Annotated in this window: 53 protein-coding genes (2 of these 53 running past the window's edge); 28 read left to right on the top strand and 25 right to left on the bottom strand. The window is 63.3% G+C overall.

The annotated features are described in order from the left end of the window. Together D3242_RS05990 and bmt are read left to right on the top strand one after the other, a co-directional pair. Positions 1-597 carry the 3' portion of a helix-turn-helix domain-containing protein gene (locus tag D3242_RS05990; protein WP_064984043.1) on the top strand. The gene continues 261 nt to the left of window position 1, outside the view, so 597 of the gene's 858 nt are visible here — the last part of the coding sequence; its start codon lies off the left edge, out of view; it ends in the stop codon at positions 595-597. Positions 598-745: 148 nt separating this feature from the next. After that, on the top strand, positions 746-1768 hold the full coding sequence (bmt, locus tag D3242_RS05985; RefSeq protein WP_064984041.1) for a betaine--homocysteine S-methyltransferase: 1023 nt from the start codon (positions 746-748) through the stop codon (positions 1766-1768). 9 nt (positions 1769-1777) lie between these two features. On the opposite strand, the gene D3242_RS33455 is transcribed toward bmt, so the two are convergent. From D3242_RS33455 to D3242_RS05955, 6 genes are all read right to left on the bottom strand, one after another. After that, a complete protein-coding gene (locus D3242_RS33455; protein ID WP_064984317.1) occupies positions 1778-2047 on the bottom strand; it encodes a hypothetical protein in 270 nt (89 codons plus the stop codon). Between the two features lie 365 nt (positions 2048-2412). Further along, on the bottom strand, positions 2413-4518 hold the full coding sequence (locus D3242_RS05975; RefSeq protein ID WP_064984039.1) for a vWA domain-containing protein: 2106 nt from the start codon (positions 4516-4518) through the stop codon (positions 2413-2415). Between the two features lie 2 nt (positions 4519-4520). Beyond that, on the bottom strand, positions 4521-5081 hold the full coding sequence (locus tag D3242_RS05970; RefSeq protein WP_027046948.1) for an RNA polymerase sigma factor: 561 nt from the start codon (positions 5079-5081) through the stop codon (positions 4521-4523). A 118-nt stretch (positions 5082-5199) separates the two neighbouring features. After that, positions 5200-5937 (bottom strand): dienelactone hydrolase family protein, encoded by a 738-nt coding sequence (locus D3242_RS05965; RefSeq protein ID WP_027046949.1) that lies wholly within the window; start codon positions 5935-5937, stop codon positions 5200-5202. 105 nt (positions 5938-6042) lie between these two features. After that, positions 6043-6723: a 4Fe-4S dicluster domain-containing protein gene (locus D3242_RS05960; RefSeq protein WP_064984038.1), complete on the bottom strand. Its 681-nt coding sequence runs from the start codon at positions 6721-6723 to the stop codon at positions 6043-6045. A 97-nt stretch (positions 6724-6820) separates the two neighbouring features. Continuing rightward, positions 6821-8395: a trimethylamine methyltransferase family protein gene (locus tag D3242_RS05955; protein WP_019858696.1), complete on the bottom strand. Its 1575-nt coding sequence runs from the start codon at positions 8393-8395 to the stop codon at positions 6821-6823. Between the two features lie 289 nt (positions 8396-8684). Here D3242_RS05955 and D3242_RS05950 point away from each other — a divergent pair, with 289 nt between their 5' ends. After that, entirely contained in the window at positions 8685-9383 is a 699-nt protein-coding gene (locus D3242_RS05950) for a corrinoid protein (protein ID WP_027046950.1), read from the top strand. A gap of 84 nt (positions 9384-9467) precedes the next feature. Here the strand turns inward: D3242_RS05950 and D3242_RS05945 are convergent, their stop codons facing one another. Beyond that, a complete protein-coding gene (locus tag D3242_RS05945) occupies positions 9468-9605 on the bottom strand; it encodes an entericidin A/B family lipoprotein (protein WP_081296086.1) in 138 nt (45 codons plus the stop codon). Positions 9606-9658: 53 nt separating this feature from the next. Here D3242_RS05945 and D3242_RS05940 point away from each other — a divergent pair, with 53 nt between their 5' ends. Next, on the top strand, positions 9659-10288 hold the full coding sequence (locus tag D3242_RS05940) for a DUF1638 domain-containing protein (protein ID WP_038647385.1): 630 nt from the start codon (positions 9659-9661) through the stop codon (positions 10286-10288). Between the two features lie 11 nt (positions 10289-10299). Here D3242_RS05940 and D3242_RS05935 read toward each other — a convergent pair whose 3' ends face one another. Then, positions 10300-11223, bottom strand: coding sequence for an NAD-dependent epimerase/dehydratase family protein (locus D3242_RS05935; RefSeq protein ID WP_064984035.1), 924 nt, complete (start codon positions 11221-11223; stop codon positions 10300-10302). Between the two features lie 154 nt (positions 11224-11377). Between D3242_RS05935 and D3242_RS05930 the strand changes: the two genes are divergently transcribed. The 6 genes from D3242_RS05930 (at position 11378) to D3242_RS05905 (ending at position 16077) form a co-directional block, all read left to right on the top strand. Beyond that, positions 11378-11953: a DUF4893 domain-containing protein gene (locus D3242_RS05930; RefSeq protein ID WP_019858700.1), complete on the top strand. Its 576-nt coding sequence runs from the start codon at positions 11378-11380 to the stop codon at positions 11951-11953. Between the two features lie 86 nt (positions 11954-12039). Continuing rightward, positions 12040-12822 (top strand): formyl transferase, encoded by a 783-nt coding sequence (locus D3242_RS05925; protein WP_027046952.1) that lies wholly within the window; start codon positions 12040-12042, stop codon positions 12820-12822. Positions 12823-13023: 201 nt separating this feature from the next. Then, on the top strand, positions 13024-13326 hold the full coding sequence (locus D3242_RS05920) for a virulence factor (protein WP_019858703.1): 303 nt from the start codon (positions 13024-13026) through the stop codon (positions 13324-13326). Then, the gene (locus D3242_RS05915) at positions 13319-13933 is read left to right on the top strand and encodes a methylenetetrahydrofolate reductase C-terminal domain-containing protein (RefSeq protein ID WP_038647388.1); all 615 of its coding nucleotides are present in this window, start codon (positions 13319-13321) and stop codon (positions 13931-13933) included. Before D3242_RS05920 ends, D3242_RS05915 begins: the two co-directional genes overlap by 8 nt. Beyond that, the gene (locus D3242_RS05910) at positions 13930-15021 is read left to right on the top strand and encodes a methylenetetrahydrofolate reductase (protein ID WP_010910014.1); all 1092 of its coding nucleotides are present in this window, start codon (positions 13930-13932) and stop codon (positions 15019-15021) included. Before D3242_RS05915 ends, D3242_RS05910 begins: the two co-directional genes overlap by 4 nt. A gap of 81 nt (positions 15022-15102) precedes the next feature. Continuing rightward, complete coding sequence (locus D3242_RS05905; protein ID WP_019858705.1) at positions 15103-16077, top strand: methyltetrahydrofolate cobalamin methyltransferase; 975 nt, start codon at positions 15103-15105, stop codon at positions 16075-16077. A 79-nt stretch (positions 16078-16156) separates the two neighbouring features. Here D3242_RS05905 and D3242_RS05900 read toward each other — a convergent pair whose 3' ends face one another. Beyond that, positions 16157-16399 carry a hypothetical protein gene (locus D3242_RS05900; RefSeq protein WP_223217719.1) on the bottom strand — a complete coding sequence of 81 codons (243 nt, stop codon included), beginning with the start codon at positions 16397-16399 and terminating at the stop codon, positions 16157-16159. Positions 16400-16488: 89 nt separating this feature from the next. On the opposite strand from D3242_RS05900, the gene D3242_RS05895 reads away from it, so the two are divergent. The 3 genes from D3242_RS05895 (at position 16489) to D3242_RS05885 (ending at position 20121) form a co-directional block, all read left to right on the top strand. Further along, a complete protein-coding gene (locus D3242_RS05895; RefSeq protein ID WP_010910017.1) occupies positions 16489-18558 on the top strand; it encodes an ASKHA domain-containing protein in 2070 nt (689 codons plus the stop codon). Between the two features lie 189 nt (positions 18559-18747). Continuing rightward, on the top strand, positions 18748-18933 hold the full coding sequence (locus D3242_RS33875) for a hypothetical protein (protein ID WP_027046953.1): 186 nt from the start codon (positions 18748-18750) through the stop codon (positions 18931-18933). A gap of 234 nt (positions 18934-19167) precedes the next feature. Next, a complete protein-coding gene (locus D3242_RS05885) occupies positions 19168-20121 on the top strand; it encodes an alpha/beta hydrolase (RefSeq protein ID WP_064984031.1) in 954 nt (317 codons plus the stop codon). A gap of 21 nt (positions 20122-20142) precedes the next feature. Here D3242_RS05885 and D3242_RS05880 read toward each other — a convergent pair whose 3' ends face one another. Then, positions 20143-21042 carry a LysR substrate-binding domain-containing protein gene (locus tag D3242_RS05880; RefSeq protein ID WP_010910020.1) on the bottom strand — a complete coding sequence of 300 codons (900 nt, stop codon included), beginning with the start codon at positions 21040-21042 and terminating at the stop codon, positions 20143-20145. Between the two features lie 230 nt (positions 21043-21272). Here D3242_RS05880 and D3242_RS05875 point away from each other — a divergent pair, with 230 nt between their 5' ends. The 3 genes from D3242_RS05875 to D3242_RS05860 all read left to right on the top strand — a co-directional run bounded on the left by D3242_RS05875 (position 21273) and on the right by D3242_RS05860 (position 23217). Continuing rightward, positions 21273-21458: a hypothetical protein gene (locus tag D3242_RS05875; protein ID WP_032930657.1), complete on the top strand. Its 186-nt coding sequence runs from the start codon at positions 21273-21275 to the stop codon at positions 21456-21458. 341 nt (positions 21459-21799) lie between these two features. Continuing rightward, positions 21800-21934 (top strand): hypothetical protein, encoded by a 135-nt coding sequence (locus tag D3242_RS34260; protein ID WP_080512035.1) that lies wholly within the window; start codon positions 21800-21802, stop codon positions 21932-21934. Between the two features lie 344 nt (positions 21935-22278). Beyond that, positions 22279-23217 (top strand): GlxA family transcriptional regulator, encoded by a 939-nt coding sequence (locus D3242_RS05860; RefSeq protein WP_276315187.1) that lies wholly within the window; start codon positions 22279-22281, stop codon positions 23215-23217. 8 nt (positions 23218-23225) lie between these two features. On the opposite strand, the gene D3242_RS05855 is transcribed toward D3242_RS05860, so the two are convergent. From D3242_RS05855 to D3242_RS05795, 13 genes are all read right to left on the bottom strand, one after another. Then, positions 23226-24023: an ABC transporter ATP-binding protein gene (locus D3242_RS05855; RefSeq protein WP_064984315.1), complete on the bottom strand. Its 798-nt coding sequence runs from the start codon at positions 24021-24023 to the stop codon at positions 23226-23228. Then, entirely contained in the window at positions 24020-24793 is a 774-nt protein-coding gene (locus D3242_RS05850; RefSeq protein WP_027046955.1) for an ABC transporter permease, read from the bottom strand. The genes D3242_RS05855 and D3242_RS05850 overlap by 4 nt, the downstream gene beginning before the upstream one ends. An 87-nt stretch (positions 24794-24880) precedes the next feature. Next, the gene (locus tag D3242_RS05845) at positions 24881-25831 is read right to left on the bottom strand and encodes an ABC transporter substrate-binding protein (RefSeq protein WP_064984029.1); all 951 of its coding nucleotides are present in this window, start codon (positions 25829-25831) and stop codon (positions 24881-24883) included. Between the two features lie 203 nt (positions 25832-26034). Beyond that, entirely contained in the window at positions 26035-26883 is an 849-nt protein-coding gene (locus tag D3242_RS05840; protein WP_064984027.1) for a DUF1194 domain-containing protein, read from the bottom strand. A 93-nt stretch (positions 26884-26976) separates the two neighbouring features. Beyond that, entirely contained in the window at positions 26977-29538 is a 2562-nt protein-coding gene (locus D3242_RS05835; RefSeq protein WP_064984024.1) for a GcvT family protein, read from the bottom strand. A gap of 149 nt (positions 29539-29687) precedes the next feature. Further along, a complete protein-coding gene (locus tag D3242_RS05830; protein ID WP_027046957.1) occupies positions 29688-30446 on the bottom strand; it encodes an FkbM family methyltransferase in 759 nt (252 codons plus the stop codon). After that, positions 30443-31675, bottom strand: a complete 1233-nt coding sequence (locus D3242_RS05825; protein WP_064984314.1) for a glycosyltransferase 87 family protein — start codon at positions 31673-31675, stop codon at positions 30443-30445. Before D3242_RS05825 ends, D3242_RS05830 begins: the two co-directional genes overlap by 4 nt. A gap of 22 nt (positions 31676-31697) precedes the next feature. Then, entirely contained in the window at positions 31698-33170 is a 1473-nt protein-coding gene (locus tag D3242_RS05820; RefSeq protein ID WP_064984021.1) for an aspartate aminotransferase family protein, read from the bottom strand. Between the two features lie 61 nt (positions 33171-33231). After that, positions 33232-34239 carry an NAD-dependent epimerase/dehydratase family protein gene (locus tag D3242_RS05815; protein ID WP_064984019.1) on the bottom strand — a complete coding sequence of 336 codons (1008 nt, stop codon included), beginning with the start codon at positions 34237-34239 and terminating at the stop codon, positions 33232-33234. Continuing rightward, on the bottom strand, positions 34236-34670 hold the full coding sequence (locus D3242_RS05810; protein ID WP_019858723.1) for an EamA family transporter: 435 nt from the start codon (positions 34668-34670) through the stop codon (positions 34236-34238). The genes D3242_RS05815 and D3242_RS05810 overlap by 4 nt, the downstream gene beginning before the upstream one ends. A gap of 124 nt (positions 34671-34794) precedes the next feature. Beyond that, positions 34795-36144, bottom strand: a complete 1350-nt coding sequence (locus D3242_RS05805) for an FAD-binding oxidoreductase (protein WP_064984017.1) — start codon at positions 36142-36144, stop codon at positions 34795-34797. A gap of 2 nt (positions 36145-36146) precedes the next feature. Next, complete coding sequence (locus D3242_RS05800) at positions 36147-37580, bottom strand: UbiA family prenyltransferase (RefSeq protein WP_019858725.1); 1434 nt, start codon at positions 37578-37580, stop codon at positions 36147-36149. A 226-nt stretch (positions 37581-37806) separates the two neighbouring features. Beyond that, complete coding sequence (locus D3242_RS05795) at positions 37807-38070, bottom strand: hypothetical protein (RefSeq protein ID WP_027046960.1); 264 nt, start codon at positions 38068-38070, stop codon at positions 37807-37809. Between the two features lie 213 nt (positions 38071-38283). Here D3242_RS05795 and D3242_RS05790 point away from each other — a divergent pair, with 213 nt between their 5' ends. Together D3242_RS05790 and D3242_RS05785 are read left to right on the top strand one after the other, a co-directional pair. Then, on the top strand, positions 38284-39102 hold the full coding sequence (locus D3242_RS05790) for an AraC family transcriptional regulator (protein WP_064984015.1): 819 nt from the start codon (positions 38284-38286) through the stop codon (positions 39100-39102). A 120-nt stretch (positions 39103-39222) separates the two neighbouring features. Further along, complete coding sequence (locus tag D3242_RS05785) at positions 39223-40113, top strand: NAD(P)H-binding protein (protein WP_019858728.1); 891 nt, start codon at positions 39223-39225, stop codon at positions 40111-40113. Between the two features lie 12 nt (positions 40114-40125). Here the strand turns inward: D3242_RS05785 and D3242_RS05780 are convergent, their stop codons facing one another. After that, on the bottom strand, positions 40126-42615 hold the full coding sequence (locus D3242_RS05780) for a mechanosensitive ion channel family protein (RefSeq protein ID WP_064984012.1): 2490 nt from the start codon (positions 42613-42615) through the stop codon (positions 40126-40128). Positions 42616-42798: 183 nt separating this feature from the next. On the opposite strand from D3242_RS05780, the gene D3242_RS05775 reads away from it, so the two are divergent. The 5 genes from D3242_RS05775 to D3242_RS05755 all read left to right on the top strand — a co-directional run bounded on the left by D3242_RS05775 (position 42799) and on the right by D3242_RS05755 (position 49565). Beyond that, on the top strand, positions 42799-44058 hold the full coding sequence (locus D3242_RS05775; RefSeq protein ID WP_064984311.1) for a sarcosine oxidase subunit beta: 1260 nt from the start codon (positions 42799-42801) through the stop codon (positions 44056-44058). Between the two features lie 9 nt (positions 44059-44067). Further along, on the top strand, positions 44068-44364 hold the full coding sequence (locus tag D3242_RS05770) for a sarcosine oxidase subunit delta (RefSeq protein ID WP_019858730.1): 297 nt from the start codon (positions 44068-44070) through the stop codon (positions 44362-44364). Next, positions 44361-47369, top strand: a complete 3009-nt coding sequence (locus D3242_RS05765; RefSeq protein WP_064984010.1) for a sarcosine oxidase subunit alpha — start codon at positions 44361-44363, stop codon at positions 47367-47369. Before D3242_RS05770 ends, D3242_RS05765 begins: the two co-directional genes overlap by 4 nt. Continuing rightward, positions 47362-47949, top strand: a complete 588-nt coding sequence (locus tag D3242_RS05760; RefSeq protein ID WP_064984008.1) for a sarcosine oxidase subunit gamma — start codon at positions 47362-47364, stop codon at positions 47947-47949. The genes D3242_RS05765 and D3242_RS05760 overlap by 8 nt, the downstream gene beginning before the upstream one ends. A gap of 173 nt (positions 47950-48122) precedes the next feature. Next, positions 48123-49565, top strand: a complete 1443-nt coding sequence (locus D3242_RS05755; RefSeq protein ID WP_064984007.1) for an MFS transporter — start codon at positions 48123-48125, stop codon at positions 49563-49565. 18 nt (positions 49566-49583) lie between these two features. Here the strand turns inward: D3242_RS05755 and D3242_RS05750 are convergent, their stop codons facing one another. Next, positions 49584-50288, bottom strand: a complete 705-nt coding sequence (locus tag D3242_RS05750) for a nitroreductase (RefSeq protein ID WP_064984005.1) — start codon at positions 50286-50288, stop codon at positions 49584-49586. A 225-nt stretch (positions 50289-50513) separates the two neighbouring features. Between D3242_RS05750 and D3242_RS05745 the strand changes: the two genes are divergently transcribed. The 5 genes from D3242_RS05745 to D3242_RS05725 form a co-directional block, all read left to right on the top strand. Next, a complete protein-coding gene (locus D3242_RS05745; protein ID WP_019858736.1) occupies positions 50514-51056 on the top strand; it encodes a helix-turn-helix domain-containing protein in 543 nt (180 codons plus the stop codon). Between the two features lie 97 nt (positions 51057-51153). Continuing rightward, complete coding sequence (locus D3242_RS05740; protein WP_064984003.1) at positions 51154-53607, top strand: GcvT family protein; 2454 nt, start codon at positions 51154-51156, stop codon at positions 53605-53607. After that, the gene (locus D3242_RS05735; protein ID WP_019858738.1) at positions 53604-54509 is read left to right on the top strand and encodes a homocysteine S-methyltransferase family protein; all 906 of its coding nucleotides are present in this window, start codon (positions 53604-53606) and stop codon (positions 54507-54509) included. The genes D3242_RS05740 and D3242_RS05735 overlap by 4 nt, the downstream gene beginning before the upstream one ends. After that, positions 54502-55683, top strand: coding sequence for a pyridoxal phosphate-dependent aminotransferase (locus D3242_RS05730; RefSeq protein WP_064984001.1), 1182 nt, complete (start codon positions 54502-54504; stop codon positions 55681-55683). Before D3242_RS05735 ends, D3242_RS05730 begins: the two co-directional genes overlap by 8 nt. Continuing rightward, positions 55680-57671, top strand: the 5' portion of a protein-coding gene (locus D3242_RS05725; protein WP_064983999.1) for a GcvT family protein. The gene runs 456 nt beyond the window's last position; the window shows 1992 of its 2448 coding nt (coding positions 1-1992); the start codon lies at positions 55680-55682; its stop codon lies beyond the right edge, outside the window. Before D3242_RS05730 ends, D3242_RS05725 begins: the two co-directional genes overlap by 4 nt.

Genomic DNA, 57671 nt, shown 5'->3' with positions numbered 1-57671 from the left:
GAGATCGAGGAGGCGCCCGACGGTTTCGACCGCACGCTGCTCGCCAAATGGTTCGCCGAGGCAGCCGGCACCAAGATCCGCTACGTGCCCGCAGGCATTCCCGATCTGCTGCGGACCCGCGCGCTGGTCGACTACGAGGCCAACATCACCAACAGGAGCCGCCTGGCACAGGCCAGCGAGACGCAATACCGCATCGAATACAACCGACGCCCGGAAACCGACATGGAAGTCTGCATGCCGCGCCACACGCTGGAGATTTTCGCGCGCGGCCTCGGTGTGTGGGATCGTTTTCCCGAGGCCGACCGCCGGCAGCAGCTCGCCCATATGGCGACATTGCTCGAAGATCTCTACCCGACCTTCCGGCTGTTTCTCTATGACGGCCGCATGCGCTATTCGATCCCGCTCACCATCTTCGGCCCCTATCGCGCCGCCATCTATGTCGGCGACATGTATGTCGTGCTGAACGCCACCCAGCCGGTCCAGGCGCTGACCCAGCATTTCGACAATCTGATCCGCGCCGCCGACGTCAATCCGCACGAGGCCGCCGCCTTCGCCCGCAATCTGGCCGGCATGTCGTTCCCGTCAGGCTCTGTCTGATCGACGGCAATCATGGTCATTCGATTGCTGGACCCCGACATGGTCGAGGGCCACGCCATTCGCATTGCCGAGGCCGCCACAAATCATTGACTAGACATAAAGACTTCTTTATATCCTTATTCGAATTTGAAACACGAAAGCCAATCCGATGACCACCACCAATCCGATCGATGCCCTGCTGGCTGAAAAGGGCGTGCTGCTGGCCGATGGCGCCACCGGCACCAATTTGTTCGCGATGGGCCTGGAGGCCGGCGAGGCGCCGGAATTGCTGAACGAGACAGCGCCCGACACCATCACCAGCCTGCACCAGAATTTCGTCGATGCCGGCGCGGACATCATCCTGACCAATTCCTTCGGCGGCACCCGCCACCGGCTGAAGCTCCACCATGCGCAGGATCGCGTGCAAGCGCTCAACAAGCGCGCCGCCGAGATTGCCCGCGCCGTCGCCGACAAGGCCGGCCGCAAGGTGATCGTTGCCGGCTCCGTCGGCCCGACCGGCGAATTGCTGGTGCCGCTTGGCGCCATGACCTATGACGAAGCTGTCGACGCCTTTGCCGAGCAGATCGAGGGCCTCAAGCAAGGCGGCGCCGAAGTCGCCTGGATCGAGACGATGTCGGCGCCCGACGAGATCCGCGCCGCCGCCGAAGCCGCCATCCGCGTCGGCCTCCCCTACACCTATACCGGCTCCTTCGACACAGCCGGCCGCACCATGATGGGCCTGCTGCCGAAAGACATCCATGGTGTCGTTGACGGGCTGTCCGAAGCACCGCTCGGCGTTGGCGCCAATTGCGGCGTCGGCGCTTCAGACATCCTGGCCTCGCTGCTCGACATGACCGAGGCGAAGCCGCAGGCGACGGTGATCGTCAAGGGCAATTGCGGCATTCCGGAATTCCGCGGTACTGAGATCCATTATTCCGGCACGCCGGAACTGATGGCCGACTATGTTCGCCTCGCCGTCGATGCCGGCGCCAAGATTGTCGGCGGCTGCTGCGGCACTTCGTTCCAGCACCTCGCCGCCATGCGCAAGGCGCTCGACGCCCACACCATGGCGGGTCGTCCGACGGTTGAGACGATCGTCGAGCGCATCGGTCCGATGCGCAACAAGGTGGCGACGGAAAACACCGCCGAAACCAGCGAAGCCCGCCGCGAGCGTCGCCGCAGCCGGGCCTGAGGATTTCGATTATTCGCTGTTGTCGGCGTAGCTCGACTGCGCCGACTTGAAGTCGACCACATTGTCGCCGCGCATCGTCATCAGCGCGCCGGAAGAAGCCGGATCGGTGATCTGTTCCAGCATGGCGCGGAAGCGGTCGTTGGTCAGCGCCGACATGGCGGTGTGACGCGCCTGCGCGACATCGTCGCTGATGCGTCTGGATTCGGCCGATGGGGCTGATGAAACCGTCGAAGCGTCCCGCACCGGCGGCGGCGAGTTGGCGATAGTCCTGATCTGCAATTCCGGCTCCCTCAAGCCCTGTAAACAAGTCCGGTGTAGCAACAGGAAATTGCGATCCGGTACCGGAAATCTCGCGCAATTTAACGATCATGCCGGTTAACGCTTGCGCCAGGATCCGTTGAGATTCAGGTCAGGCCGAGTCGAAAACGATGGGTTCCGAGAACCGGAGCGGAGCGTACTTTTGGGTACGTGAGCACCGGAAGCGCAGGAAACCATCGTTTGCAGGCCGGCCTCACCTGAACATCGACGGATCCAAAAAAAAGGCCGGCAAGGGAATGACCCCTCGCCGGCCTGCCTCACCCGCCCGTGGGCCGGTTTCCCCTGTCAGAACGATCCCATCCGAAGGAAACCGGCCGTCATCGCCACTACCGGTTACCGCCCAGCGCCGAGGCAAGGCGCACAAGCGAGAGGAACTCGGACCTGTATCCAAACGGGTCGGCTCCTCGGGCGGCAGTGGCAATCTCCATGATCTTGTCGTAGCCGAACTTCGCGGTCGCATCCTCGTCGCGCAGCTTCTGGCCGAAGGCAGCCACCGCGACGGAGAATCGCTGGTCGGTGCTGGCCTGGTCGAAGGACGCCACCTCGTTGGCCGAGGTCACCGGCGTGGTGATCAGCTTCGAGACATCCTCGTTCGGCAGCTTGTAGCGGATCTTGACGAAGGCATATTCGTCCGCATTGGCGACGCCGCCATTGTTGACCGTGGCCTGGCCATAGCGCAGCGGATCGATCTGATCGCCGCCGCTGCCCTTCGGCGTGATCTCGTAGATCGCGGTGACCGAATGGCCCGAGCCGATATCGCCGGCATCGACGCGGTCATTGTTGAAGTCCTCGCGGTTGAGCGCCCGGGTCTCGTAGCCGATCAGGCGGTATTCCGAGACCTTGTTGGGGTTGAACTCGACCTGGATCTTCACGTCCTTGGCGATCGGGAACAGCGTCGAGGAGGCATCCTCGACCAGCACCTTTTCCGCCTCGGCCAGCGTGTCGATATAGGCGGCGGTGCCGTTGCCGTTCTGGGCTATGGTCTGCATCATCTGGTCGTTCAGATTGTCGTGTCCGAAGCCGAACACCGACAGGAAGACACCGCTCTTGCGCTCCTGCTCGATCAGGCGCTTGAGATCATCATCGTCGCTCTGTCCGACATTGAAGTCGCCATCGGTGGCCAGCATCACCCGGTTGACGCCGTCCTTGACGAAGGATTGCTGGGCAAGCTTGTAGGCTTCTTTGATGCCGGCCTCACCGGCCGTCGAACCGCCCGGCTGCAGATTGTCGATGGCATTGAGGATCTTGTCCTTCTCGGCAGCCCTGGTCGGCATCAGCACGGTGCCGGCTTCACCGGCATAGGTGACGATCGAGATCGTGTCGTCGGCCCTGAGCTTGCTGACCAACAGCCGGAATGCCGACTTGAGCAGCGGCAGCTTGTCCGGCTCGTCCATCGAGCCCGAAACGTCGATCAGGAAGACCAGATTGGCCTTGGGCTGTTCGGTCGGCTTGATGTCGAAGCCCTTGATGGCGACATGCATCAGCTTGGTGTGCCCGTTCCACGGCGTCGGCATGACGCTGACGGTCGAGTTGAACGGCGTCGACGCCGAATCCGGTCCCTTCCAGTCATAGGGGAAGTAGTTGATCATCTCCTCGACACGGACCGTGTCGGCCTGAGGCACCGCACCTTCCTTCAGCGAGCGGCGCACGAAGGAATAGGAGGCCGTGTCGACATCGATCGAGAACGTCGAGACCGGATCTTCCAGCGCCGCATGCACCGGATTGGTCTTGAAATCCTGGACGCGGTTGCGGTTTTCCTCCTGCGGCGCGATCTGATCCGCCGGCGCGATGGTCGGCTGCGGCGCCATCAGCTTGGACTCGGCAGCCGGCGCGCGGGCGAGCCGCGACGTGCTCGGCGCGGCGCTATTCAGCGCGAATTCACCCGTTGGCGCCGGTGGTGCCGGCTCGGCCACCACCGCGCGTTCATTGGCAGTCTGCTGAGCTGTGCCGCCGGCCTGGGCGGCTTCGGATTTCGGCGGCGACGCCGGCGCCACAAGCACGCCGGTCGCGTCGCGGCTTTCGACATCCGCGTCGGCCTTCTTGTCCTTCGCCAGTTCGGTTGGAGCCTGCTTCGGCTCGGCCGGCTTCAACGTCGCCGGCTTGTCGGCCAGCGTCTCGGTGATCTTTTCGTCGCCGCCGAATTTGGCCGGCTGTTCCCTCAGCAGATGGAAGGTGGCGTATCCGGCGATCGGCAGGGCGACGAGCCCGGCAAGAGCCGGCGTGGCGATGAGTTTCTTTTGCATGATCTCGCTCCAGAGCTTTTGTGCTCGCTCTGTGAGACGAAGGCCGCCGACCGATCCTTGGGTGACGGCAGAAATATTTTCCTCATCATAGGCACGCAGGGCGGCTTCGAAGGCGCGCGCCTTCGCGCTCTCACCCGGCGCCGGTGCCGCGATATCGCGCAGTCTGTTGAGTTCGTTGTCGTCGACCATGGTCACACTTCCCCGGCTGAACGCATCAGCGCCTTCAGCCGTTTCTTCGCTTCATGGATGTGCCAGGAAACCGTCGTCTCCGAGATCGCCATCGCCTCGGCGGCGGCCGCATGGCTCAAGCCCTCGCCATAGACCAGCAGTACGGCGTCGCGCTGCTTGTCCGGAAGCTGCCGCACCGCGGTCCACAGCGCCTCGGCCGGATCCTCGCTCTCGGCCGGGGCCTCGCCCGAAATCAGCGCATGGACGCCATAGGCCTCGGTCTTCACGGTCTCGCGCGCGGTCTTGCGCATCATGTCGCGCGCCGCATTCATCGTCACGGAATAGAGCCATGTCGTGAAGGCGCCGCCGCCGCGATAGTCGCGGATCGCCTTGCCGAGCCGGACGCAGACTTCCTGGGCGATGTCTTCGGCATCCGCCTTCTTGCCGCACCAGCGATAGGCGGCGCGATAGACGAAGTCGTAGTGGCGCTCCAGCAATTTGCCGAAGGCACCCCTGTCTCCGCCCTTCGCCCGCCCGATCAGTTCGGCGTCGGAGGCTTCGCTCTCATCCAGCATCATCGCCATCATTTGCCTGTTGGACGAAGGCTAATGGCTAATCCTTGGGGTGATGCAAAGATTTTTTACGCACCGCCTCTTCCTCCTCCCCGTTCTACCGGGAAAAGGTGCCAGGCAGGCGGAAGCTTCACCCGAGTGTTTCGGCAAACAGCGTGATCAGCCTTCGCCAATGCCGTTCGGCGCCGGCTTCGTTGTAGACGCTGTGGTCGGGCACGCACCAGCCATGCGCCATGCCGACATAGTTCTCGATGGCGTGGTCGACTTCGGCATTGCGCAGCGCCTCCTCCAGCCGTGTCGACTGCTCCGGTGGGAAACTCCGGTCGACGCCGGCCATGCCGACATAGACCCTCGCCTTGATGGATGCCGCCTTGCGGTGCGGGCTGTCGGCGGCATCGCTGGCGAGATTGCCGCCATGGAAACTGGCGGCGGCCCTGATCCTGTCCGGGTAGGCCGCGGCCGCGTTGAGCGCCCGTGCGCCGCCCATGCAATAACCGACGGTCCCGATCGGACCCGTGATGCCTTCGCCGGCGAGCGCATCGAGAAAGGCCTCGCCGTCGCTGATGGTCATCTGCTGTGTCGTGCCAGCGACCAGCGCCATCAGCGCTGCCTTGCTGTCTTCCTCGGTGAAGGCAGTCTTGGCGTCGAACGGACCATAGGGCGCATTGCGATGGAACAGGTCCGGCACCAGCACCGCATAGCCTTCGCCCGCCAGCCGCTCGGCCATGCCGTCGAGCGCCGGACGCGGGCCGAAGGCATCCTGGTAGAGAATGACGCCGGCCTTGCCAGGGGACGTCTTGGCCGAGCGGAACAGGCCCGCCTTCGCCACCCCGTCACGGGTCTTGATCCTGAGGTCATGCTTCGTCATTGCCTGCTCCATTTGTCAGATGCGCGATACATATCCACGCGACCTTCCACGGCAAGGCATTCCCTAGAAGTATCCGTCAACATTTCGTGCAGCATCGCGTGATGATCACAGGCCGGCGAATGCCGCCATATGGAAGGCCTGGATATCAGACGGGTAGCGATATTCCGTGCCATAGGGACAAGCGTTGCGGTCGAGGCAGCCGCCGCTCCGGCACGGTTCGCCATTCCCTCTCCGCACATGCGCCAGGCAGGCCCGGTAGGCGAAGCCTTCCGTGGAATAGGCATCGACGGGACAGGATTTCAGACAGGGTTTCTCGACACAGGCGTCGCAAAGATGAATTGCCTCGCCCTGCTCCGGAAGCGCGATCTCGTCCTCGAAAAGCAACGCGCCGCGATAGGCATGCCAAAGCCCGTATTGCGGATGCATGAGGATGCCGAGCGGCGACGGTTTTAGCCCCTCTGCCCGAACAGCCCATTGCTGGAACGGCAGATAGGGCTTGTCGGAGGGAGAAACAGAGCGCGCGCCAAATGCCTCCGCCACATCGCCAATGACCTGCCGCGACCAGCTGTCGAGCGGATTGGCGATTGTCGACGGCTGCTGTTCGCGCCAGCGCAGGAAATGCGGCCAGGGTGTAGCTCCCGCCTGCCCCACCAGCAGCACGGATTTCGCCGGCGCGCCCGAGGCGCCGTGAGGGGCGTCCTCGCCATCAGAGAAAACAAAGCCGCCACGCAGGATGAGGCCATTGGCGCCGAGCGCGGCCGTGATCTCTTCGATCATGCCGCGCACAGAATCATCCCTTCTTGTCCGGGTCGGAGAAGGCGCTCCGCCAGACTTCCTTGTGGATGATGTTGGCGACTTTAGCCCCGCCTGACTCGGGCTCCTTTCAAGTGAAGGCGTCGGGCATCGACCCCTTCTTCTTGGCGATGAATTCCTTCAGGGCTTCGTCGATGCTCGCATCGAGATGCGGCGCCTCGTAGCTTTCCAGCCAGCGGCGGGCGAGCTCATTGGCGCGCTGCGGCGCGGTCTTCTCGCCTTCGGCCAGCCACTGTTCGTAGGAATTGTTGTCGGCGATGCTGGAGCGGTAGAAGGCCGTCTGGAAATTGGCCTGGGTGTGGTCGCAGCCGAGATAGTGGCTGCCCGGGCCGACCTGGCGGATCGCGTCCATCGCCTGGCCGTTCTCCGACAGGTCGACGCCTTCGGAGAATTTCTGCTGCATGCCGAGCTGGTCGATGTCCATCATGAATTTTTCGTAGCAGGACGCCAGCCCGCCCTCGAGCCAGCCGGCCGAGTGGAGGACGAAGTTGGTGCCGGCGAGGATCGTCGAGTTCAGCGTGTTGGCGCTTTCATAGGCCGCCTGCGCATCCGGAACCTTGGACGCGCAGAGCGAACCGCCGGTGCGGAACGGCAGTCCGAGGCGGCGTGCGAGCTGGGCAGCGCCATAAGACACCAGCGACGGCTCCGGCGTGCCGAAGGTCGGCGCGCCCGACTGCATCGAGATCGACGAGGCAAAGGTGCCGAACAGCACCGGCGCGCCAGGCCGGATGAGCTGCGTGAACGATGCGCCGGCCAGCACTTCGGCCAGAACCTGCGTCAGCGTGCCGGCGACCGTCACCGGGCTCATCGCGCCGGCAAGGATAAACGGCGTGACGATACAGGCCTGGTTGTGGCGCGAATAAACCTTCAGCGCGCCCAGCATGGTTTCGTCGAACACCATCGGCGAGTTGGCGTTGATCAGGCTGGTCAGCACCGTGTTGTTCTCGACGAAATCGTCGCCGAACACGAGCTTGGCCATGGCAACGGTGTCTTCGGCGCGTTCCGGCGCGGTCACGGAGCCCATGAACGGCTTGTCCGAGTATTTTATGTGCGAATAGATCATGTCGAGGTGGCGCTTGTTGACCGGCACGTCGACCGGCTCGCACACCGTGCCGCCCGAATGGTGGATCGACGGTGCCATATAGGCGAGCTTCACGAAATTCTGGAAATCCTCGATCGTCGCGTAGCGCCTGACACCGTTAAGGTCGCGCACGAAGGGCGGGCCATAGACCGGCGCAAAGACAGTAGCATTGCCGCCGATCTGCACCGAGCGCTCGGAATTGCGGGCATGCTGGGTATAGACGGACGGCGCGGTCTTCAGCAGCGAACGGCAAAGACCCTTCGGGAAATGCACGCGCTCGCCCTTGACGTCGGCGCCGGCCTCTTTCCAAAGCTGCAGCGCTTCGGCGTCATCGCGAAAAATGATGCCGATCTCTTCGAGCACCGTGTCGGTGTTTTTCTCGATCAGGGCGAGGCCTTCCTCGTCGAGCACCTCATAGATGTTGATCTTGCGCTTGATGTAGGTGAGTTGGGTACCGGGTCCGCCGCCGGAACGCGCGGCGCGCCTTGCCGCCGCTCCGCCGCTCGCGCCTCGCCCACGCCGCGCGTTTGACGCTTCCTGGTCGACTGCCGCGTGTTCGCTCATGATCGCTCTTCCCTGAATATGGCCTGGCCTGACGATGGCTGGTCCGTAGCCGTTGTGGCCGCATGGCGCGGCTTTCGCCGGATCGTAGCCATGCACCCTATTCGAAACGGCCCGTCCGCGCCAACGCCTGTCGCAAAATCGACAAGAAAACCAATAGATTTTCCAGTCGCTTTCCTTTTGCGGGAAGTCGCAAATCAGCTATGGATAGCCGCCCGTTGCGGGTTAGGTATGAACGCTAATATTTTGTGCCTTGCGACACAGTCGCGATGCCGTGAGGAGCTGGATAAAAATGTCCGACGACGAGATCATCCTTTCTGAACTTTCCGACGACGAGTTGGTGCAGCAGATGCACGACGATCTCTATGACGGGTTGAAGGAAGAGATCGAGGAAGGCACGCGCATCCTGCTGGAGCGCGGCTGGGTACCCTACAAGGTGCTCACCGAGGCGCTGGTCGAAGGCATGCGCATCGTCGGCGAGGATTTTCGCGACGGCATCCTGTTCGTTCCCGAAGTGCTGTTGTCCGCCAACGCCATGAAGGCCGGCATGTTTATCCTGCGCCCGCTGCTCGCCGCCACCGGAGCGCCGAAGCAGGGCAAGATGGTGATCGGCACCGTCAAGGGCGACATCCATGACATCGGCAAGAACCTCGTCGGCATGATGATGGAAGGCGCAGGCTTCGACGTCATCGACCTCGGCATCAACAATGCGGTCGAGAAATATCTCGATGCGATCGAGCAGCATCAGCCCGACATCATCGGAATGTCGGCGCTTTTGACCACCACCATGCCCTACATGAAGGTCGTCATCGACACGATGAAGGAAAAGGGCATCCGCGACGACTACGTCGTGCTGGTCGGCGGCGCGCCGCTCAACGAGGAATTCGGCAAGGCCGTCGGCGCCGACGCCTATTGTCGCGATGCTGCGGTAGCCGTCGAGACCGCCAAGGACTTCATGAAGCGCAAGCACAATGTCCGCGCTTCGGCCTGACCCAAGGCATCAGGATGACCGAGAAGAAAAGCCGCGCCTTGCAGCGCGGCTTTTTTGTTCCCAGATGATAGACGAGGCAGCCGATCAGTTGGCGACAGTGTCTTTGACTGCTCTCGCCGTCGATTTGACATCCTTGCCGACACCCCGAATGGTGTTGGCGCAGGCGGTGAGTGCAAGTGCGCAGGCAAGGATAGCCATCGGCGCGATACGTAGCAGTTTCATGGACGGTGTCTCCCTCGACAGGTAAATTAGCCCCGCAGCGAAAGCCGCTCGACTTGGTCAAGACGCAAAAAACGAAACCGAATCAAACAGACAGGTTGCTTGTCATCGCCTGTGGGATGATTGCGCGTGAGGTATTGGCCGTCAAGGAACAGCTCGGGCTGGATCACCTGGAACTGACCTGCCTGCCGGCCGAGTTTCATTTTTATCCCGACCGCATCGCACCCGCCATGGACAGAGCGATCGAGAAGGCCAAGACGGAAGGGTACGAGCACATCTTCGTCGGCTATGCCGATTGCGGCACCGGTGGCCTGCTCGACCGCGTCATCGAGAAGCATGGCGTCGAGCGCATGGCCGGCCCGCACTGCTTCGCCTTCTATCAAGGCATGGAAGCCTACGCGAAGATCGCCGACGACGACATGATGTCCTTCTACATGACGGATTTCCTGTGCCGCCAGTTCGATGCATTCTTCATGAAGCCGCTCGGCCTCGACAAGCACCCGGAACTGATCAAGGACTATTTCGGCAATTACGAAAAGCTGGTCTATCTGGCCCAGACCGACGACCCGGAACTCGACAAGGTCGCGGAAAAGGCCGCCGCCCTGCTCGGCCTTGCCTATGAGCGGCGCGCGACCGGCTATGGCGACCTGACGGTCGAAATGGCGCAGGCAGCGAAGGTCGCCTGATCGCGATTGCGCTAGCCTGGCCCATTCTCCGCCCTTAGCGCCACCAGCACATCGGCAAAGCTCGTCTTACAGACAAAGCCGAGCCTCTCCCGCAACCGCGAGGCATCATAGACGCGGTCGATGGAGGAAAACATCGTCCAGCCTTTTTGCGCGTAGAGCGCCGGAAAGTCCGGGAAATAGCGCGCGACCACCGACGGCGCATCGGCGATCAGTTCGGCGCAATCATCAGGCCGGAACGGTGTCGGCGCACAGACGATAGAAATGTCGAAGCCAAGCTGCGGCGCTTTCTCCAATGCCGCGACATGGGCTTCCGCCGCGTCTTCCACGGTCAGCCGGCGGAACAGCAATTCGTTCGCCTTGGTGTTGGCATCTGATTGTTCAATCGCATGCGCCATGTCGTCGGCTTCGGGAAAGAAGCGGGCCGTGCGCAGCACGACCACCGGCAAGCCATGCTGCAGATGATAGAGGCGGCAGAGATGTTCGGCCGAAAGCTTGGTCACGCCATAGATGTTGCGCGGTTCGGGCGACATCGCCTCGGTCAGCCAGGCGGCCTTGCGCGCACCCCCCTTGAAGCCGTCGCGTATTGCCTGCGAGATCATCAGCGAGGTGGTAGAGGTGAAGACGAAGCGCTGCACGCCGCTCGCCACCGCGGCGTCGAGAAGGTTCAGCGTGCCTTGCACGTTGGTGGCGACGAAATCGCTGTTGGCGCGGCTCTCTATATTGGGCTTGTGCAGCGCGCCGCTGTGAATGATGGCTTCGATTCGATTATCCCCGACCGCCCGCATGACCAGATCGCGATCGGCGATCGAGCCGATCACCTGCGTTTCCACCGAAGGAACAGGATCGAGGCCAATCATCTCATGGCCAAGCGCGCGGAGCCGCGGCGCCAGCGCGCTACCCAGCCAACCCGACGATCCCGTGAGCAAGATTCGCATGCGTCGCACCATGATTTTTGACGGCGACGCTGTTAAGCACGGATGACAGGCGCGAGCGACCCGATAAGGTCAGTCATCGGCCGGCAACGGCGCCGCTCCAGACATCAACTGCCATTTTTATCGACTGCCATTTTAGAGACTCAGGGAGTTCCAGATGATCCTTCGTCCCCTTTTTGCCGCCATCGGCCTGCTCTGCTGCACCCTGCCCGCCCTTGCCGACGGCCAGGTACAGAAGCTGATCACGCCCGCCGACAAGGTCCGCCTCGACAAATATGGCGAGACGCGCAAGGCGGCGCTCGCCGAGGCGAAAGCGGGCAGCCCGGCCGAGGTCAAACAACTCGATGCCTTGCTGGCCAAGCCGCTGGTGTCGTTCTCCGACAAGGACCTGACCGGCAACTGGAAGTGCCGCACCATCAAGGCAGGCGGTTTGAGCCCGCTCGTCATCTATGGCTGGTTCAAGTGCAAGGTGACCGACGACGGTTCCGGCTGGCGGCTGGAAAAGATCAGCGGTTCGCAGCGAACCCAGGGCCGCTTTTTCGACGATGGCGAGAAGCGCGCCATCTATCTCGGCTCCGGCTCCGTCAACAACGATCGGGCAAAACCTTATGGCAGCGGTCCGCAAACCGACCAGGTCGGCTATGCCTTCCGCACCGGTGCCAGCGAATGGCGCGTCGAACTTCCCGCGCCCTACTACGAATCGAAGCTCGACATCATCGAGTTCAAGCGCTGAGCGTGGTCATCAAGATTTAACCCCGTTCCGGCACAAATCCGGCCAGCATGCGGCAGCTGGCCGCGTGCAAGGCAGGAAAGCGGGCCATGTCTTCACCGGTAGCAACCAGCGCGTCGATCGTCGTCGTGACCGGCGGCGGCCAGCATGTCTGGGCCATGATCAACGCGATCGCCGATCGCGTTGGTCCTGTCAGCGTCATCCTCGAAACCCCTGAATCCAAAAAGCAATTGCTGCGTGGTCGGGCTCGCCGCCAAGGCTGGGTCTCGGCCATGGGCCAGCTCGGCACGATGGTGCTGAGCAGGTTGGGCAAGCGGCTGCGGGCCGGCCATAGCGCGCGATTGATTGCCGAGGAGAGACTGGAGGTTGAGCCACGACCAGGCCAGGAGATTATCCACGTAGCCTCGGCCAATGGGCCTGAGTGCCTGCAGGCGATCCAGAAGATCCAGCCAGGCGTCGTGCTGCTCAACGGTTGCCGACTGATCTCGGCCGAGATGCTGCGCAAAATGCCCTGCCCGGTGCTCAACTACCATGCGGGCATCACGCCGAAATATCGCGGCATGAATGGCGGCTATTGGGCCCTGGCATCCGGTGACGCGCAGAATTTCGGCACGACCATCCACCTCGTCGACGCTGGCGTCGACACTGGCGGCGTGCTGAAGCAGGCACGCGGCAGACCGGAAAAAGGCGACACCATCTCCAGTCACGCGCTCCGCCAGGCGGCGTTCTCGCGCGATATCTGCATCGAGGCCGTCAGCGATGCACTGGCCGGAAAACTCACAACGATCGATCCCGGCCTGCCTTCCAAACAATGGTATCATCCGACGATCTGGTTCTACCTCTGGACCGGCCTCAGAACCGGAATCTGGTAGGTCTCATCAGCCCGGAGCCGCACAGGGCCAGACGGCTTTTCGGCACGCCGACCCTGCCGCCGGTGCGCCCCGCGAACGAATAAACACGCCTTTCATTTTACGACATTGAAATGCGTCGCTTTTGAATGCGCGCGCGTCGTCCCATAACAAGCGGGTCCATTGCGCATCCGGCAATGCTCTAAGATCGAGGAGCGAGAATTCATGGCCGATCTTATCGTCGTCTACTGGCGCGACATCCCTGCCCAGGTCATCGTCAAGAAGGGCCGGCAAAATGCCAAGCGCGAGCTGCCGCTGCGCTTCACCGAAGCCATCGACATGTGCGCCATGCGCACCGGCGCCGGCGGTACCGACGACTATCTGGCCGAATGGCGCAAGGCCGATCCGGTTCCGGTCGGCGACGATCTCGAAGCCGAGGTCGAAAAGGCTTTCAAGGACCTCGACACGAAATATGACCGTGAAAGATTGGTCGCTCTGGTCAAGGCGGGGGGCAAAGAAAATGTCTGAGACCACTCCTGTCAAAAACGATGGGCCGACGGTTACCCAGGCCACCCTGGTCAAGAAGGCTGCGCCGAAATCCGACTACAAGCCGGCCGACGTGTCGCCGCAGCGGCGCGTGCAGCGCTCCTTCGCGGTGAGATTATGGTCGATCCGGCATTCGCGTCTGCTCGAATGGTTTTATTCCCGCTTCGCCGACATGTTTCTGCTCCTCCATCCTCTGTGGAGAGGCATCGGCTACGGCCGCGTCGAGGCTCCGATCAAATTCGTCGAGAAGCGCGTCAAGGGGTTCATGTTCGACTGCCGCATGTGCGGCCAGTGCATCCTGTCGTCGACCGGCATGTCGTGCCCGATGAATTGCCCCAAGCAGCTGCGCAACGGCCCCTGCGGTGGCGTGCGTGCCAATGGCAATTGCGAGGTCGAGCCCGATATGCCCTGCGTCTGGGTCAAGGCCTGGGAAGGCTCGCAGAACATGGTCAACTCCGACAAGATCCTGGCCGTGCAGAAGCCGGTCGACCAGTCGCTGCGTGAAACCTCCGCCTGGCTGCGGGTCACCGCGCAGGCGGCTGCCGCCCGTGAAGCCGCCGCCGCACCAAAGACCGGAGCCGCCGCATGAGCGCCCGTCAGCGCGACGAGAACCCGGCCGGCATTCACCTGCCGCTCGATCCCCTGCCCGGCCATTCGTCCCGCGGCCGGCTGGAGCGTGTGCTGCGGCGCGGTGAATTCGCCGTGACGACCGAACTCAATCCCCCCGACAGCGCCGATCCCGAGGACGTCTACAACCGGGCCAAGATCTTCGACGGCTGGGTCGACGCCATCAACGCCGTCGATGCCTCCGGCGCCAATTGCCACATGTCCTCGGTCGGTATCTGCGCGCTTTTGACCCGCATGGGCTATGCCCCGATCATGCAGATCGCCTGCCGCGACAAGAACCGGATCGCCATCCAGGGCGACGTGCTGGGGGGTGCCGCCATGGGTGTCGCTAACATGCTGTGCCTGACCGGCGATGGCGTGCAGGCCGGCGACCAGCCCGGCGCCAAGCCGGTGTTCGACCTCGATTCCATGTCGCTGCTCGAGACCATCCGCATCATGCGCGACAACGGCAAGTTCCTGTCCGGCCGCAAGCTGACGACGCCGCCACAGGTCTTCCTAGGCGCTGCCGTCAACCCGTTCGCGCCGCCCTTCGACTTCCGCCCGATCCATCTCGGCAAGAAGATCGCCGCCGGCGCGCAGTTCGTGCAGACGCAGTATTGTTTCGACGTGCCGATGTTTAGGACCTTCATGCAGAAGGCGCGCGATCTCGGCCATACCGAAAAAGTGTTCGTCCTGTGCGGCGTCGGTCCCCTTGCCTCGGCCAAGACCGCCAAGTGGATCCGCTCCAACGTGCCTGGCATCCACATCCCGGATGCCGTCATCAAGCGGCTGGAAGGCGCGCAGGATCAGAAGAAGGAAGGCAAGCAGCTCTGCATCGACATCATCAACGAGGTGAAGGAAATCCCTGGGATCTCGGGCGTCCATGTGATGGCCTACCGCCAGGAGGAATATGTCGCCGAGATCGTCGATGAATCGGGCGTGCTGAAGGGCCGCCAGCCCTGGAAGCGCGAAATCCGTCGCGACGACCAGATGGTTGCCGACCGGCTCGACCACATCCTGCACGACGAGATTACCGAAACCCAGGTGGATATGGTGAAGACCGCGCATTGATCCGCGCGGAGGATCACCATTCGCTTGATCGAAAAGAGATAACGATATAAAGAACTCTTTATATCACGACGGAGAGATTTCATGACCCGGACCATCGTTGCCTCGGCGACACGAGAAATCATCATCGGCTTCGACCAGCCCTTCTGCGTGATTGGCGAGCGCATCAACCCGACCGGCCGCAAAAAGCTCGCCGCCGAGATGGTCGCCGGCAATTTCGAGACCGTCATCAAGGACGCGCTGGAACAGGCCGCCTGCGGCGCCACCATGCTCGACGTCAATGCCGGCGTCACCGCGGTCGACCCCAACGCCACGGAGCCGGCGCTGCTGGTGCAGACACTGGAGATCGTCCAGGGCCTCGTCGACCTGCCGCTGTCGATCGACAGCTCGGTCACCGCCGCGATCGAGGCGGCACTCAAGGTAGCCAAAGGCCGCCCGCTGGTCAATTCCGTCACCGGCGAGGAAGAAAAGCTCGAAGCCATCCTGCCGCTGATCAAGAAATACAACGTCCCGGTCGTCGCCATCTCCAATGACGAGACCGGCATTTCGATGGATCCGGACGTGCGCTTCGCAGTCGCCAAGAAGATCGTCCAGCGCTGCGCCGATTTCGGCATTCCGGCGCACGACGTCGTCGTCGACCCGCTGGTCATGCCGATCGGCGCGCTCGGCGATGCCGGTCGCCAGGTGTTCGCTCTGCTGCGCCGGCTGCGCGAAGAGCTCAAGGTCAACACCACTTGCGGCCTGTCCAACATCTCCTTCGGCCTGCCGCATCGTCATGGCATCAACGCCGCCTTCATCCCGATGGTGATCGGCGCCGGCATGACCAGCGCCATCATGAACCCGGTGCGTCCGCAGGAAATGGAAGCCGTGCGCGGCGCCAATGTGCTCAACGGCACCGACGAGAACTGCACCAACTGGATCAGGACCTACAAGGACTACAAGCCGGCCGAAGGCGGCCATGCGGTCGCGGCGCCAACGGCAGTCAACGCCCCCGGCGAAGGCGGCGGCAATGGCGGTCGCCGCCGCGGCGGCCGTGAAGCCCGCATGGGTCGGGGGTAAGCGCGCAATCGTGAACCGGACTGCAAACCACGCTGGACCGATCGCATCATCGATGCGGTCGGACGCGTCTGCTTTGCGGTCAGGCGACGCCCAATATGGCGTCGAACAACGCCATTCCCGCCCACGATCCGAATATGCCGGTCACGCCGCCTATGACGAAGTCATCGTCATAGGCGGGCCACAGCCCGTTGAGCAGCAGCACCGCGACAATCGCACCGAGAATTCCGCTGGCCAGATATTGCGGATTGCGCAGCCACGGCCCCTTCAGCACCCGCACCATGGTAAAAGCGGTGAATATGCTGGACAGCAGGAGATCGGACATGATTGGCCTCTGGACCATCAGACAGTCCGCCCAATAGTGAAACGATCCGTTAAACGGTATCGACAATCCCTTCCGAGACACGTGTACGCATGAACTCGCCTGCCAACATTACCGATCCACTCGTGCTGTTCATGCCGTCGGGCAAGCGCGGGCGGTTTCCCGTCGGCACGCCGGTGCTCGATGCCGCGCGTCAGCTTGGCGTCTATGTCGAGAGCGTGTGCGGCGGCCGCGCCACGTGCGGGCGCTGCCAGATCGAGGTGCAGGAAGGCAATTTCGCCAAGCACAAGATCGTCTCCTCCAACGACCACATCTCACCCAAGGGACCCAAGGAAGAGCGCTACGAGCGCGTGCGCGGCCTGCCTGAGCGGCGTCGCCTCTCCTGCTCGGCGCAGATCCTCGGCGACCTCGTCATCGACGTGCCGCAGGACACGGTCATCAACGCGCAGACCATCCGCAAGGATGCCGACACCAGGGTGATCGCCCGCGATACGGCGATCCGCATGTGCTATGTCGAGATCGAAGAGCCCGACATGCACAAGCCGCTCGGCGACCTTGACCGGCTGAAGATCGCGCTGATGAAGGATTGGGGCTTCAAAAACCTCGAATTCGACTTCTACCTGCTGCCGCAGGTGCAAGGCATATTGCGCAAGGGCAACTGGACCGCGACCGCCGCCATCCACAAGGACGCCGACAGCGATATAGCGCGCGTCATCGCGCTGTGGCCGGGCCTCAAGAACGAGGCCTATGGCCTGGCTTGCGATATCGGCTCGACCACCATCGCCATGCATCTGGTGTCGCTGCTGTCGGGCCGCGTCGCGGCTTCGTCCGGCACCTCGAACCCGCAGATCCGCTTCGGCGAGGATCTGATGAGCCGTGTCTCTTATGTGATGATGAACCCGGACGGCCGCGAAGGCATGACGGTGGCCGTGCGCGAGGCGATCTCCAGTCTCGTCGACAAGGTCTGCGCGGAGGGCAATGTCCAGCGCAACGACATTCTGGATTCCGTCTTCGTCGGCAATCCGATCATGCACCATCTGTTCCTCGGCATCGATCCGACCGAACTCGGCGGCGCCCCCTTCGCACTCGCCGTCTCGGGTGCGGTGCGTATCAAGGCCTCCGACATCGGCCTCAAGCTCAACCAGGGTGCGCGCCTCTATATGCTGCCCTGCATCGCCGGCCATGTCGGCGCCGACGCGGCGGCGGTGACGCTGTCGGAAGGCCCGCATCGCCAGGACGAGATGATGCTGATCGTCGACGTCGGCACCAATGCCGAGATCGTGCTCGGCAACCGTGCGCGGGTCGTGGCGGCCTCCTCTCCGACCGGTCCGGCTTTCGAGGGCGCCGAAATCTCCGGCGGCCAGCGTGCCGCCCCCGGCGCCATCGAGCGCGTGCGCATCGATCCCGACACGCTGGAACCAAAATACCGCGTCATCGGCTCGGAACTGTGGTCCGATGAGCCCGGCTTCCTCGACAGCGTGCAGGCGACCGGCGTCACCGGCATCTGCGGCTCCGGCATCATCGAGATCGTGGCGGAGATGTATCTCGCCGGCATCATCTCGGAGGATGGCGTTGTCGACGGATCGCTTGCCGCGCGCTCTCCGCGCGTCACCGCCAATGGTCGCACCTTCTCCTATGTGCTGAAGGAAGGCGAACCGAAGATCACCATCACCCAGACCGATGTGCGCGCCATCCAGCTCGCCAAGGCAGCCCTCTATGCCGGCACCAAGCTTTTGATGGAAAAGCAGAATACCGAGCATGTCGACCGCATCCATTTCGCCGGCGCCTTCGGCTCCTTCATCGATCCGAAATACGCCATGGTGCTGGGCCTGATCCCCGATTGCGACCTCGACAAGGTTTCCGCCGTCGGCAACGCCGCGGGTGCTGGTGCGCGCATGGCGCTCCTGAACCGTGGCTATCGCCGCGAGATCGAGGAGACGGTGAGCCAGATCGAGAAGATCGAGACCGCACTGGAACCGAAATTCCAGGAGCATTTCGTCTACGCCATGGCGCTGCCCAACAAGGTCGACCCGTTCCCGAAACTGTCGGCGGCGGTGAAACTGCCGCCGCGCAAGACGGTGAGCGAGGACGGCATCGCCGGCGACGCCACGCCGCGCCGACGCTCGCGCGAAGGCCACGCGGCAAGGCGTAGCCGCGAATAGACGCGACCTTCACAGGCCATCTCGAACTTCAAACTCATTTGCCTGCAAATGTTTCCGGATCGAGCCGATCTGGAAACCAAACCGCTGTTTTCGCGAAATCCATCCGATACATGGCAGGCGCATTTACCCCGCATCGAACGGCGGCCGAGGACAATCCTCGGCCTCCGCCGTTCTTCAAGGGAGATGAAAATGTCGATGTTCGAAAATCTCGGCCGCTTCGGTGTGACCATCAGGCAGAACCACGCCAGGAACAAGGCGATCCGCGCGCTGAACAGCCTGCCGGCGCATGTCCAGAAGGACATTGGCTGGCCGGCATCGCCGCCCAGCGATCCGCAGGCCGCGCTCACGTCGCTGCTTCTGGGCACGGCGCGCTGATGACCTTTGCCGACAAATGCAAATTGCTCGGCAGGCGCCGGGGATCTCGGAAATCCCTGGCTGCCACCAGCAACCGGCTGCGCGCGGCCTTTTTGCCGCGCCGCTGACGTCGGCGGCGCCGATCACACCGCCGTGTGGACAGAGCGCAAAACTTGACATTTCGGGTGAGCGTACGATCTTCGGAGCTAGTGGAGGTTTCTCTTAGTCGGCTGCAGCCGAAGTTCGTGTATCCGCATGCCAAGTTTCAAAAGCCACGTCGTGTCCTTCGTGCTCAGGTACAGCCGCAAGAAGGCGTTTGCCAGCCCGGAAAACCTGCAGCGCTGGATAGCGGCCGCGCGCAAGACCGAGGATCACCGTCCGCCGGCCTCGCTGCATCAGCGTTTTCACATCCAGACACGTACCATCGACGGATTTCCGGTCTACGAAGTCGCACCAAGAGCAGGCGAGCAAAAGCGGATTCTCTACCTGCATGGCGGCGCCTATGTCTTTGAAATCACGCCCTATCACTGGCGCCTGATTGCCGAAATGGCCGACCGGCTGGGCTACGGCATCACGGTGCCGATCTATCCCATCGCCCCGGAGCACGATTTCCACGCCATGTTCGGCATGGTCGGCGACGTCTATCGCCAGATGCTCGACGAGGCCGAGGCGGAAGACATCGTCTTCATGGGCGACTCCGCCGGTGGCAACATGGCGGTGGTGCTGACAATGATGGCCGCCGAAGAAGGCTTGCCCCTGCCCTCGCGCCACGTGCTTATCTCGCCCGGCCTCGACATGTCGCTTTCCAACCCCCAGCTGTTCGAGGCAGAGCGCAACGACCCCTGGCTCGGCATCCCGGGCGGTCTCGAAGCAATCCGCATGTACAGCGCCGGCATCGACCGCAGCGACTGGCACATCAGCCCGATCTATGGCGACCTGTCGGTGCTGCCGAAAACGCTGCTTTTGACCGGCTCGCGCGATCTCTTGACGCCCGACAATCTGATCTTCGCGCAAAAGGCGCGGGAAGCGGGTGTCGAGGTTGATGTCGTCCACGAGGAAGGCATGTTCCATGCATGGCCATTGATCGACATGCCGGAATCGCGACGCGCGCGACAGCACATCGTCACGTTCCTCGGCGAGAGCCTCTCACCGGTCAGGCAAGATAGGAAAACGAGATTTCAAGCGCCCTCCGCCGAGGCGGCGGAGTAGCGCTTTCGATCCGACGACAGATCAGAACTTGCCGGTTTCCCGGAACACTTCGAAGGTCGCGCGGATGTGGTCGGCGACGGCCTTGACCGGCGCGCTGGCGTCCGGCGCCACCACCATGGCAAGGTTGTAGGTGCCGATATCGGGCATGCCGTCCTTGGGGCAGAGCTCGACCATGTCGTTGCCGAGGAATGATCGCGGCAGCGGCGCGACCGCGAGGTCGGCCATGATCGCGGCGCGCTGGCCGGCCGTGTGTGCGCTCATATAGGCGACGCGGTAGTTGCGGCCCTCGCGTCCCAGCGCTTCGAGCGCGCCGGCACGCCAGGCGCAGCCCTCTTCCCACAACGACACCGGCAGCGGTTCGCGCAGATGCGCGCAGCCGCCCTTGGCGCCCGCCCAGACGATCGGCTCGGTCAAAAGCACCTCGGCGCCGAGCGCGCTGGTCTTGTAGGAGTTGGTAAGAAGTGTGATGTCGAGCGCCCGGTCGTCCATGCGCCGGCGCAGATTGCTGCTCTGGTCGATGGTGACGTCGACGGCGATCGAGGGATGCGACTGCGCGAAACGCTTCAGCACATGCGGCAGCACGCGTTCGCCGTAATCATCCGGCGAGCCGAGCCGCACCACCCCGACAATCTCGGGAATGATGAACTTCGACACCACCTCGCGGTTGATCGACAGCAGCCGGCGGGCATAGCCGAGCAGCATCTCGCCATCCGTGGTCAGCGACACGGAACGCGCATCGCGCGCGAACACCGAACGACCGAGAATGTCCTCCAGCTTCTTGATCTGCATGGAGACCGCGGACGGTGTGCGGAAGACGGCATTGGCGGCAGTGGTGAAGCTGCCGGTCTCGGCAATCGCCACGAAAGTGCGCAAAACGTCGAGATCGAGGAGCGGCAGTGGATGATTGAGCGGGGCGTTCATGGGAAGCGACCTTCAATTTTTCTGATACAAAACATCATTCCATTTCGTTTGATTGAACACCGGATCAGGAGGATAGTCAACTCCGTCGAGTGAGGTTCCTGCCACAAGCAGCCACGAAACGACCACGTCACAGGCCTGCAATCGACATGAAATGGGGTTGAAACACGCCACGTGTAAGCCCCCACACCAAAGGCCGGAATGTCTCCGGCCCGCCACCAAAGGAGAATGAAATGTCTATCCTGTCGTCCCTCGGTCGCATCGCGACTGAATTCAGCGCGGCACGCGCCCGCTACCAGACTGAACGCGCCATCCGCTCCCTGCCGATCGAACTGCAGAAGGATATCGGCTGGCCTGAGGCTTCGGACACCAAGACCGGCACTCGCAACGGCGTTGGATCCTGGGCTGGAGCAAAGTAGATCGTGTGTACCAAATGCTGAAGGCCTGCCGCGCCCACCCAGCCCGGCAGGCCTTCTCTATTTTATTTGCATTCAAATGAGTTTCGAAGCCATGTCGCCAACGCATGGCGCATATGAGCAAGCCGCATAGCGGCTCCGATTTCGAATTAATGCCTTGTAAACAATCACAAATTTCGAGCAGCTTGCCCAAATTTGTCGCAATCCGTGTCGCATTTCATATCAAGTGCTTCGTTTTTGCGATTTAGTTTTACGCAACACAAGCCTATATCACGGCCAGCAAACGAGCTGCCCCACTCCATCAAGCGAAGGCGACCCGTCTGAGCAACCGATAGGAGATGATGATGAAGCTTTTTGCCCGCCTCTTTACCCGCCGCGAAATGAACCTGACCACCGCTCTCGAGCGCCAGCGCCTTGCAAACACCATGCCCGGCCAGACCGGCGCGATGGCTGCGGCGCGCCTCGGCTTCGTCGCCTGACCATTTTTCAGGCAGCGTCTCCCTGCCGCTGCTTCAAGACTTTAACGCCGCCTGGCTCCAGCCAAGGCGGCGTTTTTGTTTTGCCTTTGTATATTTTGCCTGTCGCGTGAACAGTTGATGCAGCTCCCCTGAGCATTACCGCACACTGATTGCCCATTTGCGACCCATGTCGCAAATTTTGTCTCCCCAAGGCAGCGTAGCCGATTGACAGCCAAGGTTTTTCCTGATGTCGCTATGCTATTCGCGACATCCTGTTCGCGCCATGGCCAGGTGAGGTTCCCGTGAACGCCATCAAGCATCCGATCAAGCGATCGTTTGTCTTTTTCCTTGTCCCCGATTTCACCATGATCGCTTTTGCGACCGCACTAGACCCGCTGCGCTCCGCCAACCGCATGCTCGGTTACGAGGCCTATCGCTGGCGCCTCGCCAGCATCGACGGCAAGCCGGTGCGCGCCTCGAACGGCGTCGAATGCGCGGTCAACACCTCGCTGGAGGAAGAGCGCAAGAAGATGGCGGGCCCCGACCGGCCCAACATGGCCATCGTCTGCAGCGGCATCGATGTCGAGCGCTACCAGAACAAATCGGCTTTCGCCTGGCTGCGCGAGGAGTACAATCGTGGCGTCGCCGTCGGCGGCCTATGCACCGGCGCGCACATCCTTGCCGCCGCTGGCCTCCTGTCCAACAAGCGCTGCGCCATCCATTGGGAAAACCTGCCGGGCTTTTCCGAGGCGTTCCCGAAGGCCAATGTCTTTGCCGACCTCTTCGAGGTCGACCAGAACATCTATACCTGCGCCGGCGGCACCGCCGCGCTCGACATGATGTTGAAGCTGATCGGCGACGATTTCGACGAGAGCCTCGTCAACCGGGTCTGCGAACAAGTGCTGACCGATCGCGTGCGCAGCCCGACCGACCGCCAGCGCCTGCCGCTGCGCGCCCGCCTCGGCGTGCAGAACTCGAAGGTGCTGACCATCATCGAGCTGATGGAAGGCAATCTCTCCGAGCCGCTGTCGCTGATCGAGATCGCCGACCATGTCGACCTGTCGCGTCGCCAGATCGAGCGCCTGTTCCGCACCGAGATGGGTCGTTCCCCTGCCCGCTACTATCTGGAGATCCGGCTCGACCGCGCCCGGCATCTGCTGATCCAGTCATCGATGCCGGTGGTCGAGGTGGCGGTCGCCTGCGGCTTCGTCTCGGCCTCGCATTTCTCGAAATGCTACCGCGAGCTCTATGCCCGCTCGCCGCAGCAGGAGCGCGTCGACCGCAAGCAGTTGCTGGCGGCCTGATCGCCGGATCAGGCCTCGGCCGGCCGCGCCTGTGCCGTGCGCATCGCCTCGACGCGGATGTCCTCGGTCAGCCGCGCCTTCAGCGCCGAGAATTCCGGGCTGGTCTTCAGCGTGTAGTGGCGCGGATGCGGCAAGTCGATGGCGACATCCGACTTGATGCTGCCGGGCCGCGCCGTCATCACGATGACGCGCGAGGCCATGAAGATCGCCTCCTCGATATCGTGGGTGACGAACAGCACCGTCTTCTTGCGCCGCTCCCAGATGCCGAGAAGCAGCTCCTGCATCAGCCCGCGTGTCTGGTTGTCGAGCGCGCCAAACGGCTCATCCAGCAACAGGATCTCGGGATCGTTGGCGAGCGCCCGGGCGATCGCCGTGCGCTGCTGCATACCGCCGGAAAGCTGCTTCGGCCAATGATTTTCAAATCCCCTCAGCCCGACCAGATCGACATAGGAGGCGACGATGTCGTCCCGCTCCTTTGGCGCCATGCCGCGTTCGCCCAGGCCGAAGGCGATGTTCTCGGCGACCGTCAGCCACGGGAACAGCGTATAGGACTGGAAGACCATGCCGCGATCGGGTCCCGGCCGCGTCACAGCCTTGTCGTCGAGCAGCACGCGGCCTTCACTCGGCGCTTCCAGGCCGGCGACAATTCTAAGCAGCGTCGACTTTCCGCAGCCGGACGGCCCCAGAATGGTGATGAAGTCGTTGGCGGCGACCGCCAAATCGATCGGCATCAGCGCCTTGACCGGCAGTCCGCCACGCACGCCGGCAAAGGTGCGCGAGACGCCCTCGATGAGAAGCTTGCTCACGCCAGGCTCCATGGAAAGAGCCAGCGGTTGAACGCCTTGAAGGCGAAATCGGACAACAGCCCGATCAGGCCGATGACGATGATGCCGAAAATGATCTGTCCGGTCGCCAGCCGCGACTGACTGTTGATGATCATGTAGCCGATGCCGGACGACGACCCGATCAGCTCGGCGACGATGACATAAGTCCAGGCCCAGCCGAGCACCAGCCGCAGCGTCTCGGCGATTTCGGGCGCATTGGCCGGCATGATCACCCGTTTGACGATGCCGTTGTTGGTCGAGCCCAGCGTATAGGCGGCCTCGACCAGATCGCGCCGCGTCGACCCGACCTTGACGGCGATGATCAGGATGATCTGGAACACCGAGCCGACAAAGATGACCAGCAGCTTTTCCAGTTCGCCAATGCCGGCCCACAGGATGAGCAGCGGAATGAAGGCCGAGGCCGGCAGATAGCGAGCGAAGGAGACGAAGGGCTCCAGGAACGCTTCCACCGGTTTCCACGCGCCCATGGCGATGCCGATCGGCACAGCGACGACCGAGGCCAGCACGAAGCCGCCGAAGACGCGCCAGATGGTGATCAATATGTCGAGCCAGAAGCGGTCCTCGACCAGCAACCGCCAGCCATCCCTGAGCATCGACAGCGGGTCGGCGAGGAAGATGCGGTTGACGTGGCCGCCAAGCGTGATCCAGGCCCAGAAGGCAATGAACAGCACGAAAAACGAAATACCGAGCGCGATTCGCAGGCCCGGCGAGACTGGATGCAAGGGGCGCATCTTCACATCGTCCCTATCAAATGGTCACGTGTCCAGGAGAGAGCAGCGGCGCCGGGCGGCGCCGCACGATGGGCAAGGGCCGGACGATCAGTTCGCCACCGCGCTGGTGTCGGCCAGCGTGGCGACGTCGGGCGCTTCCTTGATCAGCCCCATCTGCAGCAGCAACTCGCCCGCGGTCTTGGAAAAATCCTGGAATTCCTTGGTGAAGAACTGTTGGTTCTCGGCCTTGTCGGCCCATTTCAGGTACTTCGCCGAATCCTCGAATTCCTTGGCCGACTGCTTCACGTCGGCGCCCATGATCTCGTAGGATTTCTGCGGATCTTTCTTGATCAGGTCGAGCGACTCGAAATAGCTGTCGGCGAGTGCCTTGGCAGCGTTGGGATTGGCCTTGAGGAATTCAGGCGTGCAGCCGACCGTGTCGAGCACCATCGGATAGTCGAGCGTGGTCGCCAGTATGTGGCCCTGGTCGGCCTTGTCGCGCACCGCCGAGATGAACGGCTCATAGGTGACCGCCGCATCGTTCTGGCCGGCAAGGAAGGCCTGCGCCGCAGCGTCCGGCTCCAGATTGACGACCGTCACGTCCTTGGTCGACATACCGTTCTTGTTCAGCACCCATGCGAGCAGGAAATAGGGCGACGTGCCCGGGGCCGAGGAGGCGACGTTCTTGCCCTTGAGATCGGCGACCGTCTTGATGTCGTTGCGCACGACGATGCCGTCGGCGCCATAGGATTTGTCGAGCTGGAAGATCTGCTTTGTGGTCACCCCGCTGGCGTTCCACACCAGCCAGGTCTCGACCGTAGTGGCGGCGCATTGCAGGTCGCCGCTGGCGATGGCGAGCGGACGGCTGGCCTGCGGCACCTTCTTCAAGGTCACGTCGAGGCCGTGCTTCTCGAAGAGCCCTGCCTGCTTGGCAAGCGTCAGCGGCGCGAAGCCGGTCCAGCCGCTGATGCCGATGGTGACCGATGTAGCGGCCATCACCGGCACGGACAGACCGGCGGCGAGCGTCAAAGTCGCGGCGAAAACGGCGATCCTGTTCATGTCGGTTCCCCTTTTGTTTCTCTGGCCGAAATTGTTCACAGACGCCTGTCGGCTTGTCAATCAACAGGAACGTGTTCGGCTGCTGCCAGCAGGCTCGCCTCACCACCTGCGTTGGGTCAGAATTGAAGCCCTGCCCATGGACAGTCGCCGCAACGGCGCTCGGCCGATTGTGGCAGTCGTCACTGTTGGTTGGCTCGCTCGGCTCAGCGGCTGTCGAGCATCCAGTTGCGGTTGCGCCACATTTTCTCGCCGATCTGGCAGTCGGCGGCGGCCTTGTCCTGCGCCAGCACCACCGGCGGATGATCGGCCTCCTCCGCCGCCCATTGCGGTGAGGCCGGGCCGGCAAGCTCCAGCACCAGTTTGCGGCGAATGGCTTCGGGAAATTGCGTCCAGTCATTGACCGGGATCATGAAGGCGCCCGGGCCGCCGATCACGCAGTCGCTGTAGTAGCGGTCGAGATCGTTGACGTCGTAGGCGCCGGAAAGGCCACCCCGGGTCATCAGTGGCAGGCCGTTGATGACGATACCTTGTCTGACCACGCCGTCGCGGGTGAGATTGACCGGAGCGCCCTGGTTGTTGGGTCCGTCGCCGGAAATGTCGATGACCCGCTTGGTCCCCTGGTAGCCGCTTTCGGCGAAGAGGTCGCTGCCGAATTCCAGCGCGCCGGAGATCGAGGTGCGCCGCGCGCTGTTGGGCGGCTGCGCGGACAATTGCGCCACCACCCGCTCCGCGTCGGCACGGTTGGCGATGACAGTCCATGGCACGATGACACGCTGCCATGTGGTGCCGGCCCATTCGACATAGGTAACGGCGATCTTGCCATGGGCGCCATCGGCGATCGCCTGCAGCACGTTGTCGTGCGTCAGCGCCGCCGCGTAGCCATGACGCTGGATCTCGAGCTCGTCCGCCGACATCGACAGCGAAACGTCGACCGCCAGCACCAGCTCGACATCGACCGGCTCATCCGCGCGAGACCCAGGCGTCAGCCAGAGCATCAGCGCCAGTACGGCGCATCCGGAAAGGAGATGTGTTGCGCGCGACAAAGCAGACATGCCGCAAGGGTAAGCGAAAACCGCCCGCTTAAAAAGACAAAAGCCCGGCTCGAAACCAGGCTTTTGCGATCAGTCCGTTGCTCCGGCCGAACCTCAGCTGCGCGGCTTGAGGTTCTCCGGGTCGTAGAGCGGCTTGTAGCCGACGCCGGCGACTTCGACAGGATAGGTCTCGCCGAAATACTCGACATTGAGCTTGCGGCCTTCCTGCGCATACGAATGCGGCAGATAGGCGAGCGCGATGTTCTTGCCGATCGTCGGTCCATAGGCGACCGAGGTGGTGAAGGAGCGGCGGCCGAGTTCATCGACCAACGTTTCCCCGGTGGCCGGGTCCAGCACCGGCATCGTGCCAACGGGATAACGCGCCACGCCCTTGGAATCGGTGTTTTCGGTCATCACCAGCGTGCACAAAGTCGCCGGCTGGTGCTCGCGGGCGCGGTATTCCACATGCTTGGCCTTGCCGCAGAAATCGTTCTCCTTGACCTTCGGCCGCGCGAGATCGGCTTCCAACAGATTGTACTCGGTCAGAAGGTCGGCATTCTGCAGGCGCAGGCTCTTTTCCATGCGGCGCGTATTGGCATAGGTCTCGACGCCGAACGGCATCACGCCGGTCGAGCGCAGTGCGTCCCAGACGGCGAGGCCATCCTCGTAGCGCATGTGCAGTTCCCAGCCCTGCTCGCCGACATAGGAGATGCGGAAGGCGGTGACATCCTTGCCGCCGATGCGGACCGGCTTGATCGCCGCGAAGGGGAAATTCTCCGGCGAAAGGCCCTCGGGATTCTCGACCACCTTCTGCAAGGTGGTGCGGGCATTCGGACCCCAGATGCCGATGGTGACGTATTTCTCCGTCACATCGGTGACGGTGACGTCAAAGCCTTTGTCCTGCGCGGTGCGCTGCATGTAGCGGAAGTCGCGCGGGCCGGCATCGGCGCCGTCGATGACGCGGCAGCGGTCGGCCATGCGGATGACGGTGAAGTCGGCGCGCACCATGCCTTCCTCGTCGAGGAAGTGGGTGTAGATGCCCTTGCCGATATTGTTGTCGCCGCCGATCTTTGCCGCGCAAAGCCATTCCAGCAGCGCGACGTGGTCTGGCCCTTCGACGTCATACATCGAGAAATGCGAGAGGTTGACGATGCCGCAATCCTCGCTCATCGCCAGATGCTCGGCATTGGAGACGCGCCAGAAATGGCGGTTGTCCCACTCGTTCTCGCGTACGGGAACGCGGTTGCCATATTTCTCAAGCAGGTGCTCGTTGGCGGCGTAGCCATGGGCACGCTCCCAGCCGCCCAGCTCCATGAAATAGCCGCCGAGTTCCTTCTCGCGCTCCCAGAACGGCGAGCGCCTTATGTTGCGGGCCTTGGAGAAGGGCTCGCGCGGATGCACCGCGGGATTGTAGACCTTCATCGCCGTCTCGGTGCAGCGATCCCAGATGAACTGTTCCTTCGTCTGGTGCGGATAGAAGCGCGCATAATCGATGGCATGATGGTCGATTGCCGTGCGGCCGTCCGTCATCCAGTCAGCGATCAGCTTGCCCATGCCTGGGCCGTCCTTGACCCAGATGGCGACGGCATACCAGAGCCCGCGCACCTTCTGGCTTTCGCCCATGGACGGGCCGCCGTCGGCGGTCACCTGCAGCAGGCCGTTGAAGGAATGGCTTTCATTGTAGCCGAGCTCACCCAGGATCGGCGTCAGTTCCATGGCGCGCTCGAGCGGCGCCAGGATCTGCTCCATGTCGAGATCGCGCTGCGACGGCGACAGCCGCGCCTCATGCTTTTCCAGGAGGTCACGCGGATGGCAAAGGCGCGGATTGTTTTCTTCGTAATAGCCCCATTCGATCTGGCCGCCCTCGGCGGTCTTGGGATCGCCGGTGTCGCGCATATAGGCCGAGTTGCCCTGGTCGCGCAGCAGCGGCCAGCCGATCTCCTTGCCGGTGCCGGCGAACTCATTATACGGGCCGAAGAAAGTCAGCGGATGGTCGATCGGCATGACCGGCAAATCTTCGCCGACCATTTCCGCGATCAGCCGGCCCCATATGCCGGCGCAGACGATGACATAGTCGGCCTCGATCGTGCCGCGATCGGTCACCACGGCGCTGATACGGCCGTCCTTGACGACGAGCGACTTGGCCGGCGTGTTGGCGAAGGATTTGAGCTTGCCCGATCCTTCCGCCTGGTCGACCAGCTTGCCGGCGACGGTCTGCGAGCGCGGGATGACCAGACCTGCGTCCGGATCCCAAAGGCCGCCCTGCACCATCCCCTCTTCGATCAGCGGGAATTTCTCCTTGATCTCGGCCGGTTCGATCAGGCGCGCGCGTGTGCCAAAGGCCTTCGCCGAGGCGATCTTGCGCTTGATCTCGTCCATGCGGCTGTCGTCGCCGACGCGAGCCACTTCGAGGCCGCCGATGCGGGCGTAATGGCCCATCTTCTCGTAGAAATCGATGGAATAAAGCGTCGTCCAGCAGGACAGGAAATCATGGCTGGTGGTGTAGCAGAAATCGGAAGCGTGCGCGGTCGAACCGATATCGGTCGGGATGCCCGACTTGTCGATGCCGACAATGTCGGTCCAGCCACGTTCGATCAGGTGATGGGCGATCGATGCGCCGACGATACCGCCGAGGCCAATGATGACGACCTTCGCCTTTTTCGGAAACTCTGCCATTGCCCGCGACTCCAGATGCTATTGCGGGCAGCTTCGGCGCCCGTTTGATCGGCGCACAATATGCAGACGACAGGCACGGCGCTACCGCCTGTTTGCGACACGCCGCAGGTGCGGCGCGACCCGATCCGGATCGGAGAAAACGCCAGCCGTCAGGCGAAGGCCCAGACGTCCTCGGCCTGGAAGCCGACCTGGTAGCCCGCTGTCTTCAGTTTGACCACGACCTGGCCAATCTCGGTGGCCGGCAACGCGCCGACCTCGACCTTGATCATGCCCGGACGGTAGCGTTTCAGATCAAGTTGTTCGAAGACGATCCAGTCGGCGCCTTCACAATCGACGAGAAAAGCATCGATATGGCCGATGCCGTTGCGGTCGAGCAGCGTCTGCAGCGTTTCCGACGGCACCTCGATATCCCTGAGATGCGGCGCGAATTTGTTGAAATTGGCATCGGCCTCGCCCCAGGCATTCTTGCCCGACATCAGATTGGTGTCGGTGACCGAGGAGCAGCCGATGAACTCGATCGGCAGCGTGCCGGCCTCGAGCGCCGCGGCATCGAAAGTGTGGACGGTGATCGTGCCCTTGGTTTTTGTGACGGCCACCGGCTCGATGATGAAGCGGCCCGTGTCGGGATAGTTGGCGCGCAGCCGCTTCTGATTGTAGGGGATCGGCTCGACCAGCATGGCGCGGGCGCCGGCGATCGTGTGCAGCCACGGCGTGACATCGTCGAAGAGCGCGCCGTCGCAGGCGCCGACATTGACCATCTGGAACGGCTGCCCTGCCCCGCCGAAGCGCGCTTTCAGCGCCGCCTTCGCCAGGAATTTCGTGCCGCGCAGCGACGGCCCACGATCGAGCAGGCCGGAGGGAAGGCCGAGCGACAAGGCGATGCGCGCCAGCCTGGATAGCGAACTCATGGCTTGTCTCCCGGAATGATGTGCAAGGCCGCGCGATGCTGGCCGCGGACCGAAGCTGCCCACAGCGCCATGAACGGCGTTGCCAGCAGCAGAAAGGGCGGGATCAGATGCGGGAAATAGATACGCGTGTCATGGATCGGAAAGACCGTGAACTTCGCCAGAGCGCCCAACACCAGCGCCGCGAACAAAATGCCGGCGCGCCGATCAAGGCGGAAGCCGGCGCGGCCGGCGGCGAACCAGCCGGCCAGCGCCAGCACCGAAACGCCGACCCAGCTGTTCAGATTGACGGCGCGCAGCAGGGACGTTGCAAACGCCTTGAGATAGGCGGTGACCGAGAACGCCGGCTCGAACGCGTCCATATTGTAGTGCTGCTCGATGCTGGAGAACCACAGATGCGGCCACCAGCCGGGATGCTGGGCCCAGTGCGAAATGGCGAAATAGGCGACGAAGGATGCGGCAAAACCGGCCAGCGCGCCCCACGCCTTTTGCCGGAAAGCGACTAGCAGCACCGCGAATATGGCAAGGAAAACAATATTGTCCGGCCGCACCATGAAGGCGAGGAACAGCAGGATCGCCGTCGCCGCCTCGCGGCCTCTGACATAGGCGTAGAGCCCGCCAAGCAGCAGCGCCGACGTCAGCAGGTCCGGCGTCGAGGCGCGCGCCGCGTCACCGAAATCGGCCATGATCAGCACCGCCCCGACTACCGGCGCCAAGGCCAGGGCCTTTTCCCTGTGCAGCCAGAGCAGCGTGATCGCGCCGAACAGCAGCACCGAAAACACCTGTACCAGCCGCATCGCCTCGACCGGCGACATCACCGCGCTCAGCGTCGACAGGATCTCGGCATAGAGGAATTTTATCCGGTACATGCCGAGCAGCGAATGGAAGTCGGCGGCATTGTCCGTCATGTGGCTGCGGAAGCCGCCGCCATCATCGGTCAGCGCCTTGTAGTCACTCGCCGACACGCCTGCCTTGACGGTGCTGTAGGCATAATCATGCAGCGCCTGCGCGTCGGGATAGGTGCCTTCCTCCGATATTGCTAGATAGGGCAGCATGTCCCAATTGGCGTCAGGCATCACCCATGCCGTGAACGCGGTCAGAAGGATGTAGAGCGCGAAGGTCGCCGCACCGATGGGGGCTGCCAGCCTGGCATAGGTCCCCTCGCCCCACGCCAGGCCGGTCTCGGCGAGCCGGTCGAGCGGGTTTTTCGCAGCGGGAGACTTGGTCAGCATCGTTGCCCTCAACGGACTTTCTTTAACGGACCTGGCTTTTGACGAAATCCTTCACGATCGAAACGATGCCGCGCGACAGCAAGCTGTCGAAGGCATCGACGAAGCGGTCGACATGCTCGCGCTGACAAATCAGCGGCGGCTCGAGCCTAATGACGTTGCGATTGTATTCGGTGAAGGCGACGAGCACGTCGTAGTCGCGCAGCAGCAGCGCGCCGACGAAACCGGACAGCGAGCCCTTCAGCTTGTCGTCGAGCACGCTGACCACCGGGCGCAGCACCATCGGCAAGGTCTGCGAGAAGTCGTGGAACTCCAGCCCGATCATAAGGCCTTTGCCGCGCACGTCCTTGATGATCTTCGGGTACTTTTCCTTGAGCGCCTGCAGCCGCTGCAGCAGATAGTCGCCGGTGACGGCGGCGTTGTCGATCAGCCCCTCGTCATAAAGCACGTTGAGCGCCTCGATCGAGGTGACGCAGGCCTCACCCATGCCGCCAAAGGTTGCCATGGCATGGATCATCGCCGTTTTCGGCGTGCCATAGGCCTTCATGTAAACGTCGCGCCTGGCGATCATCGCGCCGACCGCCGCCTTGCCGCCGCCGAGCGACTTGGCCAGTGCCGTCACGTCGGGAACGACACCGTAATGCTCGAAGGCATAGAAGCGGCCCGAGCGGCCATAGCCGCATTGCACTTCGTCGGCGACCCACAGCACGCCATGCTGGTCGCACAGCGCGCGCAGCTTCTGCCAGTATTGCGCCTCTGCCTGGATTATGCCGCCGCCGCCCTGGATGGTTTCGAGCACGATGACGCCGACCTCCGGATCGCTGCGGAACAGGCGCTCGACCGCCTCGATGTCGCCGAAGGGAATGCGCACCGTATTGTCGGCCACCTTGAAATCGGCGCGGTAGAGCTGGCCGTCGGTGATGCCGAGCACGCCCTTGGTCTTGCCGTGGAAGGAATTCTCGGCATAGACCACCTTCGGCCGCTTCGGGCCGGCAGCGCGTTCAGCGAGCTTCACCGCCGCTTCCATTGCTTCGGAGCCGGACGAACCCAGGAACACCATGTCGAGGTCGCCGGGCGAGCATTTGGCGAGGTTGTGTGCGAGCGCTGCCGCATATTGCGACATGAAGGCGATGGCGATTTCCTGGCGCTTCTCCTCCTGGAATTTTTTGCGCGCGTCCAGGATGCGCGGATGGTTGTGGCCGAAGGCCAGCGAACCGAAGCCGCCGAAGAAGTCGAGGATCTTGCGGCCGTTCTGGTCGATGTAGAACATGCCCTCGGCACGCTCGATCTTGATCTTGTGGAAGCCAAGCAGCTTCATGAAATGCAGCTGGCCGGGATTGAGATGCGCCTTGAACAGGTCGGTCATTCCAGCCACGTCCATCGCCTTGGCCTGCTCGACACTGATCAGATCGGGCTTGGCTATTGCTGCGGGCGACAGCGCCGGCGCGCTCACCAGGGTGCGCGCATTCGTCTGTTCGGGCTTGGCCATGACGGTCATTTCAATCTCCTGTCCGCGCTGACGACCAGCGTCGTGCGCTATGAATAGTTTGGCGGGCCTGTTACTCGGCGGGCACATGTTTGGTGGCGACAGCGGGCCCGGCCTTCTTGGCGCGGTATTCGCTGTAGGCGGCGATCAGCATGTCCTCGTCGCGATATTGCGGCACCCAGCCGAGCTGGCGCTCGGCCTTGGACACGTCGAGCACGCACTCCTCGTCGGCGATCAGATATTGCTCCGGATCCATGATCGGCATGTTCATGAGATCGAGCAGGTCGAGCGTGCGCTTGACCGCCCAGCCCGGCGTCGGCAGCAGGATCGACTTCGAACCGGCATGGCGGATCAGGTCGCCGAGCAATTTCTTCACCGGCGGCGGGTTGAGGGAGCCGAGATTATAGGCCTCGTTGGGCACGCCGGCCTTCCAGGCGGCGCGGGCAGCTTCCGCGCAATCGAAAACAGAAATGAACTGATAGGGGTTTCTGCCCGAACCGATCATCGGCACCGGAAGGTTCCAGTCGATCAGCTTGAAGAGTTTTTCAAGGATGCCGAGCCGACCGGGGCCGATGATCAGGCGCGGCCGGAACAGCGAGATCGACATGCCGCGCGTGCGCCATTCGGCGGCGAGTTCCTCGGTCTTCTGCTTCGACCAGCCATATTCGCCGAGCGGCGCGACGGGGTGCTCCTCGGTCATCGGCTGGGTGACCGTGTGGCCGTAGATCATGTCGGTCGTGTAGTGGACGAGCCTCGGCGCACCAACCCTGTCCATGGCCTGCATGATGTGCTCGGTGCCGTGGAAATTCACCGGGAAGAAGAAGTCGTGCCGCTTGGCGCGCACCTGGATCGGCGACAGCATCTTGGCCGACAGATTGTAGACCATGTCGTCGGCCTTCAGCCCGACGGCGGCGACCGAGGCCGGATCGGTGACGTCGCATTGGACGAACCGGACGTTGCGGTAGTGCGCAAGGTCACTCCTGGCGATGTCGGCGACGATGACCTCTTCGCCATCGGCGACAAGCTTGGGCGCAAGGTGGCGGCCGACGAAGCCGTCACCGCCGAAAATCACATGTCTCATCGAACGGTCTCGTTTGCAGGGATCTTGTCGGGCGCGATGGAAGCGGTCTGGTCCTCATGCCCTCGCCCGCTTTGCGCGATCAGCACCGTGCCGACGCAGATGAAGGCAATGCCGGCGATGCGCCAGCCATTGAGGTCCTCGCGAAAGACGAAATAGGCGAAGATGGCGACGGCGACATAGGCGAGGCTAAGGAACGGATAGGCAAAGGAAAGCTCGACCTTGGACAGCACATAGAGATGCGAGGCCATGGAAATCACGAAGGTGCAGAGCCCGAGGAACACCCAGGGGCTGAAGACGATCTGCAGCAGCTTGACGAGCGGATTGACGCCCTCGAACGAGATCGGGCCAAGCGACATCATGCCTTGCTTCAGCATGAGCTGCGCAGCGGCATTGGTCATGACTGTAAAGAGAATGAAGACGATATATTTCATACTTGCGCGCCCATCCCGTGATTTCCAGTAATACAAACCCGAAAAGATTTCGTGAACTCACGAGACTGTTTTGAGTAAACCTTGCGATTAACCGTTCGCTAACCACGATTCATTCCATTTTTATCTATTCGGCGGCCTCAACGCCGCGCCGCCGCAGGTCGATGCTGCCGGCCGTGCGCGCCCAGAAATCGGACATGAAGGCAGGGTCGCGCAGCACTTCCAGCCTCGGCCAGTCCGCAAAGGAAGCAGCAAGGATTGCCGCACCCATGCGCGCATCCTTGTAGGGATTGACCGCCCCGCCGGCCGCGACTGTGATGCGGTCGAGTTCGCCAAGCAGGGCAAGCGTCGCCGCTCCCTTGTTGGGGAAATCCAGCGTCAGCGTATAGCCAGGCCTGGGGAATGACAGCAGCGCCGGCGAGCGGATCGAACCGAAGCGTTTCAGCACGGTGAGGAAGGACCCCTGCCCGGCTCGCCGGGCCGCCGCGAGCAATTCCGGCACGACGCTGTGCGCGGCCTCTTCCGGCACCACGCTCTGGTGCTGGAACAGCCCTCTGGGGCCATAGAGCCGGTTCCAATCACGCACGCCGTCGAGCGGAAAGAAAAAACCGTGGTAGCCGGTCTGGCGCGGCGCGGTCGCCTGGCCTTTCTTCCACCGGTAGGCGGCGTTGAAAGCGGTCAGGAACGGCCGGTTGAGCACATTGAACGGCGGTTGGAACGGCACGGAAAGATTGCCGCCGGCGCGCGAGGCCGCATGCGAGCCATGCTCGGCATGGTTGCCGGTGAACAGCAGCCCGCGCCCGCTGTTGCGGCCGCCGGCGAGTTGATCGATCCAGGCGACCGCATATTCGTTGGCCTGGTCCGCCGCCGCGGCCAGATCGAAGAATTCGCCGAGATCACGAAACGGCGTCGTCTTCTCGACGATGTCGAGCGAAGGCACCCGCATCAGCCGGATCGAGGCCGAGAGCATCAGGCCAGTCAGGCCCATGCCGCCGATGGTCGCCGCGAGCAGGCGCGGATTGTCCGTCGCCGAGCAGCGATAGGTATTTCCATCGGACCGCAGCAGCGTGAAGCTTTCGACATGGCAGCCGAACGTGCCTCGCCGGTGATGGTTCTTGCCGTGCACGTCATTGGCGATGGCGCCGCCGAGCGTGACGAATTGCGTGCCCGGAACCACCGCCGGAAAGAAACCGTAGGGTGCGGCGTGCGCGATGATATCGGACAGCAGCACACCGGCATCCGCTTCGAGCACGCCGGTCTCGGCGTCGAAGGCGCGGATGCGGTTCAGCGTCCGCATGTCGACGACCGCGCCGGCCTGGTTCTGGCAGGAATCGCCGTAGGAGCGCCCATTGCCATAGGCGAGCAGCGAGGCTTCCTTCGCCTGACCGCCCTTCAGCAGCGCGATGGCTTCGCCGGCGTTGATCGCGCGTGGTGCCGGCGGCGTGGCAAGGCCAAAGCTCAAAAAGCGTTCGGCCATGCCTACCAGCCCCCGATGACCAGCAGCACGGCGCCGATCAGCACCACGATCTGGCTGCGCCAGTCGCGAATGATGAAGACGACCGGGTCGTCATTCATCTCGTCGCGGCGCGCCAGGATCCAGACGCGCATGGTGAGGTAAAGCACGATCGGCGGCAGCGGCCAGATCAGCCACGGATGCGGGTAAAGCTCGCGCACCGCGACACTGTCCATGTAGAGCGCCAGAACCAGCGCCGAGGAGAAGGCGGAGGCCATGCCGGCCTGGGCGACGATCTCCTGGTCTTCCGTGCGGTAGCCACGGCCGGCAATGCGTTCGCCGGGTGGAATGGCGGTTGTGCGCAGTTCGACGAAGCGTTTCACCAGCGCCAGCGACAGGAAGAAAAAGATCGAGAAGGCGAGCAGCCAGAACGAGACGGCGACGCCGGTCGCGGCCGCACCGGCGATCACTCGGATCGAGTAGAGGCCGGCCAGCGTCAACACGTCGACAAGCAGCATGCGCTTGAACGACAGCGAATAGGCCGTCGTGACGACCATGTAACCGCCAAGCACGGCCAGGAATTCAGGCGACAGGAACAGCCCGGTACCGACGCCGATCGCCAGCAGCACCGCGATCGCGCCCAGACCGAACGGGATCGACAGTGCGCCGCAGGCGAACGGCCTGTTGCGCTTGGTGACATGCTTGCGGTCGAGCGCCAGATCGAAGAAATCGTTGAGGATATAGATCGCCGACGCCACCGCGCTGAATGAGACGAACGCCAGCAGGCATTGCCAGATCATGTTGGTGTTGAAATATTCGTGCGACAGCACCATCGGCACGGCGATCAGCGAGTTCTTGAGCCACTGATGCACGCGCAGCATCTTGATGATGGTCCGCAAGGTCGGCTTCGGCGCCGGCATGGTTTCGGCGCCATGCGCTGCTTGCCAGCGCGCCGCATGGCGGTCGGGCGCGACGACGATTGCATTGCGCGCGGCGTCGAAGACCTGGAGATCATGGCGGCTGTTGCCGGCATAGTCGAAGCCGCCATCGCCATAGGCTGATATCAGCGAGGCGCGCTTCTTGCCGGACGTGAGATTGTCGAGGCCGTCGGTCGCCAGCACCCGCTCGAAAATGCCGAGATGGGCTGATATGGCGTCGGCGAATTTGCGCGGCGTACCGGTCGCCAGCACGATCTTGCGGCCTTCGCCGTGCTCGGCGCGCAGCCGGTCGAGCAGCGGCGCGCGATAGGGCAGCGTCGCGGGGTCGATATCGATGCGCTGTGCGATCGCCTGCTTCAGCCGCGCCGGCCCGCCGGCGGCCCAGAACGGCACCAGAAAGATATAGAGCGGGTTCTTCTTGAGGAGGAGGAACAAGCCTTCCCACAACAGGTCGGTCGCGATCAGCGTGCCGTCGAGATCGACCGCAAGCGGTATTGCGTTCCTGTCCGACCGCGCATCCATGCCCGTCCTGCCCTGCCAGCGTATGATCCGGAAAACCGGAATCCCGTTGCGCGCCGTTTTTCGGCGTCTTGACGCTGGTATAGCGAGGGATGGCGTAGCGAACGTTAAAACGCCTGGTTGCAGGCGGCTGCCGCGGCGGTATTTCCGGCGTCATTGTTAAACAAGCGCTACCGGAAACGATAAAAGGCCGAGCAAATGCCCGGCCTTTCCAATCATGCCGCCTGGGTTACTTGATGCGGGCGACGCCGCCCGAGATTTCGACGGTTTCCGAGCCGGTCAGGGCTTCAAGGTCACCGTTCGGCAAGGTGACGAAGCAGCCGTTCTGGCAGAATTCGACGGTTTCACCACCGGCCAGCGCAAGGTCGGTCTTGCTGCCGCCTTCCGTCACGACCAGCGTGCGGGTCTCGGCGTCCTTGTTGACCGCGCTGGCGGCATGGGCCGAGCCGCTCACGGCGAGCAAGGCCACGGCAGTGACGAGAGACTTCCACATGTTGCAATATCGGTGTTCCCACCGCCTCTGTTGCATTTCGCAAGGCATTTTCGCCCTTTGCATGGGAGCTTATATGACATGGAAGCTGAACCGCAACTGAATGCCGCATTCATGCCGCAATTGGTTTTGGCCTGTCCGCAAGCATACGCCCGACCCTGTTAATTTCGCTGGCCGGCACGATATGATGCCGAGGCGCAACGCGAAAAAGAGACCATGCACGACAATTGGCTTGAAACGATCGGCGTTGCCGTTGAGTCGCGAAGGATTGCCGCGGGGCTGACCCATTATGTACCCGCATCCATCAACCATCGGCTTGGAATCCACGTCGGAGCGCCGGTCAACGCGTCGTGCCATTGCGATGGAAAACATCACCGCCGGGTCCAGTCGGACGGCGACATCGATATTGTGCCCGCCGGGCTCGATGGCGACTGGAAGGATGACGCGGACTGCACCATCCTGCGGCTGTGGGTCAGTCCGGCGCTGGTTCGGCGCGCTGCCGAGGACCTCGATATCGACCCGGACAGGGTCGTCGTCAATCCGCAGTTCCAGCGCCGCGATGCGAGGATCGAACACATCGCCCATGCGCTGGCGACCGGTCTGAACCCTGACGTGCCATCCGACCGGCTGTATTTCGAAAGCCTGGCCAAGGCGCTGGCGTTCCAGATCATCCAGGGCGCTTCGAAGCCGGAAGCTCCAGCCAGACAAATGCTCTCTTTCGGCCAGAAGCGCAGGCTGACCGATTTCATCGAAGCCAATCTCGACCAGGATCTTTCGCTGGATGAGATGGCGCAAGTGGCAGCCATCAGCGTCTCGCATCTGAAAGTGCTGTTTCGCCGCAACTTCGGCATGCCTCCCCACCAATATGTCATCCGTCGCCGGGTCGAGCGGGCCAGGACCTTGCTGTATCAGGGGAAAATGCCGCTCAGCCAGATCGCGCTGGAAGCGGGCTTCGCGCATCAGAGCCACATGGCGCAATGCATGAAGCGCATCCTCGGCGTCACGCCGGCCGCCCTGATCCGTATGCAGCGGTAAACTGCAGTCCGGCGCCGCGCTTTGGCTTTCGAAGCCAATCGTCCGTTCTTGCGCTCCAGCATCCAAATCTGAGCGACCCAAGCCCGCCCATTCGGCATTCCTGACGTCCCACTGGTCAGGATGAAGGACACGGGCATGTTTGTTGTGTTGGGCGCGGCAGGAAAGATCGGACGGGCCACGATTGGTGCGCTTCGCAGGCATCACGTTCCACTCAGAACCGTGGTGCGAAACCCGTCGCACTCCGAGGAGTTCCGTGCGCTCGGTTGCGAGGCGGAGATTGCCGATCTGCGCGATACGCCGGCGTTGGCGCGAGCAACAAGGGGCGCCACCGCCGTTCAGGTCATCTGTCCAACCAGCGTCCGCGCCGATGATGCTTCGGCGGAGATGGAAGCCACCATTCGATCCGTTGTGAATGCACTCGATCAAGTCAGACCGCAAAGAATTCTGGCGATCTCGGACTATGGCGCCCAGCTTGCCGCCGGCACCGGCATCACGCTCACGTTCCATCATTTGGAAACGCAGTTGAGGACGATACCGGCAGCCCTGACGGTGCTGCGTTCCGCCGAGCACATGCAGAATTGGGACCGCTTGGTCGGCCGGGCAATCGAGACCGGCGTGCTGCCGAGCCTGCACCATCCCGTGACCAAATCCTTTCCGACAGTGTCGGCCGGCGATGTCGGGCTGATGGCGGCGGATCTCCTCCTTTCGGGCAGCGGCGATGCGCTGCACGTGGTCCACGCCGAAGGGCCAAATCGCTACAGCGCAGCCGATGTGGCGCGAACGCTTGGCGACATTGCCGGCCGCGCGATCGTCGCTCGCGAATTGCCAAGGCAGGACTGGGTTCCCGCCCTCATCGGCGGTGGCATCGGCACGAGTTATGCCGGACTGGTCGCCGCGATGTTCGACGCCCACAATGCCGGCCGCATCGATGTCGAGCACGGTGTCGGCGAAGTCAGACGCGGCAAGACCGATCTTCGCCCGGCGCTGGAGGCGTTGGTCGCGAGAAGCTGACGGCAACCGGCCCTAGCTGGGATCGGGCTTGCGCGCCTTGCGTCCAGATTTGGCGAGTTTTTTCGCTTCGGCCGCGGCTTCCACCTTTGCCTGTTCCTGTTCGGCGAAGTCGGCCTCGATCTTGTCGTCGTCGGTTGGCCAGGCCTTGGGCTTGTTCACCTCGACGACAGCGCGCGGCGTCGACGGGATCTCGATATGCAGGTCGCTGAACTTCTCCAGCACGGCAAAACGAATGTCGTTCTGCACGACGCTGCCGTTCATGATATCGGCCAGGAACACGCGGATTTCGAACTCGAGCGCGGCCGCGCCGAAATTGGAAAACAGCACGAAGGGCTCGGGGTTCTTAAGCACCATCGCATGGCTGCGCGCGATTTCCAGCAGGATGGCATGCACCTGCTTGACGTCGCTGCCATAGGCGACGCCGACCTTGATCTCGACACGGCCGAGCTTGTTCCGGTGCGTCCAGTTGCCGACGGCGTTGTTGATCAGGTTTGAATTGGGCAAGATCACCGACTGCCGTTGGAAAGTCTCGATCTCGGTGGCGCGCACGCTGATCTTCTTGACCGTGCCGCTGACGTCGCCGGCGACGATCCAGTCGCCGACCTTGAACGGCCGCTCGGCCAAAAGGATCAGGCCGGAGACGAAGTTGGAGACGACATTCTGCAGGCCGAAACCGATACCGAGGGAAAGCGCGCCGGCGACCAGAGCCAGGCTGGAGAGGTCGATACCCGCCGCCGATATGCCGACCAGCCCCGCCACGGCGACGCCGGCATAGCCGACCGCCAGCCGGATCGAATTGCGCACGCCCGTATCGACCTTGCCGCGCGCCATCACCGACCCGTCGAGCCAGCCCTGGAACCAGCGCGTGAGGAAATAGCCGATGATGAAGACGATGATGCCCGAAAGGATTCCGGTGACCGAAATCGTCACCGAGCCGATGGTGATCCCGGTCGCCAGCTTGTAGGCCCAGGCCTGGATGTCGCCGGGCTGGAAGCCCCACATCAAAAGGATCAGTGGCAGGAAGACCAGCACGATCATCAAATTGATGGCGACACTGACGACAAGGCCGAGCTGGTCGAGGGCGGCGTCTTCGTAGCTGGAGTTGGCCGACAGCCAGCGCCCGACAGTGGTGTTGGCGAACGCCCCCTCCTCGCCGATCGCCTGCGCCGACAGGAAGCCGATATAGGCGGTGATCAGCGCCGTACCGGTGACCACGACCTGCAGCGAGACGAACAGGGCAAGGCCGATATAGCCAAGCAGGGCGGCGGCGATGGTGAACAGGCCAAGCGCCAGCGCCAGATAGCGCAGCCAAGCCGGCCACGGCCGCCAGCTTCCGTCGCGTGCCTTGAACGGCCGCAGCATCGCCATCAGAATCAGGATGATGCCGACGACAATGGTGGCGACGAAACTGCGGGCGATGGTCAGCGACAGTGGCGAGCCCATCTTGTCGTTGATGATCGACAGGAAATTGTTGACGCCGATGACCACGGCCATGGCGGTTGTCAGCCGCACCAGCCAGCGCGCCGGGCCGGTTTGGACGGGAATGAGCCGCCAGTTCGGCAGCCGCGGCTCAAGCGCGGCATTGGTCAGCCGGTTGACGCAGAACACCACCGCGATGACGGCCGCCAGCGCATTCAGGAAGACGCCGATGTCGCCGCGCAACACATTGTAATAGTTGAAAAAGAACACCGTGGAGGCCAAGAACACGCCGACCGCCAGAGTCGGCAGCAAGGTCGACCAGAAGGCTACAGACAGGCGGCTGAGATAGGACGGATCCTCGACCGTCGGATCGGCTTCGAATATGCGCCCGAACAGCCGCCTGCCGCCGACCAGCAGCACCAGCGCCAGCCCGAGCGCCACGAAGGTTGCCGCGAGGACGGCCTGGAACTTGAACTTGAAAGCGAAACTCAGCCAGGACGACACCGCCTTGTAAAAGTTGGCGTATTCGTCCCGGGCGTCGGAAAACACCTGTGGGCTCAGCGCCTCGGAGAGTGCGTAGCGCTTGGTCAAAAAGTTGCGGAATTGCTCGCTGCGCATATTGCCGATCTTGTCGATCAGCCCGCTGATGCGGATCGACAGGTTCTGCGCGCTGGCGACGACCGCGTTGATCTCGGCCTTCTCCGACGCCAGCGCCTGGCGCTCGCCGGTCACGATGTCGGGCTCCTGCGGCTGGCCTGCGGCCGGCGGCGGGCCTAGCACCTCGATGCGATTGTTGATGTCTGTGAGCCGCGGACGAAACGCCACCGCGCTGGTCAGCGCCGCCCGCGACAGATCCTCCAGTTGCAGACGGATGTCCACGAGCGAGGCGTCGTCCTCACCGTCCTGCTGCATCTTCTTCTCGAGATCGTCCGTCTTGGCCGTCAGGCCCTGGATGACTTTCTGCTGATCGGTGATCAGGCCGATGGAGCCCTGGCCAAGCGCCTGCGCCATCGCCTCGAACGAAGGCGACGCCGAAATGACCAGCGTGAAAACCAAAAGGAGGCGAAGCAATCTCAAAAACATGACTATTGGCGACTCACGGGCGGCAACGGCATTTAAAAAGCCTGTCCTTGATAAAGACGGCCATATCGTCGGGCAAGCCGTCGCATCGCGGCGTCGGCCAGTCGAAAGGCCATGGCGCAATATTGGCTTTGCGGATGCGGCCTGCTCTATAGTCTGCCGCATCGCCCGAACCGGATGACAATGATGGCAGAGTACTCGGCCTTTTCGCTGCTCGCGAACGCGCTCAAGGGAAACAAGGACTGGAAGCCGGCTTGGCGCAAGCCGGACCCGAAGGCTTCCTATGACGTCATCATCATTGGTGGCGGCGGCCACGGGCTGGCGACCGCCTACTATCTGGCCAAGGAGCACGGCATCACCAATGTCGCCGTGCTGGAAAAGGGCTGGCTCGGCTCCGGCAATGTCGGCCGCAACACAACGGCCGTGCGCTCGAACTACCTGTTGCCCGCCAACACCCGCTTCTACGAACATTCGATGAAGCTATGGGAGGGCCTGTCGCACGAACTCAACTACAACGTCATGTTCTCGCAGCGCGGCTGCCTGAACCTGGCGCATACGCCGGCGCAGTTCGACGACTATGCAAGGCGCGGCAACGCCATGCGCCATCTCGGCGTCGACGCCGAACTGATGACGCCGGCGCAGATCAAGCGCCTGATCCCGGCGCTCGATATCTCCAGCGACGCACGCTTTCCCGTCGTCGGCGGCCTGATGCAACGGCGCGCCGGCACCGCCCGTCACGATGCGGTGGCCTGGGGTTATGCGCGCGGCGCCGACCGGCGCGGCGTCGACATCATCGAGAATTGCGAGGTCACCGGCTTCCTGCGCGATGGCGATCGCGTCACCGGCGTCACCACCTCGCGCGGCGACATCAGGGCCAAAAAGGTGGCGGTCGCCGTGGCCGGCAGCACCGGACGCGTCATGCAGTTGGCTGGCATCGAGACGATGCCGATCGAGAGCCATGTGCTGCAGGCCTTCGTGACGGAATCGCTAAAACCCTTCATCGACACGGTCGTGACCTTCGGCATGGGTCATTTCTACATGTCGCAGTCCGACAAGGGCGGCCTTGTCTATGGCGGCGATATCGACGGCTACAACAGCTATGCCCAGCGCGGCAACTTGCCCATCGTCGACGAGGTGATGAGCGAGATGCTGGCGCTGTTTCCGGGCCTTGCGCGTGTGCGCATGCTGCGTTCGTGGGGCGGTGTCTGCGACATGTCGATGGACGGTTCGCCGATCATCACCACCGGTCCCCTGCCCGGCATGTATCTCAACTGCGGCTGGTGCTACGGCGGCTTCAAGGCGACGCCGGCCTCCGGCTGGACCTTCGCCTGGACCATCGCCAAGGATGAGCCGCACGATTTCAACGCGCCGTTCACCCTCGATCGCTTCCACCGAGGCCTCGTCATCGACGACAAGGGCCAGGGCGCGAACCCCAGGCTGCATTAGGAATATTCGATGTTGATCACCTGTCCCTATTGCGGCCCGCGCGACGTCATCGAATTCACCTATCAGGGTGACGGCAACCGCGAACGTCCCGACCCGGCCTCGCAGAATTTCGAGGCGTGGAACGCCTATGTCTATGACCGGCTGAACCCGGCCGGCGACCACAATGAGATTTGGCAGCATTCCGGCGGTTGTCGCACGCATCTGCGCGTCGTGCGCAACACGCTGACGCATGAGATTTCGAGCGTCGCCTTCGTGCGCGGCGATCATGCCTCAACCGCGCGCCGCAAGGCGGAGGACAAGGCATGAGCCCGCGCCGCACCGACACTGGCGGCCGCATCGACCGGCTGAAGACGATCCGCTTCACCTTCGACGGCGTTGCCTTTACCGGCCATGCCGGCGACACGCTGGCCTCAGCGCTGCTGGCCAACGGCGTCACGCTTTTCGGCCGCTCGTTCAAATACCACCGTCCGCGCGGCCTGCTGACCGCGGGCGTCGAGGAGCCCAACGCGCTGGTGACGGTGCTGAAGGGCGAGGTGCGCGAGCCTAACATTCCAGCGACCATGGTCGAGATTCATGATGGGCTGGTGGCGATCAGCCAGAACCGTTTCCCTTCCCTGGCCTGGGATATCCATGCCGTCAACCAGCTCGGCGGCAAGATCCTGTCGGCCGGCTTCTACTACAAGACTTTCATGGGGCCGGTGATCGGTCCGCTGAAAGGCACGCGTTTCTGGATGTTCTGCGAGCATTTCATTCGCCGCGCCGCTGGTCTGGGCAGCGCCGGATCGGCGAAGGATCCCGCCCGCTACGAACGCATGAACGCTTTTTGTGACGTGCTGGTGGTCGGCTCCGGCCCGGCCGGCCTGATGGCCGCCAAGGCCGCCGCCGATCAGGGCGCCCGCGTCATGCTGGCCGATCTCGAGCCGCGTTTTGGCGGCTCGACCAACTGGTCGGACGAAACCATCGATGGCGCGCCGGCCGCCGATTGGGCGCGCCGCACCGTCACCCAGCTCGAAGGCCGTGACAATGTCCGGCTTTTGCCGCGCACCACGGTGTGGGGCTATTACGACAACAACACGCTTGCCGCGCTCGAACGGGTCAGCGACCACAAGGAGCAGCCCGCCAAGGGCGAGCCGCGCCATCGCTATTGGGCGATCCGTGCCAGATCGGTGGTGCTGGCCACCGGCGCCTTCGAACGGCCGCTGGTCTTCCCCGGCAATGACAGGCCGGGCGTGATGCTGGCGCATGCGGCGGAGCGCTATGCCAACGAGTTCGGCGTGCTGCCGGGCGAGCGGATCGCGCTGTTCACCAACAATGACAGCGCCTATCGCGCGGCCGTCGCCCTGAAGAAGGCCGGTGCGGCGATCGTTGCCATCGCCGACGTCAGGTCCGAGCTTTCGCCAGAGATGCGCAAGCTGGCCACGGAAGCCGAGGCCGAGATCTTTGCGGGCCATGCCGTGGTCGCCACCGAGGGCGGCAAGGCGCTGTCCGGCGTCAAGGTTCAGCGTTTCGACATGGTCACCGGCGCGCTCACCGGCGATGAGCGAAGCATCCATGCCGACTGCCTGCTGATGTCCGGCGGCTGGTCGCCGACCATTCATCTGGCCAGCCAGGCCGGCGCAAAAGCACAATGGGATGCCGCACGCCAGGCATTCCTGCCGCCGAAGCCGACGCAGCATGGGCCGACACAGCAGTGGATTGGCGCCGGCGCTTTCACCGGCAGTTTTTCCACCGCCGAGGCAATCGCCGAAGGCCGCGCCGCCGGCCTTGCAGCGGCCGGCGGAACGAGCACGCCGGCGGCATTGCCCACGGTCGAAGCCGTCCACGGAGATCCCGATCCGGCGCCTGTGTTCGAGATCAGGGCCAAGGGCAAGAGCTTTGTCGACTTCCAGCATGACGTGACGGCGGAGGATGTCCGGCTGGCGCACCGCGAAGGCTTCGTCTCGGTAGAGCATCTGAAGCGCTACACCACGCTCGGCATGGCCACCGACCAGGGCAAGAGCTCCAACGTTCCCGGCCTCGCCATCATGGCCGAGGCGCTGGGCAAGCCGATCCCCGAAGTCGGCACGACGCGCTTCCGGCCGCCCTTCGCGCCCGTTTCGATTGGCTCGCTGGCGGCGGAGCGCTTTGGCGACCTGAAGCCGGAGCGGCTGACGCCGATGCATGATTGGCACCTCGCCAATGGCGCGACCATGTATTCCGCCGGCCTCTGGTACCGGCCGATGATCTACGGGCTGTCAGGCGAAACGATCGAGCAGGCCTATGTGCGCGAAGCCAAGGCGACGCGTGAAAGTGCTGGCATCGTCGATGTCTCGACGCTGGGCAAGATCGCCGTGCAGGGCCCCGATGCCGCCGCGTTCCTCGACCGCGTCTACACCAACATGTTTTCGACGCTCGCCGTCGGCAAGGCGCGCTACGGGCTGATGCTGCGCGAGGACGGCTTCGCTTTCGACGACGGCACCACCTGGCGGCTCGGCGAACAGGATTTCCTTATGACCACCACGACGGCCAATGCCGGCAAGGTGATGCAGCATCTGGAATACTTCCTCGACGTGATCTGGCCGGACCTCAAGGTTCACGTCACTTCGGTGACCGACGAATGGGCGGGTGCGGCGATCGGCGGCCCGAAAGCCAGGCAGATCCTCGCCGCCTGCGTCATCGGCACCGCGGTCGACAATGCGACACTGCCCTTCATGGGCATCGTCCATGGCCAGATCGCAGGCGTGCCGGTGATGATTTGCCGGCTTTCCTTCTCCGGCGAAATGGCCTTCGAGGTCTATTCCGGCGCCGGCCATGGCACCCATGTCTGGGAAGCGCTGATCGAAGCCGGCAAGCCGTTCGGCCTGGTCACCTACGGGCTCGAGGCGCTGGGCACGATGCGCATCGAGAAGGGCCATGTCACTGGCGCGGAGATCGACGGCCGCACCACTGCGCGCGACCTGCATCTCGACTGGATGCTGTCGAAGAAGAAGCCCTTCATCGGCTCGGCGATGATGGACCGCGAAGGCCTGATCGCGTCCGATCGGTTGGAACTGGTCGGCCTGATCGCGCTCGACAACCGGCCGCTCAGTGGCGGCGCGCACATTGTCGAGGCGTTGGACGAGGCCAATCCGCACGGATCGATCGGACACATCACCGCCTGCTGCTATTCCCCGGCACTCGGCAAACATATCGCGCTGGCGCTGGTCCAGGGCGGCAAGGCACGACACGGCACGCGTGCCCATGTCTCCGATCCCTTGCGCAATAGGTTCGGACCGGTCGAGATCGTCTCCAACCATTTCTACGATCCGGAAGGGACCCGCATGCATGGTTGAGCGCCAATCCCCCCTCGAGCCGGAGTTTCATGTCGGCTCGCATGGCAATTTCGAGCATGGCGTCGAGATCCTGCTGACCGAGACGAGGCCGGGCTCGATCGTTCAGCTCGCCGCCTGGCCGGGCGAGGAGAAGAAACTGATCGCTGCCATCCGCAGCGTCACCGTGCTGGCGCTGCCGGACGGCGCCGGCGGGGGCTCGAGCGACGGCGTGAAATCGGTGTTCGGCTTCGCGCCGGGAAAATTCACCGTGGCCGACGAGGCGGAAGGGCTGGCCGCGGCTTTTGCCAAGGCGGTGACGCCTGCCATCGGCACGGTGACGGACCTGTCGCATGGTCGCACCGCCATCCGGATCGCCGGGCCGAAGGCCGAATGGGTGCTGGCGAAATTCTTCACCATCGACTTCGCGCTGCCGGCCTTCCCGGTCGGTGCCGGGAGGTCGACCGCTCACCACGACGTCTTCGCCCAGATTCAGCGCACCGGCGCCGACCAGTTCGACATCTACGTCTTCCGTTCCTTCGCACGTTCGTTCTGGAATGCGCTTTGCCATGCCAGCGAGGAAGTCGGCTACGAGGTGCAGTAGGCGGTGGCGGCATATGGCCGCTTCGCCCCTGCTTCTGGCCTCAATGCCGGCCGGTTCTGCCGCTAGAGAATCGCGCCGCGGGCGGCCATGGTGGAAAAACTGGCCGCCAGATCGGCCCAAGGGATAGAAATCCCGTTTCAGGCTCGGCACATTCGTTTGGTTCGAACATCCCCATGACCGCAGAACTATCCGCCGGCGCCACGGATCGCGCCGATGTGTCGGCCAGAGCCTTGCTCCTGCTGCCGCTGACGGTCGCCTGCGGCGTGTTCATGACCAGCCTCGACCAGAATGTCGTGGTGACGGCTTTGCCCGGCATCGGCGAAAGCCTCGCCCGCCCGCCGAGCCAGCTCGGCCTGTTGATCACCGTCTATGTCGCCAGCCTGATCATCTCGATGCCGCTCGGCGGCTGGGCCGCCGACCGCTTCGGCCTGCGCAACGTCTACTGCTTTGCCTTGCTGGTGTTCGCCACCTCGTCGGCGCTCTGCGGCCTGTCTGATAACATCTGGACACTGGTCGGCGCCCGCGCGCTGCAGGGATTTGGCGGGGCACTGATGGGCACGCTCGGCCAGGTCGTCATCCTGTCGAGCTTCCCGCGCAACCGGACGCTGAAAATCAACATGTATATCTCGGTGGCAAGCCAGACCGGGCCGCTGGTCGGGCCGCTCGTCGGCGGCGCTCTGACCACCTACATTTCCTGGCGCTGGATTTTCTTCATCAACGTGCCGTTCGCGCTGGCGGCGGCAGTCCTTGCCGCCTCGCTGTTCCCGACCATGACCAAGCCCGTTCGCACGCGGTTCGATTTTCCAGGCTTCCTGCTGGTCGGCAGCGGCATGATCCTGCTGGTGTTCGGCATGGATTCGCTTGCCGCCAAAGACGCCGGCGGCGGGATGATTGCCGGCGAACTGGCGCTGGCGGTCATCATCCTGTCGATTGCCTCGCTCTACTGCCTGCGCGTACCCAATCCCCTGCTCGATCTCAAGCTCCTGCGCATCCGCACCTTCCGCATCTCGTTCCTCACCGGCGGCGGGCTGGACACGATCGGGCTGAGTTCCGTCGCCTTCCTGCTGCCGCTGATGTTCCAGCTCGGCTTCGGCATGAGCGCGGTGCAGGCGGGATCGCTGACCTTCGTTGCCGCGCTCGGCTCGGTGATCATGCGTTTCTTCATGCCGCGCGTCCTCAACCGGTTCGGCTTCCGCCGCGTCCTGGTCTTCAACACGCCTGTTGTTGCCGCCATGGTCGCCGGCTTCGCCTTGATGCAGGCGACCACGCCGGTCTGGATCGTGCTTGGCTATATCTTTGCTTTCGGCGTCTTTCGTTCCGTCCAATGGGCCTCGACCGGCAACCTCGCCTATTCCGACATCGCCCCAGACCAGCTCGCTCGCTTCAGCGCGCTCTACTACATCCTCTGGCAGCTGGCGGTGGCGGTCAGCGTCGGCCTGGCTGCGGCCATGCTGTCGTTCCTGGCCGGCGGCGGGCCTGCCGTGACCAATGATTTCCGGATCCTGTTCACGATCGAGGGCGTCATCACGCTCTGCGCGCTGCTTGCCTACCTCAAGCTGACGCCCCAGGACGGCGCCCATGTCAGCGGCCATGGCATGCAGATGAATACCGAATAGCTGAAGTCAGCAGCCGCTCTATTCGCTGAACGTCACCCACTCTTCCAGCGGCACGCGGTCGGTGCGGAAGCCGTTTTCCGGCTTGGAGGTGTCCTCATAGCCGAGCGCCATGCCGCAGACGACGATCTCCTCGTCGGGAATGTTGAGCACCGGCCGGATCTGCCGGTGGTAGGGCGCGAAGGCCGCCTGCGGGCATGTGTGCAGGCCCCTGCCCCGCGCCGCGACCATGATGTTCTGCAGGAACATGCCGTAGTCGATCCACGAGCCCTGGTTGAGGCGGCGATCGATGGTGAAGATCATGCCGACGGGCGCGTCGAAGAAGACGAAGTTGCGGTCGTGCTGGGCACGCATCTTGTCGACCTCGCGGCGGCCGATGCCGAGCGCGCCGTAGAGGCCGAAACCGTTGGCGCGTCGCCGCGTCAGATAAGGTTCGAAGAACTGGGTGGGATAGTAGCGATACTCGTCCCAGTCGGCCTTTTCGGCGCGGATACCGGAACTCAGAATGGCATCCGATATCTGCTGCTTGGTCTCACCCTTGGTGACGTAGACCCGCCATGGCTGCATGTTGGTGCCGGACGGCGCGCGTGCCGCAACCGCCAGAATGTCGCGAACGGTGTTGTCGTCGATCATGTCGGGCAAAAACGCGCGCACCGAACGGCGCGACACGATCGCCTCGTCGACAATCTCGGCCTCATCCGCGATTCGAGCCTTCTTTTCCAACATGGGCCGTCCCTTAGCCATTGCGTCGATCGGACGTCCCCACTCGCCGCTCGCGGCGGAGCCTTTGCATGAACCGTCAAAATCCTGCAAGCAAATCTTGAGCATTGGTGAAAATCTACTTGATTTTTTCATGAGCTTGATTTCTCATGAAATTCGGATTGAAATTTTCATGAAGTGAGCGTTTTGGCGTCTCCTACCGCACGAACATTGCAGGGACCTGACGAACGCGTGCTGGCCAGCGATATCCGCGCGCTGCGCCGGGCACGCGGGCTGACGCTCGCCGAAATCGCGCTGAAACTCGGCCGTTCGGTCGGCTGGGTCAGCCAGGTCGAACGCGGCCTGTCGACGCCGTCGCTCAGCGATCTCAGGGCGTTCGCCGAACTGTTCGGTGTGCCGATCAGCCTGTTCTTCAGCCATGACGTGCCGGTCGAAAGCGAGCGCGGCGTGGTGGTGCGCGCCGGCAGGCGCCGCACCCTTGGCACCAGCGAGACCGGCCTGGTGGAAGAACTCCTGTCGCCCGATCTCGGTGGTAGCTTCGAGATGGTGCGCTCGATCTTCGCGCCGGGCGCGCAGATGAAGACCGAGCAGCTGCGGCCGACCGAGGAAGCCGGCTATCTCGCCTCGGGTATTTTCGAGATCGAGATAGCTGGCGTCTGGCACCGGCTCGGCGAAGGCGATTCCTTCCGCTTCGAAGGCAAGCCCTATCGCTGGCGCAATCCAGGCACCGAGCCGGCGGTTGTCATCTGGGTGGTTTCGCCGCCGGTTTATTGAAATGCATGTCGCCCAAAAGTGTGCAGCGGTTTTGGGATAACGACATGCATCAAAACAAGAAATAGAAGCGCGACGCGCTTCGGTCTGGGAGAAGAACATGGCGGGTTTGCCGAGCACGGCGCGCGTGGTGATCATCGGAGGTGGCGTCGTCGGCACCTCCTCGCTGTATCATCTCGCCAAGGCAGGCTGGACCGATTGCGTGCTCCTGGAGAAGAACGAGCTGACATCGGGCTCGACCTGGCATGCCGCCGGCAATGTGCCGACCTTCTCCTCGTCCTGGTCGCTGATGAACATGCAGCGCTATTCCACCGAGCTTTACCGCGGCCTCGCCGACGCGGTCGAATATCCCATGAATTACCACGTCACCGGCTCGCTGCGCCTTGCCCATACAAAAGAGCGCATGCAGGAATTCCAGCGCGCCAAGGGCATGGGCCGCTATCAGGGCATGGACATCGACGTGGTCGGCGTCGACGAGATCAAGCGCCGTTATCCCTTCATCGAGACGCATGATTTGAAGGGCGCGCTCTATGACCCGAGCGACGGCGACATCGACCCGGCGCAATTGACCCAGGCGCTGGCCAAGGGCGCGCGTGACCTTGGGGCGAAAATCATCCGCTTCTGTCCCGTCACCGGCGTGCGCCGCGAGAAGGACGAATGGGTGGTCACCACGCCGCAAGGCGAGATCCGCTGCGAGATCGTCGTCAACGCCGCCGGTTATCGTGCCGCCGAAGTCGGCCGGATGTTCGGCCGCGAGGTGCCGATGATGGTGATGAGCCACCAATACATCCTGTTCGAGGAAATTCCGGAACTGGCGGCCTGGTCGAAGGAACAAGGCAAGAAACTGCCGCTGCTGCGCGATGTCGATACGTCCTATTATCTTCGCCAGGAAAAGGCCGGCATGAATCTCGGCCCCTATGAGCGCAATTGCCGCGCGCATTGGGCCACCCCTGGCGATCCGATGCCGGAGGATTTTTCCTTCCAGCTCTTCCCCGACGATCTCGACCGGCTGGAACATTATTTGGCAGACGCCGTCGCCCGCGTGCCGATCCTGGGCACGGCCGGCCTTTCCAAGGTCATCAACGGCCCCATCCCCTATGCGCCGGACGGCAACCCGCTGATCGGCCCGATGCCCGGCCTGCCCAACGCCTTCGAGGCCTGCGTCTTCACCTTCGGCATTGCGCAAGGCGGCGGCGCCGGCAAGGTGCTGGCTGAATGGGTCACGCAGGGCCAGACGGAATGGGACATGTGGTCCTGCGATCCGCGCCGCTTTACGTCCTTTGCCTCGGCGCCAGACTATTGCGTCGCCAAGGGCATGGAAATCTACGGCAATGAATACGCCATCCAGTTCCCGCGCCATGCCTGGCCGGAAGGTCGCGACCGTAAACTGTCACCGATCCACGACCGCACAAAGGCGCTCGGCGGCCGCTTCGACGCCTATAATGGCTGGGAACGCGCCACCTGGTATGCGCAACCCGGCGACGACATCTCGGAGGGAGCAACACTGACCTTCCGCCGCGACGGACCCTGGCAGCATCGCGTGCGCGAAGAATGCCTGGCCGTGCGTGACGCCGCCGGCATACTCGACCTGCCGGGTTTCTCGCGCTTCAACCTCGAAGGCCCCGGCGCCGCCGAATGGCTAAGCCTGCAGGTCACCGGACTGGTGCCGAAGCCCGGCCGCATCGGCCTGGTCTATTTCGCCGACGACAAGGGCCGCATCGTCACCGAAATGTCGGTCGTGCGCCACGGCGAGGACCAGATGACGCTGATCACCGCGGCGGTCGCGCAATGGCATGATTTCGAATGGCTGAAGTCTCGCATGCCCGGGGATGCGGCCTTCACCCTGACCGACCGCACCGAGGACTATTCCACTCAGATCCTGGCCGGCCCAAATTCGCGAAGAATCCTCGCCGATGTCTGCGACGCCGACCTCGCCCTACCGTGGCTGACGCATCAGGAAACCAGGATAGCCGGCCGCTGGGCCAAGCTGGTGCGCGTCTCCTTTGCCGGCGAACTCGGCTGGGAAATCCACACCAAGATCGGTGACACCGGCGCCATCTTCGACGCCATCTGGGCGGCCGGGCAGAAGCATGGACTGAAGCCGTTCGGCATGTACGCGCTGGATTCGCTCAGGCTTGAGAAGGGCTACCGCGCCTGGAAGGGCGATCTGTCGACCGACTATTCTATCCTGCAGGGCGGGCTCGAGCGCTTCGTCAAATGGGAGAAGCCCGATTTCCGCGGCAAGGCAGCACTGCAGAACGAGAAGCAGCAAGGCGTGAAGAAGCGCTTCGTCACGCTGGTCGTCGAAAACCCCGGTGATTGCGACGCGCCCTACATGTCGACGCTGTGGCATGGCGGCCAGATCGTCGGCGAGACCACGTCAGGCGGCTGGGGCCATCGCATCGACAAGTCGATCGCGCTCGGCATGCTGCGCGTGGATTTGACCGAGCCAGGCACCTCCGTCGAGGTCGAAATCTTCGGCGACCGTTTCCAGGCGGTCGTGCAGAAGGACGAGCCGCTCTGGGATCCCAGGAACGAGAGGCTGCGCGCATGAAGAATGTCATCCTCACCGATGGTGGCATGGGCCAGGAACTGGTCCGGCGCAGCAAATCCGAGCCGACGCCGTTGTGGTCGGCCAGGGTCCTGATCGACGAACCCGATCTGGTGCGCGACCTGCATGCCGAATTCATCCGCGCCGGCGCCCGCGTGATCACCATCAATACCTATTCGGCGACACCTGAGCGCCTGGCGCGCGAGGGTGCCGAGGACCTGTTCAAGCCGTTGCAGAAGCGCGGCATCGAATTGGCCCGGCAAGCGTGTGACGCAGCCGGCGACGCAGCGATCGCCGGCTGCCTGTCGCCGCTTTTCGGCAGCTACGCCCCTGCGCTGACCATCTCTTACCAGGAGACGCTTGACATCTACCGCCGCATCGTTGCCGAGCAGGCGGATGGCGTCGATCTGTTCCTCTGCGAAACCATGGCCTCTGCCGATGAGGCGCGCGCGGCCGTCACCGCGGCATCGGAAAGCGGCAAGCCGGTCTGGGTGTCGTGGACGCTCGCCGATCACGGCGCGCCGCGGCTGCGCAGCGGTGAAACAATAGCCGCCGCGGCAAGCGCGCTCGATGGCCTGCCGATAGCGGCGCGGCTGCTCAACTGCTGCCGGCCGGAAGCGATCGCCGCCGCCTTGCCTGAACTGATCGACCTCGGCGGCCCGGTCGGCGCCTATGCCAATGGCTTCACCTCCACGGAAGCGCTCAAGCACGGCGGTACCGTCGATGTGCTGCACGCCCGCCACGACCTCGGCCCGGACGCCTATGCCGAGCAAGCGATCGGCTGGGTGGAGGCAGGTGCTGACATCGTCGGCGGCTGCTGCGAAGTCGGACCGCCGCACATTGCCGCGCTGCGCGATCGGCTGCAGCAGGACGGTTACGAAATTTCGGGGGTTTTGCATGCCTAGACCATCGTCTCGCATCTCCGGCATCGTGCCTTCGGGCAAGGATGGCTGGGAGGTTCATTTCGCCGCCTGGACCCGCAAGGAAGCCGGCGAGGACATCATCATGCTGTCGGTCGGCGATCACGACTTCGACACGCCCTCGCAAACGATCGAGGCCTGCGTAACCGCGGTTCGCGGCAGCAATCACCATTACACGCCGCTTCCCGGCCTGCCGCGCCTGCGCCAGGCAATGGCGGCCGCCTCCAGCGCCTGCACCGGCGTCGAGACGACGCCCGATCAAGTCATCGCCACGCCGGGTGGCCAGGCGGCCCTTTATGCGGCCGTGCAGGCCGTTCTCGACCAGGGCGATCATGCCATCGTCGTGGCGCCGTACTATGCCACCTATCCCAACACATTCAGCGCCGCCGGCGCGAGTTTCACCGTCGTCGAGACGCCGGCCGAGGACGGTTTTCAGCCCCGCGCGGACATGATCCGCGCGGCACTCAAGCCCAACACGCGCGCCATCCTGATCAACACGCCGAACAACCCGACAGGCGCGGTCTATTCGCGCGAGCGGCTGGAACAGTTGGCCGAAATCTGCCGCGAGCATGATCTCTGGCTGCTGTCGGACGAGGTCTACTGGACGCTGGGCGGCGGCGAGCATGTCTCGCCACGCTCGCTACCCGGCATGGCCGAGCGCACGCTGGTCATCAATTCCATGTCCAAGAGCCATGGCATGACCGGCTGGCGCATGGGCTGGCTGACCGGTCCGCAGGATATGATTACGCTGCTCATCAACCTCAATCTGGTGACGACATACGGCCTGCCGGCCTTCATCTCGATCGCCTGCGCCGAGGCACTCGAGAACCGTTACGGCGTCAAGGAGATCGCCGAGCGCTACGCGGCGCGCCGCACCGTCCTGCTGGATGCCGTGCGCGGCATGAACAATGTCAGCGTGCGCGGTTCCGAAGGCGGCATGTATGTCATGCTCGACATATCCGATGTCGAACCGGATGACGAAAAATTCGCCTGGGCCCTCCTCGACCAGGAGAAGGTCGGCGTGATGCCCGGCTCCAGCTTCGGCGAAGCCGCCGCCGGCCACATCCGCATCAGCCTCTGCCAGCCCGAGCCCGTACTGCAGGAGGCGGCCGCTCGGCTGCGCCGTTTTGCTTCCAGCTATCGCCGCGAGGCCGCATGACCAAGAGCATCCCCACCAAGGCCCGCGCAGTGATCATCGGCGGTGGCGTTTCCGGCTGTTCGGTCGCCTATCACCTGGCCAAGCTCGGCTGGACCGACAACGTGCTTCTGGAGCGCAAGCAGCTGACCTCGGGCACGACCTGGCATGCCGCCGGCCTGATCGGCCAGTTGCGCGGCTCGCAGAACATGACGCGGCTGGCGAAATATTCGGCCGACCTCTACGTCAAGCTGGAAGCCGAGACCGAGGTCGGCACCGGCATGCGCCAGGTCGGCTCGATCACGGTCGCGCTGACCGAGGAGCGCAAGCACGAGATCTACCGGCAGGCATCGCTGGCGCGTGCCTTCGATGTCGACGTGCGCGAGATTTCGCCGAATGAAGTCAAAGAGATGTATCCACATCTCAACGTCTCCGACGTCGTCGGCGCCGTGCATCTGCCGCTCGACGGCCAGTGCGACCCCGCCAACATCGCCATGGCTCTAGCCAAGGGCGCGCGCCAGCGGGGTGCTGCCATCGTCGAGAATGTGAAGGTCACCAAAGTCCATACCAGGAACGGCCGCGTCACCGGCGTGTCCTGGGCGCAGGGCAACGAAAAGGGCATGATCGAGGCCGACATTGTCGTCAACTGCGCCGGCATGTGGGCCCGCGAACTCGGCGCCCAGAACGGCGTCACCATTCCGCTGCACGCCTGCGAGCATTTCTACCTCGTCACCGAGCCTATCCCCGGCCTCTCCCGCTTGCCGGTGCTGCGCGTTCCCGACGAATGCGCCTACTACAAGGAAGACGCCGGCAAAATGATGCTCGGCGCCTTCGAGCCGGTGGCCAAGCCATGGGGCATGGACGGCATCCGCGAGGATTTCTGCTTCGACCAATTGCCGGAGGATATGGACCATTTCGAACCGATCCTCGAAATGGGCGTCAACCGCATGCCGATGCTGGCCACCGCCGGCATCCACACCTTCTTCAACGGCCCCGAGAGTTTTACCCCGGACGACCGCTACTATCTCGGCGAGGCGCCGGAACTGTCCGGCTACTGGATGGCGACCGGCTACAATTCGATCGGCATCGTCTCCTCCGGCGGCGCCGGCATGGCACTGGCGCAGTGGATCAACGATGGCGAAGCGCCGTTCGACCTCTGGGAAGTCGACATCCGCCGTGCCCAGCCATTCCAGAAGAACCGCCGCTATCTCAAGCAGCGCGTCTCCGAAACGCTCGGCCTGCTCTATGCAGACCATTTCCCCTATCGGCAGATGGCGACGTCGCGCGGTGTGCGCCGCTCACCCCTGCATGAGCACCTGAAGGCGCGCGGCGCCGTGTTCGGCGAGGTCGCCGGCTGGGAGCGCGCCAACTGGTTCGCCCGCGACGGCCAGGAGCGCGAATACCGCTATTCCTGGAAGCGGCAGAACTGGTTCGACAACCAGCGCGAGGAACATCTGGCGGTCCGCAACAAGGTCGGCCTGTTCGACATGACCTCGTTCGGCAAGATCCGCGTCGAGGGCCGCGATGCCTGTGCCTTCCTGCAAAGGCTGTGCGCCAACGACATGGACGTGGCACCGGGCAAGATCGTCTACACGCAAATGCTCAACCAGCGCGGCGGCATCGAGAGCGATCTCACCGTCTCGCGCCTGTCGGACACCGCCTACTTCCTCGTCGTCCCAGGCGCCACGCTGCAGCGCGATCTGGCCTGGCTGCGCCGGCATGTCGGCGAGGAGTTCGTCGTCATCACCGATGTCACGGCGGCGGAAAGCGTGCTCTGCCTGATGGGTCCGGATGCGCGAAAGCTGATCCAGAAAGTCAGCCCCAACGACTTCTCCAACGAGAACAACCCGTTCGGCACGTTCCAGGAGATCGAGATCGGCATGGGCCTCGCCCGCGCCCACCGCGTCACCTATGTCGGCGAACTCGGCTGGGAGCTCTATGTCTCGACCGATCAGGCTGCCCATGTCTTCGAAGCGATCGACGAGGCCGGCACCGATGTCGGTCTGAAACTC

Source organism: Mesorhizobium jarvisii, assembly GCF_003601985.1.
GTDB lineage: Bacteria > Pseudomonadota > Alphaproteobacteria > Rhizobiales > Rhizobiaceae > Mesorhizobium > Mesorhizobium jarvisii.
Note: the sequence above shows the minus strand (reverse complement) of the source record. Positions and strands in the feature narration are given on the sequence as shown.

Coding starts and splice junctions, on each gene's coding strand:
- bmt (WP_064984041.1), top strand. CDS start 746: ATGACCACCACCAATCCGATCGATGCCCTGCTGGCTGAAAAGGGCGTG.
- D3242_RS05975 (WP_064984039.1), bottom strand. CDS start 4,518: ATGGTCGACGACAACGAACTCAACAGACTGCGCGATATCGCGGCACCG.
- D3242_RS05970 (WP_027046948.1), bottom strand. CDS start 5,081: ATGGCGATGATGCTGGATGAGAGCGAAGCCTCCGACGCCGAACTGATC.
- D3242_RS05965 (WP_027046949.1), bottom strand. CDS start 5,937: ATGACGAAGCATGACCTCAGGATCAAGACCCGTGACGGGGTGGCGAAG.
- D3242_RS05955 (WP_019858696.1), bottom strand. CDS start 8,395: ATGAGCGAACACGCGGCAGTCGACCAGGAAGCGTCAAACGCGCGGCGT.
- D3242_RS05950 (WP_027046950.1), top strand. CDS start 8,685: ATGTCCGACGACGAGATCATCCTTTCTGAACTTTCCGACGACGAGTTG.
- D3242_RS05945 (WP_081296086.1), bottom strand. CDS start 9,605: ATGAAACTGCTACGTATCGCGCCGATGGCTATCCTTGCCTGCGCACTT.
- D3242_RS05935 (WP_064984035.1), bottom strand. CDS start 11,223: ATGCGAATCTTGCTCACGGGATCGTCGGGTTGGCTGGGTAGCGCGCTG.
- D3242_RS05930 (WP_019858700.1), top strand. CDS start 11,378: ATGATCCTTCGTCCCCTTTTTGCCGCCATCGGCCTGCTCTGCTGCACC.
- D3242_RS05925 (WP_027046952.1), top strand. CDS start 12,040: ATGTCTTCACCGGTAGCAACCAGCGCGTCGATCGTCGTCGTGACCGGC.
- D3242_RS05920 (WP_019858703.1), top strand. CDS start 13,024: ATGGCCGATCTTATCGTCGTCTACTGGCGCGACATCCCTGCCCAGGTC.
- D3242_RS05915 (WP_038647388.1), top strand. CDS start 13,319: ATGTCTGAGACCACTCCTGTCAAAAACGATGGGCCGACGGTTACCCAG.
- D3242_RS05910 (WP_010910014.1), top strand. CDS start 13,930: ATGAGCGCCCGTCAGCGCGACGAGAACCCGGCCGGCATTCACCTGCCG.
- D3242_RS05905 (WP_019858705.1), top strand. CDS start 15,103: ATGACCCGGACCATCGTTGCCTCGGCGACACGAGAAATCATCATCGGC.
- D3242_RS05900 (WP_223217719.1), bottom strand. CDS start 16,399: ATGTCCGATCTCCTGCTGTCCAGCATATTCACCGCTTTTACCATGGTG.
- D3242_RS05895 (WP_010910017.1), top strand. CDS start 16,489: ATGAACTCGCCTGCCAACATTACCGATCCACTCGTGCTGTTCATGCCG.
- D3242_RS33875 (WP_027046953.1), top strand. CDS start 18,748: ATGTCGATGTTCGAAAATCTCGGCCGCTTCGGTGTGACCATCAGGCAG.
- D3242_RS05885 (WP_064984031.1), top strand. CDS start 19,168: ATGCCAAGTTTCAAAAGCCACGTCGTGTCCTTCGTGCTCAGGTACAGC.
- D3242_RS05880 (WP_010910020.1), bottom strand. CDS start 21,042: ATGAACGCCCCGCTCAATCATCCACTGCCGCTCCTCGATCTCGACGTT.
- D3242_RS05875 (WP_032930657.1), top strand. CDS start 21,273: ATGTCTATCCTGTCGTCCCTCGGTCGCATCGCGACTGAATTCAGCGCG.
- D3242_RS34260 (WP_080512035.1), top strand. CDS start 21,800: ATGAAGCTTTTTGCCCGCCTCTTTACCCGCCGCGAAATGAACCTGACC.
- D3242_RS05860 (WP_276315187.1), top strand. CDS start 22,279: ATGATCGCTTTTGCGACCGCACTAGACCCGCTGCGCTCCGCCAACCGC.
- D3242_RS05850 (WP_027046955.1), bottom strand. CDS start 24,793: ATGCGCCCCTTGCATCCAGTCTCGCCGGGCCTGCGAATCGCGCTCGGT.
- D3242_RS05845 (WP_064984029.1), bottom strand. CDS start 25,831: ATGAACAGGATCGCCGTTTTCGCCGCGACTTTGACGCTCGCCGCCGGT.
- D3242_RS05840 (WP_064984027.1), bottom strand. CDS start 26,883: ATGTCTGCTTTGTCGCGCGCAACACATCTCCTTTCCGGATGCGCCGTA.
- D3242_RS05835 (WP_064984024.1), bottom strand. CDS start 29,538: ATGGCAGAGTTTCCGAAAAAGGCGAAGGTCGTCATCATTGGCCTCGGC.
- D3242_RS05830 (WP_027046957.1), bottom strand. CDS start 30,446: ATGAGTTCGCTATCCAGGCTGGCGCGCATCGCCTTGTCGCTCGGCCTT.
- D3242_RS05825 (WP_064984314.1), bottom strand. CDS start 31,675: ATGCTGACCAAGTCTCCCGCTGCGAAAAACCCGCTCGACCGGCTCGCC.
- D3242_RS05820 (WP_064984021.1), bottom strand. CDS start 33,170: ATGACCGTCATGGCCAAGCCCGAACAGACGAATGCGCGCACCCTGGTG.
- D3242_RS05815 (WP_064984019.1), bottom strand. CDS start 34,239: ATGAGACATGTGATTTTCGGCGGTGACGGCTTCGTCGGCCGCCACCTT.
- D3242_RS05810 (WP_019858723.1), bottom strand. CDS start 34,670: ATGAAATATATCGTCTTCATTCTCTTTACAGTCATGACCAATGCCGCT.
- D3242_RS05805 (WP_064984017.1), bottom strand. CDS start 36,144: ATGGCCGAACGCTTTTTGAGCTTTGGCCTTGCCACGCCGCCGGCACCA.
- D3242_RS05800 (WP_019858725.1), bottom strand. CDS start 37,580: ATGGATGCGCGGTCGGACAGGAACGCAATACCGCTTGCGGTCGATCTC.
- D3242_RS05795 (WP_027046960.1), bottom strand. CDS start 38,070: ATGTGGAAGTCTCTCGTCACTGCCGTGGCCTTGCTCGCCGTGAGCGGC.
- D3242_RS05790 (WP_064984015.1), top strand. CDS start 38,284: ATGCACGACAATTGGCTTGAAACGATCGGCGTTGCCGTTGAGTCGCGA.
- D3242_RS05785 (WP_019858728.1), top strand. CDS start 39,223: ATGAAGGACACGGGCATGTTTGTTGTGTTGGGCGCGGCAGGAAAGATC.
- D3242_RS05780 (WP_064984012.1), bottom strand. CDS start 42,615: ATGTTTTTGAGATTGCTTCGCCTCCTTTTGGTTTTCACGCTGGTCATT.
- D3242_RS05775 (WP_064984311.1), top strand. CDS start 42,799: ATGGCAGAGTACTCGGCCTTTTCGCTGCTCGCGAACGCGCTCAAGGGA.
- D3242_RS05770 (WP_019858730.1), top strand. CDS start 44,068: ATGTTGATCACCTGTCCCTATTGCGGCCCGCGCGACGTCATCGAATTC.
- D3242_RS05765 (WP_064984010.1), top strand. CDS start 44,361: ATGAGCCCGCGCCGCACCGACACTGGCGGCCGCATCGACCGGCTGAAG.
- D3242_RS05760 (WP_064984008.1), top strand. CDS start 47,362: ATGGTTGAGCGCCAATCCCCCCTCGAGCCGGAGTTTCATGTCGGCTCG.
- D3242_RS05755 (WP_064984007.1), top strand. CDS start 48,123: ATGACCGCAGAACTATCCGCCGGCGCCACGGATCGCGCCGATGTGTCG.
- D3242_RS05750 (WP_064984005.1), bottom strand. CDS start 50,288: ATGTTGGAAAAGAAGGCTCGAATCGCGGATGAGGCCGAGATTGTCGAC.
- D3242_RS05740 (WP_064984003.1), top strand. CDS start 51,154: ATGGCGGGTTTGCCGAGCACGGCGCGCGTGGTGATCATCGGAGGTGGC.
- D3242_RS05735 (WP_019858738.1), top strand. CDS start 53,604: ATGAAGAATGTCATCCTCACCGATGGTGGCATGGGCCAGGAACTGGTC.
- D3242_RS05730 (WP_064984001.1), top strand. CDS start 54,502: ATGCCTAGACCATCGTCTCGCATCTCCGGCATCGTGCCTTCGGGCAAG.